At 69.9% G+C, this 55,286-nt stretch carries 54 protein-coding genes and 1 pseudogene; 18 read left to right on the top strand and 37 right to left on the bottom strand.

Annotated features, from left to right (window positions below; translation table 11 throughout):
* The 11 genes and pseudogenes from AAEX60_RS11690 to hemL all read right to left on the bottom strand — a co-directional run.
* Positions 1–736 (bottom strand): ATP-binding cassette domain-containing protein (locus tag AAEX60_RS11690; protein WP_342103681.1); only part of this gene is annotated, 736 nt, incomplete at its 3' end.
* Complete coding sequence (locus AAEX60_RS11685) at positions 729–1,529, bottom strand: ABC transporter permease (RefSeq protein WP_342103679.1); 801 nt, start codon at positions 1,527–1,529, stop codon at positions 729–731. The genes AAEX60_RS11690 and AAEX60_RS11685, both read right to left, overlap by 8 nt.
* The gene (modA, locus tag AAEX60_RS11680) at positions 1,526–2,290 is read right to left on the bottom strand and encodes a molybdate ABC transporter substrate-binding protein (protein ID WP_342103678.1); all 765 of its coding nucleotides are present in this window, start codon (positions 2,288–2,290) and stop codon (positions 1,526–1,528) included. Before modA ends, AAEX60_RS11685 begins: the two co-directional genes overlap by 4 nt.
* A complete protein-coding gene (locus tag AAEX60_RS11675) occupies positions 2,287–2,691 on the bottom strand; it encodes a YchJ family protein (protein WP_342103677.1) in 405 nt (134 codons plus the stop codon). Before AAEX60_RS11675 ends, modA begins: the two co-directional genes overlap by 4 nt.
* A gap of 3 nt (positions 2,692–2,694) precedes the next feature.
* On the bottom strand, positions 2,695–3,492 hold the full coding sequence (locus AAEX60_RS11670; protein ID WP_342103675.1) for an SDR family NAD(P)-dependent oxidoreductase: 798 nt from the start codon (positions 3,490–3,492) through the stop codon (positions 2,695–2,697).
* 413 nt (positions 3,493–3,905) lie between these two features.
* Positions 3,906–4,190, bottom strand: a complete 285-nt coding sequence (locus AAEX60_RS11665) for a hypothetical protein (protein WP_342103674.1) — start codon at positions 4,188–4,190, stop codon at positions 3,906–3,908.
* Positions 4,191–4,418: 228 nt separating this feature from the next.
* A pseudogene (gene ccsB, locus AAEX60_RS11660) lies at positions 4,419–5,183 on the bottom strand (c-type cytochrome biogenesis protein CcsB); the annotation flags it as partial.
* A 419-nt stretch (positions 5,184–5,602) separates the two neighbouring features.
* A complete protein-coding gene (gene resB / locus AAEX60_RS11655; protein WP_342103672.1) occupies positions 5,603–7,162 on the bottom strand; it encodes a cytochrome c biogenesis protein ResB in 1,560 nt (519 codons plus the stop codon).
* An 86-nt stretch (positions 7,163–7,248) separates the two neighbouring features.
* Entirely contained in the window at positions 7,249–7,959 is a 711-nt protein-coding gene (locus AAEX60_RS11650) for a cytochrome c biogenesis CcdA family protein (protein ID WP_342103688.1), read from the bottom strand.
* Between the two features lie 139 nt (positions 7,960–8,098).
* Entirely contained in the window at positions 8,099–8,683 is a 585-nt protein-coding gene (locus AAEX60_RS11645) for a TlpA family protein disulfide reductase (RefSeq protein WP_446721317.1), read from the bottom strand.
* Between the two features lie 2 nt (positions 8,684–8,685).
* A complete protein-coding gene (gene hemL / locus AAEX60_RS11640) occupies positions 8,686–10,011 on the bottom strand; it encodes a glutamate-1-semialdehyde 2,1-aminomutase (RefSeq protein ID WP_342103670.1) in 1,326 nt (441 codons plus the stop codon).
* Positions 10,012–10,230: 219 nt separating this feature from the next.
* On the opposite strand from hemL, the gene AAEX60_RS11635 reads away from it, so the two are divergent.
* Positions 10,231–10,743 carry an EXLDI protein gene (locus AAEX60_RS11635; protein ID WP_342103668.1) on the top strand — a complete coding sequence of 171 codons (513 nt, stop codon included), beginning with the start codon at positions 10,231–10,233 and terminating at the stop codon, positions 10,741–10,743.
* Between the two features lie 361 nt (positions 10,744–11,104).
* On the opposite strand, the gene hemB is transcribed toward AAEX60_RS11635, so the two are convergent.
* The 7 genes from hemB to AAEX60_RS11600 form a co-directional block, all read right to left on the bottom strand.
* On the bottom strand, positions 11,105–12,079 hold the full coding sequence (gene hemB, locus AAEX60_RS11630) for a porphobilinogen synthase (RefSeq protein ID WP_342103666.1): 975 nt from the start codon (positions 12,077–12,079) through the stop codon (positions 11,105–11,107).
* Positions 12,080–12,139: 60 nt separating this feature from the next.
* Positions 12,140–13,774, bottom strand: a complete 1,635-nt coding sequence (locus AAEX60_RS11625) for a uroporphyrinogen-III synthase (RefSeq protein ID WP_342103686.1) — start codon at positions 13,772–13,774, stop codon at positions 12,140–12,142.
* Positions 13,775–13,794: 20 nt separating this feature from the next.
* Entirely contained in the window at positions 13,795–14,745 is a 951-nt protein-coding gene (gene hemC, locus AAEX60_RS11620) for a hydroxymethylbilane synthase (protein ID WP_342103663.1), read from the bottom strand.
* On the bottom strand, positions 14,742–16,112 hold the full coding sequence (locus AAEX60_RS11615; protein ID WP_342103661.1) for a glutamyl-tRNA reductase: 1,371 nt from the start codon (positions 16,110–16,112) through the stop codon (positions 14,742–14,744). The genes hemC and AAEX60_RS11615 overlap by 4 nt, the downstream gene beginning before the upstream one ends.
* Positions 16,109–16,795, bottom strand: a complete 687-nt coding sequence (locus AAEX60_RS11610; protein ID WP_342103659.1) for a redox-sensing transcriptional repressor Rex — start codon at positions 16,793–16,795, stop codon at positions 16,109–16,111. Before AAEX60_RS11610 ends, AAEX60_RS11615 begins: the two co-directional genes overlap by 4 nt.
* 201 nt (positions 16,796–16,996) lie before the next feature.
* On the bottom strand, positions 16,997–17,305 hold the full coding sequence (locus tag AAEX60_RS11605; protein ID WP_342103657.1) for a glutaredoxin family protein: 309 nt from the start codon (positions 17,303–17,305) through the stop codon (positions 16,997–16,999).
* A gap of 128 nt (positions 17,306–17,433) precedes the next feature.
* Positions 17,434–17,535 carry a 30S ribosomal protein bS22 gene (locus AAEX60_RS11600; RefSeq protein ID WP_002550589.1) on the bottom strand — a complete coding sequence of 34 codons (102 nt, stop codon included), beginning with the start codon at positions 17,533–17,535 and terminating at the stop codon, positions 17,434–17,436.
* Positions 17,536–17,887: 352 nt separating this feature from the next.
* On the opposite strand from AAEX60_RS11600, the gene AAEX60_RS11595 reads away from it, so the two are divergent.
* Positions 17,888–18,022, top strand: a complete 135-nt coding sequence (locus AAEX60_RS11595) for a hypothetical protein (RefSeq protein ID WP_342103655.1) — start codon at positions 17,888–17,890, stop codon at positions 18,020–18,022.
* A 99-nt stretch (positions 18,023–18,121) separates the two neighbouring features.
* Here AAEX60_RS11595 and proC read toward each other — a convergent pair whose 3' ends face one another.
* The 5 genes from proC to AAEX60_RS11570 form a co-directional block, all read right to left on the bottom strand.
* Entirely contained in the window at positions 18,122–18,910 is a 789-nt protein-coding gene (gene proC / locus AAEX60_RS11590) for a pyrroline-5-carboxylate reductase (RefSeq protein ID WP_342103653.1), read from the bottom strand.
* 1 nt (position 18,911) lies between these two features.
* Positions 18,912–19,952 carry an aspartate-semialdehyde dehydrogenase gene (locus AAEX60_RS11585; RefSeq protein ID WP_342103651.1) on the bottom strand — a complete coding sequence of 347 codons (1,041 nt, stop codon included), beginning with the start codon at positions 19,950–19,952 and terminating at the stop codon, positions 18,912–18,914.
* Between the two features lie 109 nt (positions 19,953–20,061).
* A complete protein-coding gene (locus AAEX60_RS11580) occupies positions 20,062–20,907 on the bottom strand; it encodes a CPBP family intramembrane glutamic endopeptidase (RefSeq protein WP_342103649.1) in 846 nt (281 codons plus the stop codon).
* Positions 20,904–21,866 (bottom strand): proline dehydrogenase family protein, encoded by a 963-nt coding sequence (locus tag AAEX60_RS11575; protein ID WP_342103647.1) that lies wholly within the window; start codon positions 21,864–21,866, stop codon positions 20,904–20,906. The genes AAEX60_RS11580 and AAEX60_RS11575 overlap by 4 nt, the downstream gene beginning before the upstream one ends.
* The gene (locus AAEX60_RS11570; protein ID WP_342103645.1) at positions 21,863–22,684 is read right to left on the bottom strand and encodes a sugar phosphate isomerase/epimerase family protein; all 822 of its coding nucleotides are present in this window, start codon (positions 22,682–22,684) and stop codon (positions 21,863–21,865) included. The genes AAEX60_RS11575 and AAEX60_RS11570 overlap by 4 nt, the downstream gene beginning before the upstream one ends.
* Positions 22,685–22,763: 79 nt before the next feature.
* Between AAEX60_RS11570 and AAEX60_RS11565 the strand changes: the two genes are divergently transcribed.
* The 4 genes from AAEX60_RS11565 to disA all read left to right on the top strand — a co-directional run bounded on the left by AAEX60_RS11565 (position 22,764) and on the right by disA (position 27,179).
* Positions 22,764–23,537, top strand: a complete 774-nt coding sequence (locus AAEX60_RS11565) for a hypothetical protein (RefSeq protein ID WP_342103642.1) — start codon at positions 22,764–22,766, stop codon at positions 23,535–23,537.
* A gap of 146 nt (positions 23,538–23,683) precedes the next feature.
* On the top strand, positions 23,684–24,325 hold the full coding sequence (locus AAEX60_RS11560; RefSeq protein ID WP_342103640.1) for a VOC family protein: 642 nt from the start codon (positions 23,684–23,686) through the stop codon (positions 24,323–24,325).
* A 96-nt stretch (positions 24,326–24,421) separates the two neighbouring features.
* Positions 24,422–25,810: a DNA repair protein RadA gene (radA, locus tag AAEX60_RS11555; RefSeq protein WP_446721316.1), complete on the top strand. Its 1,389-nt coding sequence runs from the start codon at positions 24,422–24,424 to the stop codon at positions 25,808–25,810.
* Positions 25,811–26,099: 289 nt separating this feature from the next.
* Complete coding sequence (gene disA / locus AAEX60_RS11550; protein ID WP_342103637.1) at positions 26,100–27,179, top strand: DNA integrity scanning diadenylate cyclase DisA; 1,080 nt, start codon at positions 26,100–26,102, stop codon at positions 27,177–27,179.
* Positions 27,180–27,203: 24 nt separating this feature from the next.
* Here disA and AAEX60_RS11545 read toward each other — a convergent pair whose 3' ends face one another.
* Positions 27,204–28,076, bottom strand: a complete 873-nt coding sequence (locus tag AAEX60_RS11545) for a LysR family transcriptional regulator (protein WP_342103635.1) — start codon at positions 28,074–28,076, stop codon at positions 27,204–27,206.
* Positions 28,077–28,353: 277 nt separating this feature from the next.
* Between AAEX60_RS11545 and AAEX60_RS11540 the strand changes: the two genes are divergently transcribed.
* The gene (locus tag AAEX60_RS11540; protein ID WP_342103633.1) at positions 28,354–29,793 is read left to right on the top strand and encodes a GntP family permease; all 1,440 of its coding nucleotides are present in this window, start codon (positions 28,354–28,356) and stop codon (positions 29,791–29,793) included.
* Between the two features lie 67 nt (positions 29,794–29,860).
* Here the strand turns inward: AAEX60_RS11540 and AAEX60_RS11535 are convergent, their stop codons facing one another.
* A complete protein-coding gene (locus AAEX60_RS11535; protein ID WP_342103631.1) occupies positions 29,861–30,574 on the bottom strand; it encodes a DUF4232 domain-containing protein in 714 nt (237 codons plus the stop codon).
* A gap of 259 nt (positions 30,575–30,833) precedes the next feature.
* Here AAEX60_RS11535 and AAEX60_RS11530 point away from each other — a divergent pair, with 259 nt between their 5' ends.
* The gene (locus AAEX60_RS11530) at positions 30,834–31,694 is read left to right on the top strand and encodes an A/G-specific adenine glycosylase (protein WP_342103683.1); all 861 of its coding nucleotides are present in this window, start codon (positions 30,834–30,836) and stop codon (positions 31,692–31,694) included.
* On the opposite strand, the gene AAEX60_RS11525 is transcribed toward AAEX60_RS11530, so the two are convergent.
* On the bottom strand, positions 31,648–32,400 hold the full coding sequence (locus AAEX60_RS11525) for a DUF998 domain-containing protein (protein ID WP_342103629.1): 753 nt from the start codon (positions 32,398–32,400) through the stop codon (positions 31,648–31,650). The two genes, AAEX60_RS11530 and AAEX60_RS11525, sit on opposite strands and share 47 nt — an antisense overlap.
* 494 nt (positions 32,401–32,894) lie before the next feature.
* On the opposite strand from AAEX60_RS11525, the gene AAEX60_RS11520 reads away from it, so the two are divergent.
* From AAEX60_RS11520 to AAEX60_RS11500, 5 genes are all read left to right on the top strand, one after another.
* Positions 32,895–33,515 (top strand): ECF transporter S component, encoded by a 621-nt coding sequence (locus tag AAEX60_RS11520; protein ID WP_342103627.1) that lies wholly within the window; start codon positions 32,895–32,897, stop codon positions 33,513–33,515.
* 10 nt (positions 33,516–33,525) lie between these two features.
* Positions 33,526–35,145 (top strand): ABC transporter ATP-binding protein, encoded by a 1,620-nt coding sequence (locus AAEX60_RS11515; RefSeq protein WP_342103625.1) that lies wholly within the window; start codon positions 33,526–33,528, stop codon positions 35,143–35,145.
* Positions 35,142–35,915 (top strand): energy-coupling factor transporter transmembrane component T family protein, encoded by a 774-nt coding sequence (locus tag AAEX60_RS11510; RefSeq protein WP_342103623.1) that lies wholly within the window; start codon positions 35,142–35,144, stop codon positions 35,913–35,915. Before AAEX60_RS11515 ends, AAEX60_RS11510 begins: the two co-directional genes overlap by 4 nt.
* Complete coding sequence (locus tag AAEX60_RS11505) at positions 35,912–36,412, top strand: cobalt ABC transporter (protein WP_342103621.1); 501 nt, start codon at positions 35,912–35,914, stop codon at positions 36,410–36,412. The genes AAEX60_RS11510 and AAEX60_RS11505 overlap by 4 nt, the downstream gene beginning before the upstream one ends.
* Before the next feature lie 455 nt (positions 36,413–36,867).
* The gene (locus AAEX60_RS11500; protein WP_342103619.1) at positions 36,868–37,488 is read left to right on the top strand and encodes a nucleoside/nucleotide kinase family protein; all 621 of its coding nucleotides are present in this window, start codon (positions 36,868–36,870) and stop codon (positions 37,486–37,488) included.
* A 4-nt stretch (positions 37,489–37,492) separates the two neighbouring features.
* On the opposite strand, the gene AAEX60_RS11495 is transcribed toward AAEX60_RS11500, so the two are convergent.
* Positions 37,493–38,188 (bottom strand): rhomboid family intramembrane serine protease, encoded by a 696-nt coding sequence (locus tag AAEX60_RS11495; protein WP_342103617.1) that lies wholly within the window; start codon positions 38,186–38,188, stop codon positions 37,493–37,495.
* Positions 38,189–38,311: 123 nt separating this feature from the next.
* Here AAEX60_RS11495 and AAEX60_RS11490 point away from each other — a divergent pair, with 123 nt between their 5' ends.
* Entirely contained in the window at positions 38,312–39,229 is a 918-nt protein-coding gene (locus AAEX60_RS11490) for a phosphotransferase family protein (protein WP_342103615.1), read from the top strand.
* Positions 39,230–39,337: 108 nt separating this feature from the next.
* Here AAEX60_RS11490 and AAEX60_RS11485 read toward each other — a convergent pair whose 3' ends face one another.
* Positions 39,338–40,999, bottom strand: coding sequence for an FG-GAP-like repeat-containing protein (locus AAEX60_RS11485; RefSeq protein ID WP_342103613.1), 1,662 nt, complete (start codon positions 40,997–40,999; stop codon positions 39,338–39,340).
* Positions 41,000–41,415: 416 nt separating this feature from the next.
* Between AAEX60_RS11485 and AAEX60_RS11480 the strand changes: the two genes are divergently transcribed.
* Complete coding sequence (locus AAEX60_RS11480; RefSeq protein ID WP_342103611.1) at positions 41,416–42,354, top strand: hypothetical protein; 939 nt, start codon at positions 41,416–41,418, stop codon at positions 42,352–42,354.
* A 246-nt stretch (positions 42,355–42,600) separates the two neighbouring features.
* On the opposite strand, the gene AAEX60_RS11475 is transcribed toward AAEX60_RS11480, so the two are convergent.
* Both AAEX60_RS11475 and AAEX60_RS11470 read right to left on the bottom strand, forming a co-directional pair.
* Positions 42,601–45,159: an ATP-dependent Clp protease ATP-binding subunit gene (locus AAEX60_RS11475; RefSeq protein WP_342103610.1), complete on the bottom strand. Its 2,559-nt coding sequence runs from the start codon at positions 45,157–45,159 to the stop codon at positions 42,601–42,603.
* A gap of 296 nt (positions 45,160–45,455) precedes the next feature.
* Complete coding sequence (locus AAEX60_RS11470) at positions 45,456–45,773, bottom strand: histone-like nucleoid-structuring protein Lsr2 (RefSeq protein ID WP_342103609.1); 318 nt, start codon at positions 45,771–45,773, stop codon at positions 45,456–45,458.
* Positions 45,774–45,904: 131 nt separating this feature from the next.
* Between AAEX60_RS11470 and AAEX60_RS11465 the strand changes: the two genes are divergently transcribed.
* Positions 45,905–47,074 carry an NADH-quinone oxidoreductase subunit D-related protein gene (locus tag AAEX60_RS11465; protein WP_342103607.1) on the top strand — a complete coding sequence of 390 codons (1,170 nt, stop codon included), beginning with the start codon at positions 45,905–45,907 and terminating at the stop codon, positions 47,072–47,074.
* Between the two features lie 67 nt (positions 47,075–47,141).
* On the opposite strand, the gene AAEX60_RS11460 is transcribed toward AAEX60_RS11465, so the two are convergent.
* The 6 genes from AAEX60_RS11460 to folE form a co-directional block, all read right to left on the bottom strand.
* Positions 47,142–47,705: a hypothetical protein gene (locus AAEX60_RS11460; RefSeq protein WP_342103605.1), complete on the bottom strand. Its 564-nt coding sequence runs from the start codon at positions 47,703–47,705 to the stop codon at positions 47,142–47,144.
* 91 nt (positions 47,706–47,796) lie between these two features.
* Positions 47,797–48,342, bottom strand: coding sequence for a DUF3180 domain-containing protein (locus AAEX60_RS11455; protein WP_342103602.1), 546 nt, complete (start codon positions 48,340–48,342; stop codon positions 47,797–47,799).
* A complete protein-coding gene (gene folK, locus AAEX60_RS11450) occupies positions 48,339–48,890 on the bottom strand; it encodes a 2-amino-4-hydroxy-6-hydroxymethyldihydropteridine diphosphokinase (protein ID WP_342103600.1) in 552 nt (183 codons plus the stop codon). Before folK ends, AAEX60_RS11455 begins: the two co-directional genes overlap by 4 nt.
* Positions 48,887–49,249, bottom strand: coding sequence for a dihydroneopterin aldolase (gene folB / locus AAEX60_RS11445; RefSeq protein ID WP_342103599.1), 363 nt, complete (start codon positions 49,247–49,249; stop codon positions 48,887–48,889). Before folB ends, folK begins: the two co-directional genes overlap by 4 nt.
* Positions 49,250–49,499: 250 nt before the next feature.
* A complete protein-coding gene (gene folP, locus AAEX60_RS11440; protein WP_342103598.1) occupies positions 49,500–50,321 on the bottom strand; it encodes a dihydropteroate synthase in 822 nt (273 codons plus the stop codon).
* Positions 50,318–50,884, bottom strand: coding sequence for a GTP cyclohydrolase I FolE (gene folE, locus AAEX60_RS11435; RefSeq protein WP_446721318.1), 567 nt, complete (start codon positions 50,882–50,884; stop codon positions 50,318–50,320). The genes folP and folE overlap by 4 nt, the downstream gene beginning before the upstream one ends.
* A gap of 127 nt (positions 50,885–51,011) precedes the next feature.
* Between folE and AAEX60_RS11430 the strand changes: the two genes are divergently transcribed.
* A complete protein-coding gene (locus AAEX60_RS11430) occupies positions 51,012–51,665 on the top strand; it encodes a hypothetical protein (protein WP_342103596.1) in 654 nt (217 codons plus the stop codon).
* Positions 51,662–52,729, top strand: coding sequence for an OmpA family protein (locus AAEX60_RS11425; RefSeq protein ID WP_342103595.1), 1,068 nt, complete (start codon positions 51,662–51,664; stop codon positions 52,727–52,729). The genes AAEX60_RS11430 and AAEX60_RS11425 overlap by 4 nt, the downstream gene beginning before the upstream one ends.
* 62 nt (positions 52,730–52,791) lie before the next feature.
* Here the strand turns inward: AAEX60_RS11425 and ftsH are convergent, their stop codons facing one another.
* Positions 52,792–55,068: an ATP-dependent zinc metalloprotease FtsH gene (gene ftsH, locus AAEX60_RS11420; RefSeq protein ID WP_342103593.1), complete on the bottom strand. Its 2,277-nt coding sequence runs from the start codon at positions 55,066–55,068 to the stop codon at positions 52,792–52,794.
* Positions 55,069–55,286: the final 218 nt, after the last annotated feature.

Genomic DNA, 55,286 nt, shown 5'->3' with positions numbered 1-55,286 from the left:
CGCGCAGCAGGTTCGTTCCGCTCAGCTCGGCCAGGAAACCGGTGCTGGGCCGGCCCAGCACCTCGGCCACCGGGCCCTCGGCCGCCACCCGGCCCGCCTCCAGACAGACCAGGTGGTCGGCCAGCGCCCACAGGTCAAGCGGGTCGTGGGTGACCAGCAGGGTCGTCGGCCGAACCGAGCCCGACAGCCGTCGCGCCAGCACCCGACGCATGGCTGCGGCCGCGGCCACGTCCAGCGCCGCAAAGGGCTCATCAAGCAGCAGTACCGATGGGTCGGTGGCCAGCGCCCGGGCCAGGGCCACCCGCTGGGCCTGGCCGCCGGACAGGCTGGCGGGGCGACGCCCGGCGAACTGTTCGGCCCCCACCGCCTCCAGCTCGGCCCACGCGCGCTGGCGCGCGGCTCGACGGGAGGCCCCGCGCGCCCTCGGACCGAAGGCCACATTGCCCAGCACGTCCAGGTGACCGAAGAGCAATGGGCGCTGCTGCAGCAGGGCGATCGGCCGTCGGTGGGTGGGTAGGTGCAGCCCCTCACCACTGACCAGCCGCCCATCGATCTCCACCCGGCCTGCGCCGGGGCGCAGTTGTCCAGCCACCAGCTGCACCAGGGTGGACTTGCCGGCACCATTGGGCCCCACCAGAGCCGTGGTCCGACCGGCCGGGATCGTGAGGTCCACCCGCACGTCGCGGGCCGGGACCCGGACGTCGATCCGCATCCCCGGGGCGGCAGCCTCAGTCATGGGGCTGCCTCCGGGCGGCCCAACCGGACAGCCCCATCAGCACGACGGCCAGCACCAGCAGCACGAAGGACAGCGCGAGCGCACCGTCGGGGTCACTCTCCCGGGTGAGGTAGATCGCCTGCGGCAGGGTCTGGGTAACCCCGGGCAGTGAGCCGGCGAAGGTGAGCGTCGCCCCGAACTCCCCCAGCGCCCGGGCGAAGGCCATCGCCGCCCCACCGATCAACGCCGGCGCCAGCAATGGGAGCGTCACCCGGGTGAGGGTGCGGGTGGGCGAGGCGCCCAGGGTGGCCGCCACCCGCTCGAACTCCGGGTCCAGGGTGCGCAGCGCCCCCTCCAGCGCCACCACGAAATAGGGCATCGCGACGAAGGTCTGGCCCAGCACCACGGCCAGGGTGGTGAACCCGATCTCGACTCCCCAGGCGGACAGCTGGGCCCCCAGCAGCCCACGTCGGCCAAGCGTGACCAGCAGGGCCAGGCCAGCCACCACCGGGGGCAGGACCATCGGCAGCACGGCCAGGACCCGCCCCAGTTGCGCCAAGGGCCCGCGGGTGCGGGCCAGCAGCACGGCCAGCGGAAGGCCGAACAGCACCACCAGCACCAGGGAGGCGGTACAGGTGAGCAGGCTGAGCCGCAGCGCGGCCACGGACTCTGGTTGGCCGACCAGTTCCACCAGACGCGTCCAGGGGATCCGGACGAGCAGACCGAGGATCGGCAGGGCGGCCAGGAGCATCGCGAGCCCCGCCGGCAGGTACAGCCAGCGGGGCAGCGATGGATTGGTGGTGGGCCCGGTCACGGCTTCCCGAAACCGGCGTCGGCCAACACCTGTTGACCCCTCGGCCCGGTCACCGCGTCGACGAAGTCGTGCGCCAACTGGGGTCGTCGGGCATGGGCGGTCACCGCGATCGGGTAGCGGTTCACCGCCTTGTCCGCACCGGGGATGGCAACGGCCCCCACCCTGTCCCCCGCACCCTTCGCATCGGTGGCATACACCACGCCGGCGTCGGCCTCACCGGAGACGACCTTGCCCAGCACGTCGGTGACGCTCTGCTCGGCAGACACCGGCTCGAGCGTGATTCCCAGATCCCTGGAGAGCTTGGCGGTGGCATTGCCGCAGGGCACGCCGTCGGCGCACACGACGAGCTTCCGGCCCCGCAGGGACTGGTCCAGGCCGGTGATCTTGAGCGGGTTGCCCGGGGCGACGGCCAGGGTGAGCACATTGGTGGCGAAGATCATCGGGGTTGCGGTGACCAGCTTGCCGTCGGTGGCCCGGGCCATGTTCTTCTCGTCCGCGGAGGCGAAGACGTCGGCCGGGGCCCCCTCCTTCAGCTGTGTGACCAGGGTGGAGCTGCCATTGAAGGAATAATTGATCTTGGTGCCGGGATGGGCGGCCTCGAAATCCTTGCCGATGACCTCGAAGGAGGACTTGAGTGAGGCGGCGGCGAAGACGGTCAGGGTCTCGCTCTCCTGCTCGCCAGCGGAGCAGGCCGTCAGCCCCAGGGCGAGGGCCAGACCCGCAACCAGTGCCAGCCGGGATGTCAGGGGGGCGCGGTTCACGACAGGTCCCCGTCCAGGTAGACCCAGCGCCCGGCGCGACGGACGAAGAAGCTGCGCTCGGCCAGCACCCCACGGGCGCGGCCCTGCCGCCACCGGGCGGTGAAGACCACCTCGCCGGACTCATCCTCCGGGCCGCCGTCGACCACCTCGGTGATGGTCAGGGCCTCCCAGACCTGCCCCGGGTCGGGGACGACGTCGTCGGGACGCTTCGACGGGTGCCAGCTGCGAAAGAGGTGATTGGCTGCCTGCGGATGCCGGGCACCGAGCGCGAAGGCGACATAGCGGGAGCGCATCAGCGCCTCGGCCGTGGGCGCCGGATGACCATCCAGGTAGGGGCCGCAGCAGGCCGCCAGGGGCCGTCCGGTGCCACACGGGCAGGGCTGGTCATCCAGGCTGGTCACCGCTCAGACCTGTCCGCTGCGGCGCTTGCCGACCCTGGTCTTGGCGGGCTTGACGGCCATCCGGGCGACGGGGACCGAGATCATGGCAGGCATGATCTTGGCGACGTGGCCCTGCAGCGCGTTGTAGAGACCGTCGGTGACGCTGGGCAGCCGGCGGTCCAGCGCCTTGAAGGTGCTGGCCACCACCTGGTCCGGGGTGCGGCGCTTGCCCAGCACCTGGTCATCGCCGGCGGCGTCGAAGAAGGCGGTGTCGGTGGGGCCGGGGCAGATGGCCGTGACCCGGACCGGGGTGTTGCGGGTCTCCTGCCACAACGCCTGGCTGAAGCTCAGCACGAAGGCCTTGGTGGCGGCGTAGACGGCCATCGTCGGGATCGGCTGGAAGGCGGCGGTGCTGGCCACATTGATGATCGAGCCCTGCTTCCGGGCGAGCATTCCCGGCAGGAAGAGGCGGCTGAGGTGCGCGACGGCGCCGCAGTTCAGCCCGATCTCATCGTTCAACCGGTCGACATCGGCGGTGGCCAGCTCCCCGATGGTGCCGAAGCCGGCATTGTTCACCAGCACCGCCACCTGGATCTGGCGTCGCTCCAGTTCCGCGAACAGCTCAGTGCGGGCGGTCTCCTCGGAGAGATCGGCGGGCAGCACCACAGCCTCGACGCCGTAGCGGGCGCGGGCGTCGGCGGCAATCCGCTCCAGCTCCTCGGTGCGACGGCTGACCAGCACCAGGTCATGGCCCTGACTGGCGAGGTGGTTGCAGAAGGCCTGTCCCAGGCCGCCGGAGGCTCCGGTCACGAGTGCATGCATGGCCCCAGCCTAGTCGTGGCCTCGACGGGGCGGACCCGGCACGGACCGCCCTCCGAGGTATCCAGGGCAGGCGGACCCGGGACGCTTCCCAGAAGAGGTCTCGCAGGGTGTGTGCATGGTGGTGTGTATGCACACTTGGCCCCGGGGCCCTTGCAGAAGCGGCTCGCAACCGGCGCCCCCGAGCGGCGTCGTTCGGGGCGAGCAGCGTCGTGCGGGGGGCTATCCGCCAGGACACGCGCCACCTTGCGCCAGTCCAGGCACCTTGCGCCACCTCTTGCTGGTTGCGCCCCGAAGACCGGGTTCAGGGTGCATGGGGCGGCGCGACGAGCCGCACGTGGCGCGACGTGTGACCCGGCTCAGGGGCCCGGGCCGGAGGTCAGGGGCCGAGCCAGGGGTCAGGGACGGGTAAGGGCTCAGGGACCGGCCAGCAGGGTGACCAGCCCGAGCATCAGCGGCACCAGCCCGAAAGCCACCACCGCATTGGCGATGAACAGCACGGTGCGTTGCTGCTTGGCGGCCACCAGCGAGCCTGCCACACCGAGGACGGTGACCATCACCGCGATCGCCAACGGGGCCATGGTGCCCATCAGGTGGGCCCAGGGCAGCCCCAGACCCAGCAGGATGGCGAGCACCAGGGCCAGGACGGGGAACCAGCCCCGACGGGTGGCTGGCCGGGCGGTCTGCGGCGTGGAAGTCATGGCCTCGACGTTATCGGACCAGGGCGTCCCCTCGACATGCTCGGGGATCGTGATGGGGCGGGCCGGGGATCGTGATGGGGCGGGCCGGTGATCGTGATGGAGCAGCCCCGGGGATCCTGACCGGACCAACCCGGGGATCCTGACGCGGCGAGCCCGGGGACCCCGACGGGGCCAACCCGGTGATCTTGGCGGACCGAACTCGGCGCGCGACCCAGCCCGTCGGAGCCCTCAGATGCCGGCGTAGGAGTGCAGCCCGCTGACCAGCAGGTTGATCCCGATGAAGTTGAACCAGAAGCTGGCCACGCCGATGATCGCGATGATCGCGGCATTGCGGCCGCGCCAACCGGCCGTCGCCCGGGCGTGCAGGTACATCGCGTAGACCACCCAGGTGACCAGGCTCCAGGTCTCCTTGGGGTCCCAGCCCCAGAACCGGCCCCAGGCGTACTCGGCCCAGATGGAGCCGGCGGCGATGGTGAAGGTCCAGATCGGGAAGGCGAAGGCGTGCGCCCGGTAGGCAAAGGTGTCCATCTGCTTGGCCGACGGCAGCTTGGCCAGGTAGCCGGTGCGGGCCCTGCCGGCGGCCTTGGCCTCGGCTCGTTCCTGGAAGAGGTAGATGATCGACGCCATGCCGCCCAGGTTGAAGGCGGCGCCGGCGATGCAGGCGGCGACGATGTGGATGATAAACCAGACCGAGTGCAGGGCCGGCACCAGCGGCGCCACCGCGACGTAGAAGACGGTGGCGGCCAGCCCATTGCCGACGGCCAGCAGCAGGGTGATCGGCAGCCCCAGCCAGCGCATCCCCTTGGTGGTGGCCAGCAGGACATAGGCGATCACGACGAACAGCAGGGCGGAGATGGTGAACTCGTACATGTTGCCCCACGGCGCCCGGTGGGCCGCGACCCCGCGCAGCACCGTGCCCAGAGCGTGGCTGGCCAGGGCCACGAACGTGAGGCCCATGCCCATCCGGCCGAACATGTCCACCCGCAGCTTGGCGGCATCCTCGTCGGGGCTGCCCGGGGTGAGGGCGGCGGGGTGGCTGGAGGGGGTGGCCTCGACCGGCTCGGCCACCGTGGAAGACGGCTCGGGGATCGTGGAGGACGGCCCGGTTGCCCCCGCGACAGCCTCGGGGAGCGTGGCAGCAGGCGCACCGGCGCCGACGGTCTGCAGGGTGCGGGCCTGGGCGGAGGCCTCGACACGCTCGGCTACCGTGGAAGAGGACTCGGCCACCGTGGAAGTGGACTCGGACACCGGGGAGGACTGCCCGGCCAGCGGAGTGGAGGCGTCGGCGCGCGCGGGGGAAGGGTCCGCGGACAGGCCGCGGGCGGCGGCCCACTCGGCGGCGTGCGCCATGAAGGCCAGCAGGTACAGCACCGCGGCGGTGACGATCCCCAGCGCGGACAACTCCTGGATGCTCACTTCTTCTCCTCCTTGCCGGCGGCCGCTGCGGCCAGCGCGTCGACGTGGTCGGCCAGTCCGGTACGAGCATCGGCGCGGTCCAGTCCGGCGGTCTCCAGCACAAGAGTGCCATCTTCCGCGCGGCGGGTGCGGATCCACAGCCGTCGCGGACGCACGAACAGGCTCAGGCAAAGGCCCAGCACGGCGGCGGCAATCGAGCCGAAGGTCAGCGGCAGTCCGGGCGCGCGGCTGATCTGCACCTTGCTCCAGCGGCTCCACCCGTCCAGCTCGATGCTGCCCTTGCCATCGGGCAGGGTGTAGCCCTCCCCCGGCTTGAGCATGAAGCGCAGGATGTCGTCGCCATTCTTGAACTGGGTCAGCCCCGCGGTGTCCAGCGCGTAGATGTTCTCCGGCCGGCCGGTCTCGGTCTTCGGCTTGCCGTGGTAGGCGTTCAGGAAGAGCTTGGGGTTGAAGGCGTCGGGGAACTTGGACTGGCCCATCATCCCGGACTCGGGGGCGGTGGGCAGGAAGACGCCCTGGAAGGCGAGCCGTTCGGGGCGGGCGTCGGGCACCTTGATCACCCCCGACGAGGTGAAGTTGCCGTCCTGCGGCAGGAAGACCACCGGCCCGGACCAGGCCACCTTGCCATTGCCGTCCTTGACCGTGACATGCGCGGCGTAGCCGTGGCCGATCAGGTGGATCTTGTTGCCGGCGATGGTGGCCGGGTGGTTCACCCGCACCGTCTCCGCCCGAATTGCACCATCCTCGGTGACGTCCATCTTTGCCTGGAAGTCCCGGGCCGCGCCGCGCTGCACCTGGCCGGTCTCGAACTTCACGATGAACTGCTTGAGCTTCATGGTGAAGGGGGCCAGGTTGTCGGTGTCCACCCAGGCGCCGGCGTGGTACTCGTCGTACTGGGTGATGGAATTGCTGAAGCCCTGCCCTTCCACCAGGATCGTGGAGCCCTTGAAGCCGAGCATGTTGTTCCAGGCGATCCCCAACAGCACGAAGACCAGGCTGAGGTGAAAGAGCAGGTTGCCGAATTCCCGCAGGTAGCCGCGTTCGGCGCTGATCGCCAGACTGCCGTCGGCCAGGGTGCTCCGCTCGGTCCGGAAGCGGCTCTTGCGCAGCCAGGCCTCGGCCCGGTCCATGCTGGTCTGGGCCTGCGCGGCTTCCAGGCTGGTCAGCCGGTGCTCCGGAAGCCGGTCCAGCCGCGACGGGAGGCGCGCGGGGCGGCCGCGGACGGCCTTCCAGTAGACCCGGATCCGGGGCAGGATGCAGCCGATCAGGCTGACGAACAGCAGCAGGTAGATGGCGCTGAACCAGGGCGAGGTGTAGACGTCGTACATCCCCAGCGGCTCGTAGAACCTGTCCAGCGTGGGGTGGTCCGTCTTGAACTGGGTGACCTTCTGCGCGCTCTGGCCGCGCTGCGGGATCAGCGAGCCGGGGATGGCGCCCAGCGCCAGCAGGAAGAGCAGGGCCAGCGCGGTGCGCATGCTGGTCAGCTGGGTCCAGACCCAGCGCAGGGCCTCCACCGGCTTCTGGGCGGGTGCGGCCGCGCGGGTGCTGGTGCTCATCGGTTCCTCTCGCCGGGCTGCGGGATGGTCGGTGGGATCGGGGCCGGGTGTGGGGGTTGGGCTGGGTGTGGGGGTTGGGCCTGCCATCAGATCGGCGCCCCGTAGCTGACCGCCCACTGCCGCAGCAGCCCCATCAGCGCATCCCAGGCGCCGGTGACCAGCATGAGACCGACGGCCACCATCAGCAGCCCGCCGAAGCGCTGCACCGCCAACTGGTGACGCTTGACGAAGCCGATCGCCCGCCCCATCCGGGTCAGGGCCAGCCCGGCCAGGATGAAGGGCAGGCCCAGACCCAGGGCGTAGCAGAAGGCCAGGAAGGCACCCCGACCCTGCGAACCCTCGTTCATGGCCAGACCCAGCACGACGGACAGGGCCGGCCCCATGCACGGGGTCCAGCCGACACCGAAGACGATCCCCAGCAGCGGCGCCGCGGCGATCCCCAGCCGGGGCACCCGGTGCAGCCGCAGCTCGCGCTGCCCCATCGGCACGATGCCCAGGAAGACCGCCCCCAAGACAATCGTGAGCAGCCCCACCGCCACGGTGATCAACCGCTGATGGGTGATCAAGGCCGCCCCCAGGCCGCCGATCAGGGCACCCGTCGCGACGAAGACGGCGGCGAAGCCGAGCACGAACAGGGAGCTGCCCAGCAGCATCCGGCCACGACGACCACCCTCCTGCACCTCGGCGGCGCTGAGGCCCGTCGCAAAGCTGAGGTAGCCGGGCAGCAGCGGCAGGACGCACGGGGAGAAGAAGCTGAGCAGGCCGGCCAGGGCGGCCACCGGGATGGCCAGCAGCATGGAGCCACCAATCGCCCCCTCCACCCAGGCGCCGGTCTCCAGCAGGGGCAGCATGGCGGCGCCCGCGGCGGGATCGGTCAGGCCGGGCAGGGTGGTCTGCAGCAGGGTCAGCACTTGGGATCACTCACTCGGGGTTCATTCACTTGCCCGCGGCAATGTCCTCGACGACGCCCACCAAGGTGGACGTCGTGGCCTCGCCCAGGATCCGGGCGGCGATCCGCCCCTCCTTGTCGATCACCAGGGTGCTCGGAATCGCCTTGGCCGGCAGCACCTTGAAGGCCAGCAGCAGGGCACCGTCCGGGTCATAGAGGTTGGGGTAGGTGATCCCGAAGCTGCGGACGAAGGCCTGGCCCTGCGCGGTGTTGGTGTCGCGGGTGTTCAGGCCGACGAACTGGGCCTTCCCAGCGGTCTTCTTGGCCGCTTCCACCAGCGCCGGGGCCTCGTGCCGGCAGGGCGAGCACCAGGAGCCCCAGACGTTCACCACGACGACCTTGCCCCGGTAGTCGGCCAGCGAGAGCTTCTTGCCGTCCAGGGTGGTGCCGGAGATCTCGGGCGCGGGCTTGCGGTCCGCGGGCGGGATCACGGAGAAGTTGCCGTCGCCGACGGCGAAGCCGTCCTCCGCGTTGACCCCCGACGAGTCGCTGCAGCCGGTCAGCGTCGTCAGGGCGGCCAGCGGGAGCAGGCCCGCCGCGCCCAGCAGCCGCCGGCGGCTCGGCCGGGCCACGGTCACAGGGCTTTCCGGGCCGCCGCCGCGGCCTTGGGCAGGGCGTCGACCACCCGGTCGATCACAGTGGCGTCGTGCGCGGCCGACAGGAACCAGCACTCGTAGCCCGACGGCGGCAGGTAGACGCCCTGGTCAAGCATGGCGTGGAAGAAGGCGGCGAAGGCCTCGTCACTCTGCTGCTGCGCCTGCTGGTAGTTGGTGACCGGGCCCTCGGTGCCCAGGAAGACGCTGAACATGGAGTTGGCGGTGTTGATGGTGTGCGGCACGCCGAAGGCGCTCAGCGCGGTGTGCACCGACTGCTGCAGGGTGGCGGAGATCTGGTCCAGGTGGGTGTACACCTCGTCGGTGCACAGCTTCAGGGTGGTGGCACCGGCCACGGAGGCCACCGGGTTCCCGCTCAGGGTGCCAGCTTGGTAGACGCCGCCGACGGGCGACAGGTGCAGCATGTGCTCCGCGGAGCCGCCGAAGGCCGCCGTCGGGAAGCCGCCGCCCATCACCTTGCCGAAGGTCATCAGGTCCGGCTCGACGCCGTCCTTGCCGTACTGGCCGCTGCGGGTGACCCGGAAGCCCGTCATCACCTCGTCGGAGACGAACAGGGCGCCGTGCTCGTGCGCGATCCGCTTCAGGAAGGCGTTGAAGTGCTCCCCCTTCTCCACCGCCGGCTCGATCACGCCCATGTTGCCGGGGCTGGCCTCGGTGATGATGCAGGCGATGTCCTGGCCGTGCTCGGCGAAGATCTTCTCCACGGCGGCGCGGTCGTTGTACGGGGCGACGAGGGTGTCGGCGGCCACCACCTCGGGCACACCGGGGCTGGACGGGATGGCGCGGGCCTCGCGGGTGGCCAGGGTGGCGACGCCGGAACCGGCGGCCACCAGCAGCGAGTCGACGTGGCCGTGGTAGCAGCCGGCGAACTTCACGATCTTGCTGCGGCCGGTGATCCCGCGCGCCAGCCGCAGGACGCTCATGGTGGCCTCCGTGCCGGAGTTGACCAGCCGGACCATCTCGATCGGGGTGCGCTCGACGATCAGCTCGGCCAGCTCCACCTCCGCTTGGGTGGGCGCGCCGAAGGAGGTGCCCTTGGCAGCGGTGGCCCGCACGGCATTCAGCACCTGCGGGTGGGCGTGGCCCAGGATCATCGGCCCCCAGGAGCCCACCAGGTCAACCAGCTCATTGCCGTCGGCGTCGGTGACGAAGGCGCCCTGCGCACTGGTAATGAAACGCGGGGTCCCGCCGACGGCGCGGTAGGCGCGCACGGGCGAGTTCACCCCGCCGGGGATGACCTTCTGGGCGCGGGCGAACAGGTCCTCACTGACGGGCACGGATTGCATGGGGGCCAGCCTATGCGGCCAACGTGGGAACCCCGAATCCATGACCGCCCTGCGGTCTAGCCAATCCTGGCCATCAGACGGCCGCCCAGTCCCTGCCGGGGGTCCGGACCGCGCTCGCCTGTGCACCCTTCACGACTGGTGCTTTCCACAGGCCAATGTTTTCCACAGATCCCCCATCCTCGCTCGCCCACCCTGCTCGAACGGCCTACCGTCAGCCCCATGGGACGGCGAAACATCTACGTCGCGGACAGCCGCGAAGCCTTCTACGACCGAGCCGCGGCCATGGCGGGTAGCCTCTCAGCGGCCATTGACCTCGGCCTCGACCTCTACGTGGCCCGACGGCAGCAGGGTTCGAGCCAGCACAAAGAGATCCAGGTCTACGTGGGGCGGGATGAGGAGCGAGTGCTCAAACGCTTCCATGGTCAAGAACTGGCCGAGTTCCTGATTCCCAACCGCACTCCTGGACGACACGACGGAGTGACGGTCTACCACACCGCCCGCAGCCGGTTGGCATGCTGGCGCTGGTCGGATCCGGATTGGCAGGCCTTGCGCAAGCGGTCATCCCTGCCGCAGATGGAGCTGCACGAAACCTGGTCGGAACGTACCGGCGAGGAATTGCTGGTCTTCGATTCGGTCGCTGAGGTGGTGGCCGCCTTCGATCTGCGCGAGGAGGACCGCACGCTGCTGGAGAACCTGTTCACTCCGCTCCGGGTGGAGGTGCTGGACATCTGAGCATTCGATGATCACCGGCGAACAACCCTTCTAGGACACCCCCTCCGCGGATCATCCTCCGCCGAACCTTCTGGAGACACCTCGCTCAATGTGTGTGTATGTGAGTGTGTATACACACACGATTCGAAAGGTGTCTTCCGAAGAGTCCAGATTGGATCAGTCGCGCTCAGGGATCGGAGGGCTGTTCTTTCGAATTCACCCTGCTGACCGGAGCGGCGTACGGCCGTGTGTATGGACGTGTGTATCCACACCGATTGCAAGACCCCTCCTCGGAGGGCGCGCCCGGCCTCCATGGCACAAACCAAGAAGGTGGTCAGGCCGGGTGACTCAGCAGGCGGCGTAAGTCAGCGAACCGCGTGAGTCAGCGGGCGTGGCGCTGGGCCCACTCCAGCGCCCAGTAGCTCAGCGTGATGTCGGCGCCGGCGCGACGGATGGCCAGCAGGGTCTCGTCGATGGTGCGGTCACGGTCCAGCCAACCGTTGGCGGCGGCGGCCTCCACCATGGAGTACTCGCCGGAGACGTTGTAGGCGGCCACCGGGATGTCGACGGCGTCGGCCACCTGGCGCAGGATGTCCAGGTAGGGCAGGGCCGGCTTCACCATCACGATGTCGGCGCCCTGCTCCACGTCGGCGAAGACCTCGCGCAGCGCCTCCCGGGCATTGGCCGGGTCCTGCTGGTAGGTCTTGCGGTCACCCTGCAGCGAGCTGCCGACGGCCTCCCGGAAGGGGCCGTAGAAGGCGCTGGCGTACTTGGCGCCATAGGCCATGATGGCGACGTCGTCGTGGTCGGCGTCGTCCAGCGCCTCGCGGATGGCCAGCACCTGGCCGTCCATCATGCCGCTGGGGGCGACGACGTGCGCGCCGCACTCGGCGTGGATGCGGGCCATCTCCGCGTAGAGCAGCACCGTCAGGTCATTGTTGACCACGCCGTCGGGATTGAGCACGCCGCAGTGGCCGTGGTCGGTGAACTCGTCGAGGCAGACATCGCTCATCACCAGCAGCTCGTCGCCCACCTCCTGGCGGACCTCGCGGATGGCGCGGTTGAGGATGCCGTCCTCGGCCAGCGCCTTGGTGCCATTGGCGTCCTTGTCCTCCGCCTTCGGCACACCGAACAGCATGATGCCGGCCAGCCCCGCCTCGGCGCAGTCATGGGCCAACTTCTTGATGCCGTCCATCGTGTGCTGGAACTGGCCGGGCATGGAGCTGATCGGGCGCGGCTCGTCAATCCCGTCGGCGACGAAGGCCGGCAGCACCAGGTGCCGCGCCTCCACGCTGTTCTCGCTGACCATGCCGCGCATGGCCGGGTTGGTACGGAGACGACGGGGACGATTGATCATTGAGCCAGTCTAGGACGTGCTCGCAGGGGGCCTCGACAGGCCCGGCCGCCGGGTTTGCTTTCAGGCGGTGGTCGTCTTGCGGCGGCGACGGGTCTCGCTGGGCTTGGTCACCGGGCGTCCCTCGGCGATCAGCTCGTCGCGACGCTCCCGGGCGAAGACGGCCAGGGCATCCACCAGCTCCAGCGCACCCGGCTGCGGGGCGACGACGTCCACCCGCAGCCCGTGCTCGGTGCAGGCGGTGGCGGTCTGCGGCCCGATAGCGGCGATCACCGTGTGATTGTGCGGCTTGCCGGCGATCCCCACCAGGTTGCGCACCGTCGACGAGGAGGTGAAGACCGCGGCGTCGAACTTGCCGGTCTTGATGGCCTCCCGGGTCTCGGCGGGGGGCGGCGAGGCCCGCACGGTGCGGTAGGCGGTGACATCGTCCACCTCCCAGCCCAGCTCGGTCAGCCCCGCCACCAGCACCTCGGTGGCAATGTCGGCCCGGGGCAGGAAGACCCGGTTGATCGGGTCCAGCACCTCGTCGTAGGCGGGGAATTCGGCGGCCAGGCCGGCGGCGGAGTGTTCCCCGGTGGGCACCAGGTCCGGGGTGATCCCCCAGTCCCTCAGCGCCTTGGAGGTGACATTGCCCACGGCGGCAATCCGCAGCCCGCTGAAGGCCCGGGCGTCCAGCCCGTACTCCTCCAGCCGCTCGCGAACGGCTCGCACCGCGTTCACGCTGGTGAAGGCCACCCACTCGTAGGAGCCCTCCACCAGCCCCCGCACGGCCTTGTCCATCTGCTGCGGGGTGCGCGGCGGTTCGACGGAGATGGTGGGCACCTCGTCGGCATGCGCGCCGTACATCTGCAGCCGGGCCACCATCTCGCCCGCCTGGTCCTTGGTGCGGGGCACCAGCACCCGCCAGCCGAACAGCGGCTTGGACTCGAACCAGTCCAGCTCCGGCCGGGGAGTCTCGCTGACCGCGCTGCCGATCATCACGTGCACCGCCAGCTCCGGGTCCAGCGTCCGGGCCACCCGGGGCAGTTCGGACAGCTTGGCTTGGCGGGAGGTCTGCTGGGTGCTGCCACCGGAGAACGTGAGCAGCACCTGCTCGTCGGGGGTGCGGCCGGAGGCCAGGGCCCGGGTCTGCACCGCCACCAACTGGCTGGCGTTGGCGCGGACCACCAGGGTTCCGTCCAGTGGCCACTGGTGATCGCCGTCCAGCTGGTCGGCCTCGCCGGCCTGTGGCACGGCGTTGATCAGGTGCACCCCGGCACCGTCCAGGGCAATCCCGGCGTATTCCGGGATGGCGGTCATGGCGGAGATGCCGGGCACGATCTCGATGTCCAGGCCCGCCTGCACGCAGGCCGCGGCCTCGCGGGAGACCCGGCCGTCCAGGAAGGGGTCACCGGCCACCAGCCGGACGACGCTGCGGCCGTCGACGGCGGCGTCGGTGATGGCCTTGACCCGGGCCTCCAAGGGCGCCTCGGGTGCCTGTTCGGTGGCGGCAAAGCTCAATACCCTCGCCCGGGGGTCCAAGCGGACCGAGGCGTGCTCGGTGAAGGCGCGCAATTCCTCACTGTCCACCAGTACCGCGCCCGCCTCCGCCAGGGCACCGACCGCGGCCAGGGTCAACAGGTTCGGGTCACCGGGACCCGCGCCGACGAACTGCACCCGGCCGGGTGCGTTCGCGATGCCGGCCTCATCATGGTTCATCACCGTGGAACGTCCACCTTCTATTCGGCACCAGCACGCAGCTGGGGCAGGACCTGCTGGGCCAGCCCGGCACCGATGGCTTCGGCGTCGGCGCTCGACCCGTCGCGGACCGCCCGGAGCAGCCCGCCATCGGATGATTGTTTCCCGGCCACCACTGTCAGCGTCAAATCCGTCTCGCCACGGGCGAGCGCCCCGACGGGCGCCAGACAGCCGGCTTCCAAGGTGGACAGGAAGATCCGCTCGGCGGTGACGGCCGCCCGGGTGGCGGCATGGTCCAGCTCCGCCAGGGCCCGCAGCACCTCGTCGGGGGCATCGCTACGGCATTCGACGGCCAGCGCCCCCTGGCCCGCGGCGGGCACCATCAGGTCGACGGCCAGCAGCCGCGCGGGCAGGTCCCCGATGGTCACATCCTGGCTCTGGGTGACCTCGGTGGTCACGGCCTGGAGGTCCAGCCGGCCCAGCCGCAGCAGCCCGGCGGCGGCCAGCAGGGTGGCATCCACCTGGCCGTCGCGCACCAGCGAGAGCCGGGTGTCCACATTGCCGCGGATCGGCACCACGGTGATCTCGACGCCACGATCGGCGGCCAGCTGGCGCAGCTGCACCTCCCGTCGCGGGGAACCGGTGCCCACCACTGTGCCGTCGCGCCACTGCTCGACCCGCAGGCCCACCAGCACGTCGCGGACGTCCTCCCGGGCGGGGATGGCGGCCACGCTCAGCCCCGGCGCCGGCGCCACCGGCAGGTCCTTGAGCGAGTGCACGGCGACGTCGATCCGGTCGGCCAGCAGCTGCTCCCGCACCGCGGTGGCGAAGATCCCCGTGCCGCCGATCTCGGTCAGCCGACGCCGGTCCACATCCCCCAGCGAGTCGATGCCGAGCAGCTCGCACGGGTGCCCCAGCTCAGCCAGCCGCGCGGCCACCCATTCGGCCTGGGCGACGGCCAGCGGGGAGCGCCGGGCTCCAATCCGGATCATGCGCTTGCCTCTTCCTGACCGTCGGCGGTCACGTCCAGCGGATTGAGGGCGGGGACGGCAAGTCCCTCGGCCTGTTCGGTGACGGCCCGCCGTGCCTCGGGCGGGCAGTCGTCGGGATCACTGAGCGCCACGGTGTGCCCCTCCAGGGAGAACAGGGCGCGCAGCGCGGCGGCGTAGTCGACGGGTGCATTGCCACCGGCGAACTCCCGCACCCGCACCGTCGGGGAGTGGATCAGCTTCTCCGCCACCCGGTTGAGCGCATTGTGGATCTCCGCCGCGGCATGCTCGTCCAGCCCGCGCACCCGACGCTCCAGCCGGGCCATCTCCTGGTCCACCACGCCGGTGGCCATCTGGCGCAGCGCCACCACCGTCGGGGTGACGGCCTGGGCACGCTGCCGGGCCAGGAAGGCGGTCACCTCCGAGGAGACCAGCCGGCGGGCGGCCTCCACGTCCAGCTCGTCGCTCCCTTCCGAGGCGGCCTTCAGGCTGGCCAGGTTGACCAGCCGAACCCCCTTCTGAGCGACGTTTTCGTCGACGTCCGGCGGCATCGCCAGGTCGATCACGATCCGCGGGGCCGGGCCGTCGGCCAGGCTCTGGGCACTGATCAGGCTGCCCGACGCGCCGGTGCACGTCACCACGATGTCGTGCGCGGCCACCGCCTCGCCCAGCTGGGACATCGGGATCGCCACGCCGCCCACCTCCGTGGCCAGCCGCTCGGCCTTGGCCAGGGTGCGGTTGGCGCAGTCCACGGTGGCGCCCTGACCGGCCAGCGTGCGGGCGGCCAACCCGGCCATCGCGCCGGCACCGATCACCAACACGGAGCTGTTGGCGGCGTCCAGTTCCCCGTCGAGCTGTTCCAGCGCGGCGGAGAGTACGGAACGGCCGGCCGCGCCGATCGAGGTCTCGGACTGCACCCGCTTGCCCACCCGCAGCGCGGTCTGGAAGAGCTGGTTGATGGCGGGCCCGGAGGTGTGGTCGTCCTGGGCATTGGAGAGCGCCTCACGCACCTGTCCCAGGATCTGGTTCTCCCCCACCACCAGCGAGTCCAGCCCGGCCACCAGCCCGAAGCAGTGCTTCACGGCCGCCTCGTCGTAGTAGACCCGGCAGACCTCGGGCAGGGCGGCCCGCTCCACCCCGGCCCGTCGGGCCAGCGGCTGGGCGACGGCCTCCAGCCCGGCGTGGAAGCGGTCGGTGTCCAGGTAGACCTCGGTGCGGTTGCAGGTGGACAACACCAGCGCCTCGCTCACGTGCGCCGCCTGGGCCAGGCTGCGGGCCAGCGCGCGGCTGGTCTCGTTGTCCATCGACGTGCGCGCCAGCAGGTCAAGACCCGCGGTGCGATGGTTGATGCTGATGGCAAGCAGAGTCACTGGCTTTTCTCCTGCGCAGGCATGACTGGGGCGGCACCGGCCTGGACGGCTACCCGCCGCGCCTCGTGGAAGGCGAGAATGTGCAGCTCCTGACCCAGGTCAACCGTGCGCACGGTGACCCCGTCGGGAGCGGAAAGGGTTGTCGGGGCAAAGTTCAGCACACTGTTCACCCCGGCGTCGACCACCCGGGTGCAAACCTCCTGCGCGGCGGCCACCGGGGTGGTGATGATCACGATCCTGGGGTGGCGGGTGGCGATCTCCTGCTCCAGCTGGTCCGCAGCCACCACCGTGACCCCGGCGATGGTGCTGCCCACCACCTGGGGGTCATTGTCCACCAGGGCCACCAGCCGGAAGTCCGGGTCGAACAGTTCGCTGTGGCTGACCAGCGCGCGCCCCAGATTGCCCACGCCCACCACCATCACCGGCCAGCTGTTCCCGCTGCCGACGTGCTCGCCGATCTCCTTGACCAGGACTGGCACCTCGTAACCCACTCCCCGGGTGCCATAGCTGCCGAAGTGGGACAGGTCCCGACGCAGCAGGGCCGACTGGACGCCAGCGGCCTTGGCCAGCTCGGTGGAACTCACCCGGGTGACCCCGCGCTCGGCCAGTTCCATCAGTGCCCGCAGGTATCCGGGCAGGCGCGCAATCGTCGCCTCCGGGATCTGGTCTGCGGGATTGATCATCACACTCCTGGCCTGGTCATCGCGACGGCAGGGCCGCGGGCGTCATTGCTGGTATGCACTGTAACCACTGGTGAAAATGTTCACAAAGAGGTGCCGTCCGACCCATGGAAGGGCCTGCTGGCCCGCTTCTGCGGATCGGAACAGGCCCCGCAGGGTCGGCCAAGAAACTCAGAGGTGGGCGGTACCGCTCGTCGGGCCGGGTCACAGCGGCGGGGGCGCGGGCACGTCCTCCCCCGCCAGCGCGCGACGCAGCCGCCCCTCGTCCACCTGCCAGTAGTCCAGCAACCGCCCGCGAACATGGATCACCGGCACATGGTCGGTGAACCGGGCGCGCAGCTGCTCGTCGGAATCCACGTCCACCACCGCGACGCTTGTCCCGTGTTCCTGGCTGACCCGGCGAACCACCGGCTCGGCCAGTTCGCACAGATGACAGCCCGTGCGGGTCACCAGCAGGACGTCGCACCCGCGCATGTCCACCGAATCCGTGGTTCCGGCAGCGGGTGCGGGCACACCAACACCCGCAGGCTCGGCGGAGACTGCGGGCTGGCGACGATCACCTCGTGGCCACAGTCGCATCGTCACCCCTGCGGCGCGGTGGCGCCGGCGGGGCCGGTGCGCTGCGCCGAGGTCAACAGGACTTACTTGCCTGCGCGGCGACGCTGGATGCGCGTCTTCTTCAGCAGCTTGCGGTGCTTCTTCTTGGCCATCCGCTTGCGACGCTTCTTGATGACAGAACCCACTGTGGAGCCTTTCCGTGAATGAAGACTGGAATCTTCTTCCAGCCAAGACTTTTTCTCCCAGCACGGCGCGTACCGATGCCCGGGCGACCCCCCAACCTTACCGTCAGGCAACGGTGGGGCGAAATCTGACCGAAGTCCGGCCACCCCCACCCCTCGTGACGACGGATGCTGCGGCCCGGGGAATGAATCGGCTGGCGATATGGTTGGACCATACGTGCCGGTTGCCCGCCCCGTGGCGGCTGCCCGGTGCAGGCTCAGGCCAGGCGCCTGGTCACCACCCGGTGGCTGGCGGCCCGGCGGTCAACGGCGATTCCTGCGGTTGTGTACCCATCCCGATCATCAGGAGATCACCGTGCAGAAGCTGTTCACCCTCGTTGGCAAGCTCGTCGAGGCCTACCCGCAGGCCGTGCTGGGCGACGTCGCCTCCCGCAGCCCCGAGCTCTTCCTGTCCAGCAAGGACCTCACCGCAGACCTGACCGGCCGCTGAGCCCCAGTCGGGTGATCCCCGGCCAGCAGAGCACGACGGGGGATGGGCCGCGCTGGCGGCCCATCCCCCGTCGTCGTGTCTGTGGCGTTGGCTGACTCCTCAGCGCCCCAGCTCAGCCGAACGGTCATGGCTGGCCTGCATCGCCTCGGCGAAGGCGGCCCGCACGGCGTGCTGGTCCAGCACCTTCAACGCCTGGGCGGTGGTCCCGCCAGGACTGGTGACGTTCTCCCGCAGGAGGCTGGGGTGGGTGCCGGACTCGACGAGCATGGCCCCGGCACCGAGGATGGTCTGGTTGGCCAAGGTGCTGGCCACGTCGCGCGGCAGGCCCAGCTGCACGCCGGCCTCGATCATGGCCTCGGCCACCGCGAAGACGTAGGCGGGCCCCGAACCGGACACGGCGGTCACCGCATCCTGCTGGGATTCCGGCACGACGACCACCTCGCCGCAGGCCGCCATCACCTCCCGGACCCGCTCCAGCTGCCCGTCGGTCACGCCCTCCGCGACGGAGATGGCGCTCATCCCCCGCCCCACCAGCGCCGGGGTGTTGGGCATCACTCGCGCCACCGCCGTGCCCTGGGGCAGGTGCTGCCGCATGCTGGCCAGGCTGATGCCGGCGGCCAGGCTGACCACGACGGTCTCCCCGCCGAGGGCGGGTGAGAACTCGTCGAGCATGGCCGTGATGTCCTTCGGCTTCACGGCCACCACGATCACGTCGCTGCCCTCGACGGCCTGCGCCAGCGGGGCGGCGGTGACGCCGTAGCGGTCGACGAGTTCGTCGTCGCGCTCCGTGCGCCGGTTGACGACCACCAGTTCATGGGTGCCGGAGCGGGCCAGGCCGCTGAGGACGGCCTCCCCCATCTTCCCAACACCAACCAGGGCGATCCGCATGTCAGCCCTTCAGGTTGGCCGCGACCACCTCGGCCACCTGGACGGCATTCAACGCGGCGCCCTTGCGCAGGTTGTCATTGCTCAGGAACAGGACCAGGCCCTTGCCCTCGGGGGCGGACTGGTCCCGTCGGATCCGGCCGACATAGGACGGGTCCTTTCCGGCCGCATCCTGCGGGGTGGGGACATCCATCAGCTCGACGCCGGGGGCATCGGCCAGGATCTCGGCGGCCTGCTCCGGGGTGATGTCCTGTTCGAACTCGGCGTGCACCACCAGCGAGTGACCGCTCAGCACCGGCACTCGCACGCAGGTGCCGGCCACCAACAGGTCCGGGATGTGGAGGATCTTGCGCGACTCGTTGCGCAGCTTCTGCTCCTCGTCGGTCTCACCGGTACCGTCGTCGACGAGGTTCCCGGCGATCGGCAGGACGTTGTAGGCGATCGGCTTCACATAGGGCGCCGGGTCCCCGAAGTCGATGACCGATCCGTCCAACCGCAGTTCGTCGAGCTTGCCGGACTCGACGCCGGTGCGGAACTGCTGCTCGGCATTGACGACGGCGGCCCCGCCGGAGCCGGAGATGGCCTGGTAGGTGGCCACGACCAGCCGCTTCAGGCCGGCGGCATCGTGCAGCGGCTTGAGCACCGGCATGGCGGCCATGGTGGTGCAGTTGGGGTTGGCGATGATCCCCTTGGGCGGGTTCTTGGCGTCATCGGGGTTGACCTCGCTGACCACCAGCGGAACCTCCGGGTCCAGCCGCCAGGCCGAGGAATTGTCCACCACGATGGCGCCGGCGGCGGCCACCTTGGGGGCGATCACCTTGGAGGTGGAGCCGCCATTGCTGAACAGGGCGATATCCAGGCCGCTGAAGTCAGCGGTCTCGGTGTCCTCGACGGTGATCTGCTGCCCCTTGAAGGGGATGGTCTTGCCGGCCGAGCGGGCGGAGGCGAACAGCCTCAGCTCGTCGACGGGGAAGTTGCGTTCCGCCAGCAGCGTCAGCATGACGCCGCCCACCTGACCGGTTGCTCCAAAGACTCCTACGCGCATGGTCCAACCCTACGGGCTGTGCCATGAGGCCTCGTCGAGCGTCCACGGTGGGCACGGGTGAGCGGCGGCCCGGCAGCGCGGGCACGGCTGCACGGCCCCTCCCCGGCCCTCAGAGCCAGGAGACCTTGCCGGCCAGCAGGGCGTACCCGACGAAACTGGCCACATCCAGCAGGAAGTGGGCGATCACCAGGGGCCACAGCCGCCTGGTGCGGGTGAACCACAACCCGAAGATGATCCCCATGATGAGGTTGCCGACGAAACCGCCGAAGCCCTGGTAGAGGTGATAACTGCCCCGGATCACGGCGGAGACCAACAACACCACCAGCGGCGCGATCCCGGCCTGCCGGGCGCGGGTGAACAGGTAGCCCACCATCACGAACTCCTCCAGCACCGCATTGGCCGCCGCAGAGGCCACCAGCAGCGGGATGGTCCACCAGAACTGGCCCAGATTGGCCGCCTGCACCGTGGTGTTCAGGCCCAACGCCCGGGCTCCCAGATAGAGGCCCAGCCCGGGGACCCCGATCCCGGCGAACAGCACGCAACCCCACGCCAGGTCCCGACGCCAGCCGGCCCGCCCCAGCCCGAGGATGGCGCGGACCCCGCCCCGCGGATGGGCCACCGTGCGCAGCAGGTAGAGGGCCAACAGGGCGGGAACGGCCAGGAAGGCGATGTCGGCACACTGGAAGAGCGCACTCAGCCACGGCCGGTCCGGGGTGGCGGCCTGGTTCAGGGAACTGGTCTGCTGGTTCAGCGCCACCTGCCGGGTGAGCCGCTCGATGATCCGCAGGATGGAGTAGGCCGCCGACTGCCCCAGGGAGAGGGCCAGCAGGATGAAGGCCTCGGCCAGCAGCAGGCGACGCAGCCGGGTGGAGCCGGACCCCTCGACGGGCGCGGCGGCCGGGGTGGACTCCGGCTCGGGAAGCGGGGCGGACTCCGGGGTCGGCATAGGGCTCATCGACGGGTCACCAGGGCCCGGAGCAGGGGCATCACATTGGCGGGGCGCTCGGCCACCCGTCGCACCAGGTAGGAGTACCAGTCCGGGCCGACGGGCAGGTGCACCCGCACCCGGTGCCCGGTGTCCACCAGCCGGCGGTGCTCCCAGGGCCGGACCCCGTGGTACATCTGGAACTCGTAGTCCTCCCGGGAACGGTGGTGGCTGGCGGCCTGCTCGTCGGCCAGCGCCACCAGCCGGGGATCGTGCGTGGCCAGCATCGGGTAGCCCTTGCCCGCCATCAGCACCGCCATGCAGGCGGCGAAATTGGCGTCGATCTCCTCGCGGCTGGTCAGGCTGACCGAATGCGGCTCGGAGTAGCCGCCCTTGCACAACCGCACCCGGGCGGGCAGGGTGGCCAGCCACCGGCTGTCGGCCAGGCTGCGGCGCAGCTGGCTCTGCACCGTCACCCCCAGCCACGGGTAGTCCTGTTGCAGGGTGGTGAAGCTGGCGAAGGTGGCATCGGTGGTGCCGTGGTCCTCCAGCTCCAGGGTGACCCGGCTGCCGGCATTGCGGGCGGCGGCGCAGATCTCGGCCAGGTTGGCGGTACTGAGGTGCTGCCCGTCACGTGGCAGGGCCTGGCCCAGGCTGGACAGCCGGACGCTGACCTCGCTGACCGGCCCCAGCCCGGCCCGGCCGATGGCCTCCACCAGCGTCAGGTGGGCCCGCCGGGCGCGGGTGGCCTGTTCCCGGTCCTGGGCCGTGGGCAGCAGTGGCTCCAGGCTGGCCTCCAGACCCTTGTCCCGCTGGTCGGCCACCAGCCGGAGCGCCTGCTCGGGATGCTCGGCGGCCACGAACCGTCGCGCCACCTCCCGGGCGGCCGGGCTGCCGGTGACCATCCGGTGGGCGCGACGGGAGCTGCCCAGCCGCTCCAGGGATCGGCTCAGCGGCCCCAGCGGGCGGGTGATCTGCTCGTCGGTCATCCGGCCTGGCCCAGGTGGGTGCGCAGGTCCGCCAGACAACGCGCCAGGATCTCCTCCCGGGCGGCCCGGGAGCCGGCCTTGCGGGTGTTCACCTCCAGCACCACGTGCCCGTCGAAGCGTCGCTCGGCCAGCCGGTGCAGGAGTTCGAAGGCCTGCTGGTCACCCTCGCCGGGCAGCAGGTGCTCGTCCTTGAGCGAGCCGTTGCCATCGGTGATGTGGACATGCCGCAGCCGGGGCCCCCAGGCCTCCAGGTAGTCCAGCGACTGCTGCTTGGCGGTGGAGGCGTGCGAGAGGTCCAGGGTGAGGTGCTCATAGGGCAGCTCCGTGGGGTCCCAGCTGGGCACATAGGCCTGGAAGGGCGTGCCGGGGGTGCGCCACGGGTACATGTTCTCCACCGCGAAGGTGACCCCGGTCTCCTGGTTCAGGCGTCGGATTCCCTCGACGAAGGTCCGGGCATAGCTGGGCTGCCACCGGAAGGGCGGGTGTACGACGACCACCTCGGCCCCCAGTCGTCGGGCGGCCTCGGCGGAGCGTTCCAGTTTCTCCCAGGGGTCGGTCCCCCAGGTGGCCTGGGTGACCAGCAGGGTGGGCGCGTGGATGCTCAGCACCGGCACCTGGTGGTAGTCCCGCAGCGCCTCCACCCGGTCGATGTCGGCGGCCAGCGGGTCGATCCCCACCATCACCTCGACGCCGTCCCAACCCAGGCTGGCGGCCACCTCAAAGCCGGAGGCCGTGGATTCTGGGTAGACCGAACTGGTGGACAGCCCCACCTTGGCGGGGCTTGACGCTCTGGTCTCCGGGTTGGCTGTCTGGTCCACACCACCAAACTAGCCGCTGTCCCCCGCGGCCGGGGGCAGCGGCACCGCTGGTTGGTCCAAGCCCGGTAGGGTGCCAGCCGTGAATGCCGTGCCCGTGGAGATCACCCGCCCCTTCCCCCGCAGCTGGGTGGAGTTCACCGACCCGGCCAATGAAGACCAGGTGCTGCGCTGTGACCTGACCTGGCTCACCTCGTCGTGGGCCTGCATCTTCGGCGCCGGCTGCCCGGGGATCGACGCCAGCCGCCCCGACGACGGCTGTTGCGTGCTGGGGGCGCATTTCAGCGAGCCGGCCGACGAGCAGCGGGTGGCCGCCCACGTGGCCAACCTCACCCCCGAGAACTGGCAGAACTTCACCGAGGGGCAGCACGGTTGGGCCATGGACGACCCGGACGAGGACCCGGACCCGGCCGACGACGATGCCCAGCCCGGCCGCAAGACCCGGGTGGTGGACGGCGCCTGCATCTTCCAGAATCGGCCGGATTTTCCCGGCGGCGCCGGTTGTGCCCTGCACGGCCTGGCCCTGCGGGAGGGAATCAGCCCCATCCAGACCAAGCCTGACGTCTGCTGGCAGCTGCCCATCCGGCGCAGCTACCGCCACCTGGAACGGGCGGATGGCACGCCCTGGTTGGAGATCACCATCGGCGAGTACACCCGGGAGGGGTGGGGTCCGGGCGGTGCGGACCTGGACTGGTACTGCACCTCCAATCCGGCCGCGCACGTGGGGCAGCAGCCGGTCTACCTGTCCTGCCGCGAAGAATTGGTGGAATTGATCGGGCCGCAAGCATATTCCGAGCTCTGCCGGCTGATTGAGCAGCAAAATGGCGTCGCACTGCCGCATCCGGCCGGGAAATGAGGGCTCCAATGACAACCGTCCGGCTGAACCAGTTCACGCCCGCCGGCCGAGGATTTCCACCTCCGCAATATCCGCGACGCCCCTAGTCACCGGCGTTTGTTTGCCCCAGTTTCGCGATCGGGGCAGGAGCCCGCAAGAATGTGCTCATGCATGTCGACCATCTCGTTTTCGCAGCTGGACCCGCAGGCCTCAAGGCGGAGGTCGAACGTCTGGGTGACCTGTTGGGCGCCCAGTTCAAGGATGGTGGATTCCACCCGCGCTTCGGCACCCGCAACCACATTCTCCCGCTGGCGGACAACCGCTACCTGGAGGTCGTCGAGGTGCTGGAGCACCCCGCTGCGGACAAGGCACTATTCGGCCAGGCCGTGCGAGCGCGCACCGAGATGGGCGGCGGCTGGCTGTCCTGGGTGTTGAGCGTGGAGGACATCGTCCCCTTTGGCGAGCGCGTGCAACGCACCCCCGTCGACGGCTCGCGGCACTTCCCCGACGGCCGGCTGCTGGAGTGGAAGCAGGTGGGTATCAAGGGCTTGCTGGCCGACCCGCAGCTGCCCTACTTCCTGCAGTGGACCACGCAGGACCACTCGGTGCTGCCCAGCGCCCTGCCCGGTGAGATCGACGTGTTGGAGATCGACATTGCCGGCAACAAGCCCCGCATCGAGGACTGGATTGGCCAGGAGCTGGGCGAGGAGTTCGACGGGGTGAAGCTGAACTTCACCGCCCCCAACGGCCAGCCCGGCATGGACGCCGTCACCTTCCAGACCCCCACCAAGGGGATCGTGCGGATCTGACGCCCAACTTTCGACGTGCTGCGGCGCGGCCCCGTCCGGGGCCGCGCCGTTGTCGTTGTGGCGGATTTGTCAGAGGGGCCGTCTAGGGTCGTCGTCGTGGCAAGGACGAAGGAAGACCAATGGGCCTGCACGGAGTGCGGGTGGACGTCGGCGCGCTGGGTCGGCCGGTGCGGGGAATGCCAGGCCTGGGGCAGCGTGGCGGAACGCGGCGCCCCCAAACTGGCCGAGGTCACCAGCAATGTTCCGGTGGCCAAGGCCATCCCGATCAACCAGGTGCCCACCAATACCACCACCCGGCACCTGACCGGGATCGGGGAGCTGGACCGGGTGTTGGGCGGCGGTCTGGTACCCGGGGCGGTGGTGCTGCTGGCCGGCGAACCGGGGGTGGGCAAGTCAACCCTGTTGCTGGAGGTGGCGGCCAAGTGGGCCGCTGCGGGCCGGCGCACCCTCTATGTCACCGGGGAGGAATCGGCGGCCCAGGTGAGGCTGCGGGCCGACCGCACCGGCGCCCTGGGCGACGAGCTCTATCTGGCGGCCGAGACCGATCTGGGGACCGTGCTGGGCCACGTCGAGGAGGTGGAGCCCAGCCTGATGGTGCTGGACTCCGTGCAGACCATCGGCACCGCGCAGGCCGACGGCTCCCCCGGCGGCGTCACCCAGGTGCGGGAGGTGACCGGCGCGCTGGTCCGGGTGGCCAAGCGCCGCGGGATGGCGGTGGTGATCGTCGGGCACGTGACCAAGGACGGCAACATCGCCGGCCCTCGCACCATGGAGCACCTGGTGGACGTGGTGCTGAACTTCGAGGGTGACCGGCACTCCGGCTTCCGGATGGTGCGGGCCGCCAAGAACCGCTTCGGCCCGGCGGACGAGGTGGGCTGCTTCGAGATGGGCGAACGGGGCATCGTGGAGGTGCCGGACCCGTCGGGGTTGTTCACCACCCACCACGAGGAACCGGTCCCCGGAACCTGCGTCACGGTCACCATGGAGGGCCGACGGCCCCTGCTGGCCGAGGTGCAGGCCCTGGTGGCTCCGGCTCCCAATGAGAAGAATCCGCGCCGCACCACCAATGGCGTGGAGTACTCCCGGGTGGCGATGATCCTGGCCGTCCTGGAGACCCGGGCCGGGATCAAGCTGTCCGGCAAGGACGTCTACGTGGCGACGGTGGGCGGCGCCCGGGTGGCCGACCCGTGCGCGGACCTGGCCATCGCCGTGGCCGTGGCCTCCGGCCAGCTGGGGGTCAACTTCCCCAAGCGGGTGCTGGCGGTTGGGGAGGTGGGGCTGGCGGGTGACCTGCGTCGCACCCCCGGTCTGGAGCGACGGCTGCAGGAGGCCGGCCGGTTGGGCTTCGAGCTGGCGATCGTGCCGGCCCGCTCCCGGGACGTGACCCAGAAGGTGCCGCCGCTGGGTGGGCTGAAGGTGGTGGAGGTGGCCAATGTGGCCGAGGCCCTGGGCGTGCTGGGGCTACGACGCCAGCCGCGGGGCTGACCGTGCCCATGGGCCGCCCGGAGCCTCTGTTCCGGGATTCCCTCCACCAAGCCACCACCGGAACCACCTTCCGGGCCCCGGCCGGCGGCCAACCCACGGAAAACCGCTCGGCCCACCGCGGTGGCTGCGCGGTGGGCCGAGTGGTGAGTCCCTGCTGACAAGGCAGGCGTTCGGAGGTATCCAGATCGGCGACAACGATTATTAACACTGGATACTCCGGTGAAACTAGTGGACGCTGGGGGTTGACGTCAACTCCGTCGGCATTCACCTGGTCGGTAGGATCGCCCCCATGGCAGCACCTTCCCCCACCGATGCCCAGGCAAGACCGCGTCGCTATCTGGCCCTGTTGGCTCCCGGCACTCCGCTGCGCGAGGGGCTGGAGCGGATCCTGCGCGGCCGCACCGGTGCGTTGGTGGTGCTGGGCAATGACCCCCGGGTGGAGGCGATCTCCACCGGCGGCTTCGCGCTGGACGTCCAGTTCACCCCGACGGCGCTGCGGGAGCTGGCCAAGATGGATGGCGGGATCGTGCTGTCCTCGGACTTCGAGCGGATCCTCGCCGCCGGGGTGCACTTCGTCCCCGACGGGAATCTGCCCACCGTCGAGACCGGCACCCGGCACCGCACCGCGGACCGGATCGCGCAGCAGACCGGCATGCCGGTGGTGACGGTTTCGGCATCCATGTCCACCATCGCGCTCTTCCTGGACGGGCAGCGCCACCCGGTGGAGACCTCCGAGGTGATCCTCTCCCGCGCCAACCAGGCGCTGGCCACGCTGACCCGCTACCGGGAGCGGCTGCAGCAGACCACCCGGGTGCTGTCCGCGATGGAGGTGCATGACCAGGTCACCGTCAAGGAGGTGGCGCTGGTGGCGCAGCGGATCGAGATGATCCGACGGCTGGAGCGCGAGCTGCGGGGCGGGGTGGCCGCCCTGGGCGTCGACGGCCGGCTGCTGGAGATGCAGCTGGACGAGCTGACGTTGGGCGTCGACGAGTCGGCCAATGCGCTGGAGCAGGACTACCGGCCCCAGGGCCAGGATGACTTCACCTTCCGGGTGGCCGCGTTGGAGGAGCTGACCCCAGCCGAGTTGCTGGAGCCGACGGTGGTCGCCCGCACCATCGGCTTCGGGGACGCGACGGACCTGGAGACCCGGCTGGAGCCCCGCGGCTACCGGCAGATGGCCCAGTTGGTCCGGATCCCGCAGGGGCTCGGCCGCCGCTTGGTGGAGCACTTCGGCAACCTGCAGGCCCTGTTGGGGGCCACGACGGCGGAATTGCAGGAGGTGGAGGGGATCGGCGTCGGCCGGGCGCGCGTCGTGCGGGAGGGCCTGGCCCGGATCGCCGATGCCGTCAGCCCGGAGAACCTGGACTGATCCGGCCGGGAGTGGGCCAACAGGTCAGCCCGGCAGGAGTTCGTCGCGCCGGGCCTGCACCTCGGCCCGGATGGCCTGCAACACGGCCCGCGCCCCGGCCCGGCGCAGTTGCCCGGGGGCCAGCGCGGCCACGAAGGTGAGAGTGGGCCGGACCTCGTCGGGCAGCACCGGCACCAGATTCGGGTACCGGTCGGCCAGGAAGCGAGGCAGCAGGCCCAGCCCGGCACCCCGTCGGGTGGCCTCCAGCTGGAAGAAGACGCTGGTGGAACCGACGGCGACCGCCCGCCGCGGCAGCACCGCCAGGTCCTCCACCCGGACCAGCCCCTCCACGTAGTAGACCAGCGAGTGTTCGGCCAGCTCCGCCCGGGAGCGCGGGGCCGGCCGACGGGCCAGGTGTTCGGCGCTGGCGTAGAGACCCAGGGTGTAGGGAGACAGTTCCAGCACACCGGTGCGCCGGGCCGTCGAGCGGGCCAGGCCGATCTCAACGTCGGCATGGCTGCCCTGGAGCAGCGGCCGGGTGGCCGTGGTGACCTCCACCTCCAGGCCGGGGTGCCGAGCACGCACCGCCGCGACGGCGGGGGCAACGAAGCAGGCGGCGAAGGCCTCGGGGCCACTGACCCGGACCAGGCCCACCAGGTCCCCCTCCCCCGCGGCGCTGGAGCGGGCGTCCAGCAGGGACCGCTCGATCTGTTCCGCGGCCGGCAGCAAGGCCCGGCCGCGGGCCGTGAGGTAGCTGCCCTGTGCCCCCGTGGCCAGCACCGGCGAGCCCACCTCGCGCTCCAGCCGGTGGATCCGCCGGGCCACCGTGGTGTGGTTCAACCCCAGCGCCTGCGCGGCGCCGCTGAGGGTGCCCGCCCGAGCCACCTCCAGCAGGACCACCAGGTCATCGGCATTCATGGGCTGATTCTCGCGCTGTTGTGCGGATCCGCACAACAGCATCGCACTATTGGGCATTGTGCGCAGAGCGCCCGGGCAGCAGGATGGCTCGCACCGCCAGCAACAAGGAAGCGCTGCCCAACCCTGCCCCGGCTGCCGCGCGTCGCGGCCAGCGACCCGTCCATCCCGCCACACCCGGCGAGGACCACCACCGGATGACCCGGAACAGCATTGGGCAGTGTTTCCCTCACGACGAAGCCCCGGGCGCCGATGCCTGTGGCTCCGGGAACGGACCAGCATGCTCCTCGGCCTGATCGGCATCATCATCTCCCTTGTCCTGCTCATGGTGCTCGCCTACCGCGGCGTCTCCGTGGTGCTCGCCGCCCCGATCTGCGCCTTCTTCGCGATGGCGATGTCCGGGGCCCCGCTGCTGCCCGGCTACACCGAGATCTTCATGCCGGCCCTGGGCAACTTCGTGCGCAACTACTTCCCCCTGTTCGCGACGGGTGCCATCTTCGGCGGCCTGATGACCGCCGCCGGCTATGCCAAGGCGATCGCCCAGATCCTGGCCCGGACCTTCGGCGCCAAGCACGCCCTGGTGGCCACTGCGCTCACCTCCGGGCTGCTGACCTATGGCGGCATCTCCACCTACGTGGTGGTCTTCGTGATGTTCCCGCTGGCACTGGAGCTCTTCCGCCAGGCGGACATCCCGCGACGCCTGATGCCCGCCACCATCGCCGTCGGCAGCCTCACCTTCACCATGACCGCGCTGCCCGGCAGCCCACAGATCCAGAACATCATCCCCGGCAATGCCTTCGAGACCAGCGCCTTCGCCGCCCCCGGCCTGGGCCTGCTGGGTGGCGCGATGATGCTGTTCAGCTCCCTGGCCTGGCTCACCTACCGCAGCCGTCAGATGACCCGGGCCGGCGAGCACTTCGCCGCCCCCACCGAGGCGGAGAAGCAGCGGGCCTCCCACGGCGAGGCCGTCGACAGCCACGCGGAGGTGAGCGAGGAGTCCACCCATTCGCTGCTCACCCCCGCCCACCCCGGGCTGGCCTTCATCCCGCTGCTGGTGATGTTCACCGTCAACCTGGTCTGCACCAAGTGGGTGCTGCCGTCGATGGACTGGAGCTTCTTGGCCAACGATCCATACAAGGGCGCCACCCTGGGCAACCGGCTAGCGATGTGGGCCGCGCTGGTGGCCATGTTGTCCTCGGTGCTGACCGTGCTGGCGCTCAACCTGCGCAACCTGGGCGTGCTGTGGAAGGTGATGGGCGACAGCGTGAAGAATGCCTTCATCCCCATCCTGACCACGGGCTCCGAGGTGGGCTACGGCGCCGTCATCGCCAGCGCCGCCGCCTTCGCGCTGATCCGGGACAGCATCCTGGGGGTCAGCGGCAGTGCCCTGATTGCGTCGGCCGTCTCGACGTCGGTGGTGGCCGGCATCACCGGCTCCGCCTCCGGCGGCATGACCATTGCCCTGAACGCGATGGGCGCGGAATTCAAGCGGATGGCGATCGAGCAGGGGGTCAGCCTGGAGGCGATGCACCGCATCACCGCGATGGCCTCCGGCGGCCTGGACTCGATGCCCCACAATGGCGCCGTGATCACGCTGCTCCTGGTCTGCGGCCTGACCCACCGCGAGTCCTACAAGGACATCTTCATGGTGACCCTGCTGATCCCGGTGCTCACCGTCGCGACCCTGATCCCGGTGGTGATGGCCTTCGGGTCCTTCTGAGCGACGGCGCAGCTCCCCTCAACCGCATCCCGCGCTGGGGGCTCGGGGGCGCAGCGCCCCCGATGTGTCACTTCAGGTTCATCACCAGGGTGGCCGGCTCGGCACCGTCGGCGCTCACCGTGGCCCGGTAGGTGCCGGGTTGCAGCTTCTCGGAGCGGAGCGTGCAGCCGTCGGCGGAACGCTTGCCGGGCCAGGTGACGCTGGTGCTGAACGCCTTGCCGGGCGCGAGCTCGACGACATTCTGGCTGGTGGGGGCCCACTTGGAGCAGTGCACGGTGGTCCAGATCCGGTCGGACCCGGAGGTGACCTGCACCTGCACCGGGGCCTTGGCCAGGTCCAGCTTGCAGGCGGCATTCCCGCCATTGGTCAGGATGACCGTGAGGGCGACGGCGGCGCCGGCCTTGGGTGCCTTGTCCCCGTCGATGGCCAGGGTGAGGCCGTCGGAGCCGCAGGTGGTGGGCTGGCTCGGGGTGGGCGTCGCCGAGGCGGAGGACGGCGAGGCGCTGGGCGAGGGCGAGTCACTCGTCGAGGCCGTGGCCGACGGGCTGGCGCTGGGGCTGGCCGACGTCGAGGGTGTCGGGGTCGCTCCCCCGGCCTGGGCCAGGGAGGACGGGTTCTGTGGGGTGGCGGCGACGGTGCCCTGGTCACCGCCCCGGAAGAGGCCGGACAGCACCCACCAGATCATCCCCAGTGCCAACAGGGCGGCGACGACGACGATGGCCCGTCGGATCCAGTAGGTGTTCACTGATTCGGGGCCGGAGGGACGCATCACCGAGTTCATGCCACGATCGTAGGGAACCGCCGCCGGGTTGCCGGCGCACCACGCCCAAATCCGGACCCGCGCGGCCGCATCCACCGTGGTGAACTCCCGCTGGCCGACGGCGGGGTCAGCTGGCCGACGGCGGGGTCAGCTGGCCGATAGAGGGGGCAGCTGACCGACGGCGGGCTCCAGTGCGTCGCCGACGAGACTGGGCGGCCCCGCCTATCATGACCCGGTGACCGTTGACCCCGCGCCCCAGCCCGGTGCCGCCGGCTCCGCCATCGACCGCCCCCTGGTGGTCCGCCTGGTCGGTGACTGGTTCCGCCAGCATCGACGGGACCTGCCGTGGCGCCGATCCACCCCGTGGGGCGTGATGGTGAGCGAGTTCATGTTGCAGCAGACCCCGGTCTCCCGGGTGTTGGGGCCGTGGCAGGAGTGGCTGGAGCGGTGGCCCGAGCCGGATGACCTGGCCGCCGAGCAGCCGGGCGCCGCGGTGGCGGCCTGGGGTCGGCTGGGCTACCCCCGTCGGGCCCAGCGGCTGCACCGGGCGGCGACGGTGATCAGCGAGCAGCACGGTGGCCGGGTGCCCGAATCCTTGGCGGACCTGCAGGCCCTGCCGGGGGTGGGTCGCTACACCGCGGCGGCCATCCACTCCTTTGCCTTTGGCGGCCGGGCGGTGGTGCTGGACACCAACATCCGTCGGCTGTTGTGCCGGGTGGAGCAGGGCCGGGAGTTCCCGCCGGACCAGGCGACGGCGGCGGAGTGGCGACAGGCAGAGCTCTGGCTCCCCGACGAGCCGGCCGAGGCGGCCCAATGGGCGGCGGCGTCGATGGAGCTGGGGGCCCTGGTGTGCACCGCCCGCAGCCCGCGGTGCGACGAGTGCCCGGTGCGCGAGCTGTGCGCCTGGCGCGCCGCCGGATACCCCCGACACGATGGCCCGCCTCGCCGGGCGCAGGCCTGGCACGGCACGGACCGGCAGTGCCGCGGGGTACTGCTGGACCTGGTGCGGCACCAGCCCGACGGTGTGCGGGTGGAGGTGGCCCTGGAGGCCTGGGCGGACCGGGAGCAGGCCGAACGCAGCCTGGCCGGACTGCTCAGCGACGATCTGCTGCGAACGGCCGACGGTCTGCTTCGGCTGTGACCTCTGGCTCCTGCTGGGCACCGGGCGGGAGGTTGGTCGAGGAGTCGAAGCGTCGCCACCCCAGCACCAGCAGGAGACCGGTGGAGAGCAGCAGTTCGGCGCGCTGCACCAGCCCGAGCAGCGCGCCCGGCACGCCGGGTAGCTGCATCGCCAGGGTGAGGCCGGTGGCCACCATCCAGCCCAGGAAGAGCACCGTCAGGACCCGACGCCCCCGCCGCCCGATCCAGCAACCCCGGCGGGGATGCCGGTAGAGCAGCACCAGGAAGGCGCCCCACAGCGCAAAACCCGCCAGCAGGCTGGTGACCCCGTGCGCAAGGTGGGTCCACGGCACCCGCCCGGCGGCCTCTCGCACGGCGCAGGCCTGGTCCCGGGTGGCGACGCAACTCATCGGGAAGCTCGAGTCCAACACGGTGCACAGCCCGAAGATGGTCAGCAGCCGGTACATCCACAGCTCTCCGCGCGGGGTGCTGCCGTCGCGCCGCCTGGCCAACAGCGTCACCAGTCCGGCCACCAGCAGGGACAGGCCGGCCAGGGTGTCGCCCAGCCGGAAGAGCCAGGCGTGGGGCTCACCGTCGGCTCCCAGTTCACTGACATAGGAGGTGACCGGGGACACGTCTGTGGCCAGCAGGAATTCCAGCAGCCACGCAGAGTAGAACAGCCCGCCCAGCATCAGCAGCAGGCCCGTCACACGTCGCGTCCCAACCATGGGATTCAGGGTAGGCAACGACGGGGTCGCTGCGGATCGGCCCACGGGCCCGTCCCGACGGCCATGGCTCCTTCCCCAGGCGGAGCCACCCCCGAGGAATCCTGGGCGCAGGGAAGTCCTGGGCCCAGCACCCGGCGCCATGCAGCCAGCATCCCGGACAGACAGCACCCAGCATCCCAGACAGACAGCGCCCTGCACATGCTGCGGAACCAGGCCCCGGAACGCACTTCCACCGCGGCGGCACCTCCCGCCATCGGCGCCGCTGACGGGTTGATCCGCAACATTCGCAGGGCGCCCCGAGGGACCTGCCGGTCCCCCACTGACCGGGCTGCTAGTTTGGTGGGCGCACACGGGAGTCCGGAGCACCGGGCTGAGAGGAAGGTTTCGCACCTTCGACCGTCGAACCTGATCTGGGTCATGCCAGCGCAGGGAGGCCTCTTGCGGCAGCCGAGGGTCGGCTGTCACCCGTGCCCATCCCATGAGGGGGCACACCAATGGACAACATCACCGAGGACCACACCCGTCCCGTCGAAACCAAGGGCTGGCGGGTGGTGGACATCGTCGTCGCCGCCGTGCTGGGCGTCGCGGTTGGATTGATCTTCTTCGCCTTCAACAACACCATCGCCGCCACTGCCTGGGGCCCGCTGGACGCGGTGCTGCCCGGCCTGGCCGGGCTGATCGCCGGCGTCTGGTTCCTGGGCGGCCCGCTGGGTGGCCTGATCATCCGCAAGCCGGGCGCGGCCCTGCTGGTCGAGTTGCTGGCGGCCACGGTCTCGGTGCTGCCGGGCAACAAGTGGGGCATCACGACGCTCTACTCCGGTCTGGCGCAGGGGATCGGCGCGGAGATCGTGTTCGCGATCTTCGCCTACAAGCGGTGGAAGCTGCCGGTGGCGGCCTTCGCCGGGATCGGTGCGGCCGTCGGCGCCTTCGTCAACGAGTTCATCCTGGGCAACTATGCGAAGAATCTTGCGTACAACGCCACCTACCTGGTCTGCCTGATGGTCTCCGGCGCGGTGCTGGCCGGTGGGCTGGCCTGGCTGCTCACCCGGGCGCTGGCCTCCGCCGGTGCGCTGAACCGCTTCGAGGCGGGCAACCAGGCCCGTCGGGCCGTCTGAGCCGGCGCCGATGCCACTGACCGCCCAAGGCTGGGGCTGGCGGCACGCCGGGCGCCGGGCCTGGGCGGTGCGGGACGTCACCTTCCGGATCGAAGACGGGGAACGGGTGTTGCTGCTCGGCGCCTCCGGGGCCGGCAAGTCCACCCTGATGCATGCCCTGGCCGGAGTGCTGGGCGGCGCCGAGGAGGGTGAGGAGGCCGGCCGACTTCTGGTGGACGGGCGGCACCCCAGCCGGATGCACGGCCACGTCGGGCTCGTGATGCAGGATCCGGAGACCCAGGTGGTGCTGGCCCGGGTGGGTGACGACGTCGCCTTCGGATGCGAGAACCTGGGCGTCCCCCGGCAAGAGATCTGGCCCCGGGTGCGCGACGCGCTGGACGCCGTCGGGCTGGACGTCGGCCTGGACCGGCCCACCACCGCCCTGTCCGGCGGGCAGAAGCAGCGGCTGACCATCGCCGGCGCCCTGGCCATGCGGGCCCGGGTGCTGCTGCTGGACGAGCCCACCGCCAACCTGGATCCCGACGGCGCCCGGGAGGTGCGCGACGTGGTGGCCACCCTGGCCCGGGAGCGCGGGAGCACCCTGGTGGTGGTGGAGCACCGGACCGAGCTGTGGGCGGACCTGGTTGACCGGGTGATCGTGCTGGCTCCCGGCGGCGGGCTGCTGGCCGACGGCCCACCGGCGCGGGTCTTCGACGAGCATCGCGCGGCGCTGCTGGCGGCCGGGGTGTGGGTGCCCGGCACCGCCCTTCCCGGGCGCCGGGACCGGCTGGAGACGCTGGCGGTCACCGCCGGCCCGCGGGCCTCGACAGGCTCTGCCACCACGGCAGGGGCCTCCTCCATCGCAGCAGGGCACCTGCGCACGGACGCAAGCACGGCGGCCGAGCCTGTCGAGCCACCCAGCCACCCGACGAACCTGCTGACCACCGAAGGTTTGAGCATCGGGCACACCCCGGAACACCCGGTGCAGCGCGAGCTCACCGTGACCATCCCGGCCGGACGATCCACCATGATCACCGGGCCCAATGGGGCCGGGAAGTCCACCTTGGCGCTCACGCTGGCTGGCCTGCTCCCCCGGCTCGACGGGCGGGTGGTGGCCCACCAGTCGCTGTGGCCCCCGCCCACCGTCAAATTGGGCCGATGGAGCCGTCGTCGCCGGATTGACCCCAGCGACCCGGCCAGTTGGGCCTCCCGGGACCTGTTGACCCGGGTGGGCACGGTCTTCCAGAGCCCGGAGCACCAGTTCGTCGCCACCACCGTGCGCGATGAACTGGCCGTCGGGCTGAAGGCGCTGTCCGCCGTGGACCCGAGCTGGACCCCGGCCCGGATCGACGAGCGCACCGACGAGCTGCTGGCCATGCTCCACCTGGCTGGGATTGCCGGCGCCAACCCGTTCACGCTGTCCGGCGGGGAGAAGCGTCGGCTCAGCGTCGGCACGGTGCTGGCCACCGCGCCTCGGGTGATCTTCCTGGACGAGCCCACCTTCGGGCAGGACCGCAATACCTGGCTGGACATGGTGGAGCTGGTGGGCCGGATGCTGGCCGAGGGACGCAGCGTGGTCAGCATCACCCATGACCGGGACTTCATCCAGACGCTGGGCGAGCACCACATCCGATTGGAGCCCGCCCCATGAGCCGGCGCGGCAACCGGAACCTGCTGGACCGGGTCAACCCGGCCACCCGGCTGGGGCTGGCGATCATCCTCAGCATCCCGCTGATCATCACCCTTGACTGGGTGAGTGCCAGCGTCGCCCTGGCTCTGGAGGCCCTGGCCCTGGTGCTGTGCGGGGTCTCCCCCGTCCGGATCCTGCGGCGCCTGCTGCCGCTGGTGGTGATCGCCCCACTGGGTGCGGTCAGCATGCTCCTCTACGGCCAGGCCGGGGGCCGCACCTGGTGGCGCTGGGGCCCGGTGCACGTGAGCGACAACTCGATCCTGCTGGCCATCAGCCTATTCATCCGGATCTTTGCCTTGGCCCTGCCAGCCATCATGCTGCTGGCCGAGATCGACGCCACCCGGATGGCCGACGGTCTCTCCCAGGTAATCCGGCTGCCGGCACACTTCGTCCTCGGCAGCCTGGCCGGCTTCCGGATGCTGGCGCTGTTCACCGAGGACTGGCGCACCCTCGGACAGGCGCGGCGCGCCCGTGGCCTGGGCGACGGCGGTCGGCTCCGGCGGTGGGCGCTGATGAGCTTCTCCCTGCTGGTGCTGGCCCTGCGTCGGGGAGGCCGGTTGGCGACGGCGATGGAGGCCAAGGGCTTCGGGGCACCCGTCGAACGCACCTGGGCGCGCGAATCGACGGTGGGCTGGCCGGATCTCATCGCGGTCCTGGCCTGCCTGGGGATCGCCGTCGCCTCCGTGGCGGCGGCCATCCACTGTGGCACCCTGCTGACAGTGCTGTCATGACGGTGCTGCGGCGAGTCCTGATCGACGGCGGCTCCGGCTCCGGCAAGACCAGTTTCGCCCGTCGGCTGCAGGCCCGGTGGTCCCAATGGTCCGCCGAGCCGGTGCAACTGGTGAGCCTCGACGACTGCTATCCGGGCTGGCAAGGCCTGGCCGAGGGCTCCCGGATGTGCGCGACGGACATCCTGCACCCCACCAGCCCCGGCTACCGCCGCTGGGACTGGGAGCGCAGCCAACCGGCCAACTGGGTGGCGCTGGACCCGGCCCTCCCGCTGATCGTGGAGGGGTGCGGCGCCCTGAGCCGGGAGTCGGCGCCGCTGGCCCAACTCACCGTCTGGCTGCAGCTGGACCAAGCGGAACGCAAACGCCGCGCACTGGGCCGCGACGGCGACGGGTATGCCCCGTGGTGGGAGGTCTGGGCCGCCCAGGAGGCCGAGCACTGGCGTCGCAACCAGCCCTGGCGGCTGGCAACGGTGCTCCTGAACGGAAACCCCGGTTGACAGCCAGCCAGTATGACGTCTGTCTGAACTTCCCCTGAAAGTAGGTCACCCGCCCAGATCACCCCGAAAAACATCCTGAGAGATTTCTCACATTCAGCTCTGACTAGGTGCTTTGTCCATCCTCGGGATGATGCGAACAGCCCACTGCCGGGGCCTTTCCGGCACCCTTCCCGACGGTGGGGCAGGTGCGCGGTCGGCGGGGGCCAGCTAACGTTTTCGTTGTAACGAGGCAGTCTGGAACCCCCGAGCCGGCAGCCTCACCCAAAACCGGAGGCACCCGGATCCCCCGAGCCGCTGCCTCCTGAATGACCCCGGAGATCGGAACCCCCGAGCCGTGAACCGGGACATGCAACACCCGCGAACGCATCCCCCGAGGCGAACGCGGGTGTTGCCATGTCTGCACCCAAACGCGAAGCCGGGGACATGAGTGGTCGGCGCTTCCCTACAGTGGGCGCATGCGTGAACTGGACACCGCGAGCGCGATCGAGCGCGCCCGGACCCTCCTCGACGAACGTCCCGGGCGGGTGATCCTGGGTCTGGCCGGCGCGCCCGGCGCCGGGAAGTCCCACCTGGCCACCCGGCTGCACCGGGCCCTGCCCGGCAGCGTCGTGGTGGGGATGGACGGATTCCACCTGGCACACAGCATCCTGACCGCCCGTGGCGATGTTGCCCGCAAGGGAACTCCGGACACCTTTGACGCCCACGGCTACGTGGCGCTGCTGCAGCGCCTGCGGGACCCGCAGGGGGTCACCGTCTGGGCGCCGGAGTTCCGACGGGAGGTGGAGGATGCCATCGCGGGGGCCGTGGAGGTCCCGGCGTCGGCGCGGCTGGTGATCACCGAGGGCAACTACCTGCTGCTGGAGACCGAACCGTGGTGCCGGGTGCGCGGGCTGTGCGACGAGATCTGGTTCGTCGCCCCCGATGAGGAACTGCGGGTGGAACGCCTGGTGGGCCGCCATGTGCAGCACGGCCGGGCACCGGAGGCTGCCCGGGAACGAGCCCTGACAGGCACCGACGGGCGCAATGCCGCGCTGGTGGCCGCCAGCCGGGAACGCGCCGACGCCGTGATCCGCTGAGGCGTCAGACCAGGGCGTACTTGGCCACCATGGCCACCAGCAGCCCCACGGTCACCATCCCCAGCCAGGGCCAGGTCCGGTTGGGCCGGCCCTGCCAGGTGCGCTTGACCGCGGTCATCATCAGCTGGCTGCAGGCCAGCCCCACCAGGAAGCCACCCAGGTGCGCCTGCCAGGCGATCCCGGGAATGGTGAAGGAGATCACCGCATTGAGCAGCAGCACCCCCCACATGGAGCGCGACGAGGCGCCGATGTGCCGGTACATCGGCAGCAGGGCGCCAAACAGCCCGAAGACGGCACCGGAGGCGCCCACCACGCCGGTGTTCCAGCTGGCCGCGCTGGGCTGGGCCAGCAGCAGGAAGCCCACGCCACCACCCAGGGCGCAGATCAGGTAGAGCGCCGCAAACCGTGCCCGGCCCAGCGAGAGCTCCATCCACTGCCCCACGGACCACAGGGCGAACATGTTGAAGGCAATGTGCATGATGCCGTCGTCGGAGTGGGCGAAGGCCGAGGTGAGGTAGCGCCACGGTTCGTACTGTCCCAGGGCGGGGCTGAGCACCACCTGTTGGGTGAAACCGGGCAGGGTCAGCTCCGCCAGCCACACGGCCGCGCACACCGCAATGATGCTCCACGTCACCACCGCGAGCTGGGGGCGTTGACGGCGTGCCGGCGGGGCCACGTCCGACGTCCATTGCTGAGTCACGCAGGCAACACTAGATTCCTCAACCAAGAGCCCGCTGTGGGCCCGTGCCCCGTCCGACGCCCAACAGCCGGGCCTGATTGTTCGGTGGTTGCCTAGACTGTCCGGAAAGCACCGAGGGGACCCGTGAACCAGACCAGCCCAGACCTGACCGTCGCCGACCTGCGACGGCTGGTGCACAGCGCCTACGGCTCCTCACTGTCCCCCGTCGATGACAACTTCGCCCGGGAGCTGCCCACCAGTGGCCCGGCCCGGACCTTCCTGGTGGAGCTGGCCGACGGCCGGCCGGTGGTGTTGCGCGTCGCGCCGCCGCCGGACGCCGTCCTGCTGACCCAGGAGCGGGACCGGCTGGCCGCCGAGGTGGAGGCGCTGCAGGTGATTGCGGAACACACCGGCGTGCCCGTGCCCACCATGCACCACCACGACGACAGCTACCAGCTGGTGGCGGCGGAGTGGTTCTGCCGCGAGTACCTGCCCGGGCGGATCCTCCCGGCCGGCTCCGACCTGACGGATCCGGCCCTGGCCGGGTTGCGAGCGGAGCTGGACCAGGCCGCGCGGGCCCTGCACACCATCACCGGCGAGGGTTTCGGGCACTTCCTGCAACCCACCCTCGGCTCCTGGCAGGACGCCTTCACCGGTTTGGTGGAGGATCTCCTGGCCGACGGGCAGCGGCTGGGCGTCGACCTGGGAATTCCCGTCAACCGGGTGCACGCCGCGGTGCTGGCCGCCGCACCGGCCCTGGACGGCGTGACCGAGCCGGTCTTCTGCCCCTGGGCCCTGGGCATCGACGGGGTGGTGGTGGACTCCCAGAACCGCCTGGTCGGTCTGGTCCAGCCCGACCGGGTGCTGTGGGGTGACCCGCTGATGGAGGTCGACGGTCTGGGCGCGGCCACCACGGAGGGCGCGCAGGAGCCGCTGCGACGGCGGCTCTACCAGCTGTATTCCGCCCTGACGGCGGCGATGACCCCGGCCCGGGGCGCCACGCCGGCCGCCCCGGAGGGCGCCAGCCGGGTGCGGGAGCTGGTGCTGGGTCTGCCCGGCTGAGGCGCCGCGCACCCCCGACGCGCGGCCCAGCCCATCAGCAGGCGGCCCCATAAGCAAGCGGCCTAGCAGGCCGGAGGCCAGCCCAGCCCACCACACCAACCCAAGCCGTCAGGCCATCAGGCGCATCGTCCCGAAGCCGGTACCGGCCAGCACCGCCGCGCCCCACGAGGTGCCCTTGTTCAGGTAGCTGTAGAGCTTGCCCTCGGGGTTGCGGCCAATCATGTCCAGCCGGCCATCGCCATTGAGGTCGCCGGGGACGAACAGCGCGGTCCATCCGCTCCACCCCTGACCAACCTGCCGGGCGTTGGTCAGGTGACCCTGGGCGTCGGTGTAGTAGGCGAACAGCTTGCCGTCCTTGCGCACCGCGATGATGTCGGCTCGGCCATCACCATTCATGGAGCCGGGGCCAATCAGGTGTTGCATCCCGTTCCAGTTGGCCCCGATGGCGGTCATGCTCCCGATCCCGGAGGTGGTCAGGGTGTAGCGCAGCAGTGAGCCGTCGGCCGTCCGCCCCACCAGGTCGGTCTGCTTGTCCCCATTCATGTCCCCCACGACGGTCAGCGCGGTGAGCTTGCCCCAACCCTGGCCCACCTGGGCGCCGGCCGTGAACTGGCCCATCCCCAGGGAGCGGTAGAGCCACATGCTGCCGTCGTTGTGCCGGGCCAGCAGGTCGGTGCGGCCGTCGCGATTGACGTCCCCGGCCAGGCTGATCCAGTTGGTGGACCCCCAGCCATGCCCGATCTTCCAGCCGTGACCCAGCCGGCCGTCGGAACGGCCCTTGTAGACGTACAGGTCCCCCGCGGTGTTCACGGTGTAGACGTCGGCAATCCGGTCACCGGACTGGTCCCCGACCACCCCGGTGGCGGGCGCGGCGGTGGTGAACTCGATCTGCCGGGTCTGGGTCTTGCTGCCGCCGGCCAGGACGCCCATGGTGGCGGTGATCTGGCCGGTGTAGTGGATGCCGGGCTTCAGGCTCGCGGCCGGCACCAGGGCCGCTGCGGCGGGCCCCATGTAGTCCACGGGCAGCGCGCAGCTGGCGACGGTGCTGCCGTCGGCCTGCAGGCTGCCGGAGGCCTGGCTGACATCACCGTAGGTGCCGTAGTCCCAGTCCGCCGTGATCGGGAAGCCGGTCCCGGTGCAGCCGGTCTGGGACAGCCAAGGAGCCTGATGACGCAGCTCGGTGAAGTTGGCACCCTTGGGGTAGGAACGGGGGAAACCGGTGGGCAGGTCACCGGTGAAGGTCATGGCGACGGTTCGCACCTGGCCATACCCACCGAAGCCGATCCGGGTGGCCGTCGGGTCCAGCGCCAGGGAGCTGCGCAGGTACGGGTCGCTCACCAGGGCGTTGACGGTGGCGGTCAGGGTGTTGACCGCAATCGCCTCAGCGTAGGGGGCAATCTCCGCGCCGGACTCGGTGTAACCGGGGCGCGAACTCTCCTCGGTGTAGATGTCATCGTCGGCATTCGCGTTCAGGCTGACGTACTTGGCGTGGTTGTTCAGGGCCGCGGTGACAGCCGTGTCCAGGCTGACGGGCTTGACCCCGTACCGGGCGCGGTGGGCATTGAGCCGCTGCACCGCGGTGGCCGGGCTGATGTCGGTGCTGGCCTGGGCACTGACCAGGCCGGTGTGCAGCACCCCGGGGGTGCCGGTGCGTCGGGTGGGGCTTTCATGCTCGTCCTTCTGGGCCCAGGCACCGGGCACCAGGCAGAAGGTGAGGCCCGCCGCGAGGGTGGCGGTGAGAAGGGATCGGCTGCGGCCGCGCTTGGTCATGTTGCTCCTTTGTCCAGTACCCGAGCAGGGTCAGTCTGCCGCACCCCCACCCGCGCGGGAAGCCCCGGGGCGGCAGAATGCTCGTCGGCCCATCCCGCCGATCGTCGTGCTGAATGAGGCGACGGCCCCGGACAGCGAGTCCGAGGTGGCGGTGCAGCGGGCGGTGGACGCCGCCATGGCGGACCGCACCTCTGTGGTGATCGCCCACACTCAGCCGTCATCGGACGCGGGGGTGGTCCGCCCGTCCACAACAAATGCGGCAGGTCAGTCGTCCAAGCCCGCCGAAGGCCGCTTGGACAACTGACCTGCCGCATTTGTTGTGTTGGGCCGCGCCAGCCCCGACAGGGCTGGGCTGGGCTCTGCTCGGGCAACTCGACGGTGAAAATTTTCGGCACCCGATTTCGATACTGCTGTGCATGAAGAACCAAGAGATCCGCATGCTCCTCGACGAGTCCGGCGGCGTCCTGCGCCGCAGCGACCATCCCCAGCTTCGATACGCCCTCGACTGGCTGCTGCGCAGCGGCCAGCTGACCTCGCCGTTTCCTGGGATCCTCACCGCCCCAGAGACCACCGATTCCTTCAACACGCAGGTGAAAGCCGCCGCCCTTTGGCGTCCGGACGCCGTCCTGATCGGCGATGCGGCCGCCCGCTTGGGCTTCCAGGCGGACAGGAAGGTATCCCAGATCACCATGATGGGCCCCGGAAAGGTCCGCTCCCTTCCCGGTTGTCGAATCATCAGAGGCACAGTGCCGCCCGAGCACCGTATCGACGCCGACCAGTTGCATTTCAGTGCACCGGCGTGGACCGCTGTCTGGCTTTCGGCAACGGATCAAGGCGAGACAATCGATGAGGTGCTGCGCCAGACTCTCGCCACGCCCGCGGACCTCGATTCCGCCCTGGAGACGATGGCGGGCATGAACGGCCAAGCAATCCGCCGGTTCGTGGTGGAGAACTCCCGTTCCGAGCCCTGGTCCCAGGCCGAGCGCCGGTTCCACATGTTCCTGCGCAAGCACGAGATCACCGGCTGGCATGCCAACCGCTGGGTAGAGATCAACGGGATGACCTTCCCCGTGGACGTATTGTTTGACGACATCCCTCTGGCAATCGAGGTGATGTCCTGGTCCTTCCATGGGAACCAGGAGACCTTCCACCGAGACAATGACAAGATCGCTGGGCTGGTGGAGCTGGGCTGGGTCTACCTGCCCGTCACATGGCCGATGCTGGAGGATGAGACAACGCTGTTTCGGCGCCTGAACTCCGCCCTGTTGCACGCTGGCGCGGTCAAGGAGCACGATCCCCGACGTGCCCGACGGGCGCTCAACGCGTTGCGTCGGCACGAGTTTCCCGGGGCATGACCGGAGCACCACAACAAATGCGGCAGGTCATTTGTCCAAGCCCACCAAAGGTCTCTTGGACAAATGACCTGCCGCATTTGTTGTGGTACCGAAGACCCTCCCCCGAATGACACCCACCCAGACGAACAGACCGCGGGGCGGGCACCCGGTCTGGGTGCTCCCCCCCCCCAGACCAAACAGCTCGGGTGGTGACCCTCTGTTTTGGCCCCCCCCCCCGCGGTCATGGCAAGCGGTGCGCTCCGGCGCTCAGGCCTGCGGCTCGCCGCCCTCGGCCTCGCCCGGCTCGGCGGTGTGCGCCTCACCGATGGCCGGCGTGGACAGCTCGGCCGGCGGGCTGTCCGGCAGCTGGGACTTGGCGACGCCGGTGAAGGTGAAGGGCTCCGTGGAACCCTCGCCCGCAGCGTCCACCACGACGATCTGACCGGCCGCGAGCTCGCCGAACAGGATCTTCTCCGCCAGCACGTCCTCGATGTCGCGCTGCAGGGCACGACGCAGCGGACGGGCACCCAGCAGCGGATCGAACCCACGCTTGGCGATCAGGCTCTTGGCGGCCGGGGTCAGCTCGATCCCCATGTCCTTGTCCTTCAGACGCCCCTCCACCTGGGCGACCATCAGGTCGACGATGTTCTCGATGTCGGCCTGGTTGAGCTGGTGGAAGACCACCACCTCGTCGACGCGGTTCAGGAACTCCGGACGGAAGTGCTGCTTCAGCTCGTCGGAGACCTTGGCCTTCATCTTCTCGTAGCTGGAGGCCTCGTCGCCCTGGCGGTTGAAGCCCAGGCTGACCGACTTGGAGATGTCCCGGGAACCTAGGTTGGTGGTCATCACGATCACGGTGTTCTTGAAGTCCACCACCCGGCCCTGGGCGTCGGTCAGGCGACCCTCGTCCAGAATCTGCAGCAGCGAGTTGAAGATGTCCGGGTGGGCCTTCTCGATCTCGTCGAACAGGATCACGCTGAACGGCTTGCGGCGCACCTTCTCGGTGAGCTGGCCGCCCTCCTCGTAGCCGACGTAGCCGGGCGGGGAGCCGAACATCCGCGAGGCGGTGTGCTTCTCCGAGTACTCGCTCATGTCCAGGGTGATCAGGGCATCCTCGTCACCGAACAGGAATTCGGTCAGCGCCTTGGTCAGCTCGGTCTTGCCGACGCCCGAGGGGCCGGCGAAGATGAACGAGCCCGACGGCCGCTTGGGATCCTTCAGCCCAGCGCGGGTGCGACGGATGGAGCGCGAGAGCGCCTTGACCGCGTCATGCTGGCCGATGTAACGCTTGCCCAGCTCCTCCTCCATGTGCAGCAGGCGGCTGGACTCCTCCTCGGTCAGCTTGAAGACGGGGATGCCGGTGGAGCTGGACAGCACCTCGGCAATCTCCTCCTCGCCCACATTCGCGGGTGCCTCGGAGTCACCGGCCTTCCACTCCTCCTCCTTCTGGGCGCGCTCGGCGAGCAGCTTCTTCTCGTCGTCGCGCAGGCTGGCGGCGCGCTCGAAGTCCTGCCCGTCGATCGCGGCCTCCTTCTCCAGCCGGACGGCGGCGATCTTCTCGTCGAACTCCCGCAGGTCCGGCGGGGCGGTCATCCGCTGGATCCGCATCCGGGCACCGGCCTCGTCGATCAGGTCGATGGCCTTGTCCGGCAGGAACCGGTCCTGGACATAACGGTCAGCCAGGTTGGCGGCCGCGGCCAGGGCCTCGTCGGTGATGGTGATCTTGTGGTGCGCCTCGTAGCGGTCCCGCAGGCCCTTGAGGATGTCGATGGTCAGCGCGATCGACGGCTCGGCCACCTGGATCGGCTGGAAACGACGCTCCAGGGCGGCGTCCTTCTCGATGTGCTTGCGGTACTCGTCCAGGGTGGTGGCACCGATGGTCTGCAGCTCACCACGGGCCAGCATCGGCTTCAGGATCGACGCGGCGTCGATCGCGCCCTCAGCGGCACCCGCACCCACCAGGGTGTGGATCTCGTCGATGAACAGCATGATGTCGCCCCGGGTCTTGATCTCCTTGAGCACCTTCTTCAGGCGCTCCTCGAAGTCACCGCGGTAGCGGGAGCCGGCCACCAGGGCACCCAGGTCAAGGGTGTAGATCTGCTTGTCCCGCAGGGTCTCGGGGACGTCGCCGCGGACGATGGCCTGGGCCAGGCCCTCGACGCAGGCGGACTTGCCGACGCCGGGCTCGCCGATCAGCACCGGGTTGTTCTTGGTGCGGCGGCTGAGCACCACCATCACCCGCTCGATCTCCTTCTCCCGGCCGATCACGGGATCCAGCTTGTTCTCCCGGGCGGCCTGGGTCAGGTTGCGGCCGAACTGGTCCAGCACCGTCGCGGAGCTGGGGGCCGGGCCGACGTCGGGGGCACCGGCCGTGGCGGCCTCCTTGCCCTGGCCGCCGGACAGCAGCTGCAGCACCGTGTTGCGCACCCGGTTCAGGTCCGCACCCAGCTTGATCAGCACCTGGGCCGCGACGCCCTCACCCTCACGCACCAGACCGAGCAGGATGTGCTCGGTGCCGATGTAGGAGTGGTTCATCTGCAGGGCCTCCCGCAGGCTCAGCTCCAGCACCTTCTTGGCGCGGGGGGTGAACGGGATGTGGCCCGTCGGCACCGTCTGGCCGTGGCCGATGATCTCCTCCACCTCGGAACGCACCGCCTCCAGCGAGATGCCCATCTGCTCCAGGGCCTTAGCTGCGACGCCCTCACCCTCATGGATGAGGCCCAGCAGGATGTGCTCGGTGCCGATGTAGTTGTGGTTCAGCATCTTGGCTTCGTCCTGGGCAAGCACGACGACGCGCCGCGCCCGGTCGGTAAACCGCTCAAACATTGGACTCCTCACTACGGGCCGGTCTGGCCCCGTCGCGCATCGCACTCGCCGGTCGGTCCGGCAGGCGTTGCAGATGCATCAAGTGTATTAACTCCCACCGACAGGTTTCTGTTCCCGCTGGGCGACGGAACCTGCCCCACCCGATGGGCGGCTCGTCGTCGGGTCGGCAACCTTGGGCGCTGCGTCTCGTCGAGAGGCCGCACGCAGACCACCCGGGTGGACGCCCGCCTGAAAACAGTTCTCGGGGCCCGGCCACGGCCGGACCCCGAGAACCGGGATTCACCAGATTGGGAAAATCAGGCATTCGCCTTCTCGTAGGCTTCGCGAACTTCGGCCGGAACGCGGCCCCGCGAACTCACCTGCATGCCCTGTTCCAGCGCCCAGGCACGAATGTCATTGGCCGCGCCCGCCTTGACCTTCTTTCCGGTGGAACGACGCCCACCCACGCGACGCGCGTTGCCAACCCACAGCGCGAGGTCCTCGCGCAGCTTGGCGGCATTCTCCTCGCTCAGGTCAATCTCATAGGAAACCCCGTCCAGAGCAAAGGAAACGGTCTCGGCGGCGGTGGAACCATCAACATCGTCCTCGAGCACGATGTGTACGCGCTGAGCCATCTGCAAGTCCTTTCGTAGTGCAACTGCTTTGATGGTATCCACAAATTGTCGGGCAGCAAATCCCCCGCGTCGAAATTCAGTCGAACAATTTCGGTGCCGGAGGCTCATATCACGGGCGATACCATCGGTTCGTGATCCAGACCCATCACCTTGCCATCGGCGCCCCCGCGGCGGCCGCCCTGCGCTCCGCCGCCAATACCGGAGGCCGCTCCCGCGTGGTTGATCTGGGGCCGGAACATCCGTCGCGGACGGGCCTGCTGCTGATTGAGCTGGAAAGCCGGGACGACGTCGTCACCGCCGCCCGGATCCAGCCGGGATTCAACCACCGCAGCGCGGAGAAGCTGTTCGAGGCGCGGGACTACCGGCAATTGCTGATGCTGGCCGATCGGCACGACTGGCACTCCCCGTTCACCGGCGAGTTGGGGATGGCGCTGGTCTGCGAGCAGCTGATGGGCCTGGTGCCGCCACCGCGAGCCACCTGGCTGCGCACCCTGCTGGCCGAACAGGCGCGGATCGGCAGCCATCTGGCCCACCTGTCCTTCCTGCCCCACCACACCCAGGAGCAGGGCCTGGCCACCCGGTTGCGCGGCCTGCGGATCACCGCCCGGGAATTGATGCTGGCCATCAGCGGCAACCGGGTACACCCCATGCTCAATCGGCTGGGCGGGCTGGGCAATGACGTCGACGCCCATTGGGTGGCGCGGATTGAGCAGTGGGCACGGGACTGCGCCCAGCTGGCCGCGGACCTGGACCAGCTGGTGGTGGCCGGGGAAATCGGGCTGGGAGTGGGCGTGCTGGACGCCCGGCTCATCGACGGCCATTCACTGTCCGGACCGGTCGCGGCGGCGGCCGGCATTGACCGTACCCTGCGCCGGCGCAATCCCTACCTGGCCTATCCGGAGTTGGCCGACGAGCTGGCCAATCCGGGGCCGCAATTGCCCGTCGACGGCGATGCCGCCGCTCGATTCCGGGTGCTGGCCGCCGAGGTCCAGCAGAGCAGCCGCCTCATTTCACGGTGCGCCGAGACCCTGGCGAATATCGACGGCCCGGTGGACACCAAACTGTCCAAGATCGTCAAATTGCCGGAGGGCGAGGCCTATCTGGCCGTCGATGCACCGTGGGGAATGGCCGGGTTCTGGCTGGTCTCCCGCGCGGAACGCACGCCCTGGCGATTGAAGCTGCGCACCCCGTCGTTGGCAAATGTGCAGGCCCTGGAGACGGTATTGGTCAATTGCCCACTTTCCCAGGTGGACGTGGTGATCGCCTCGATGGGCTGGACCAACGGGGACCTGGACAAGTAGGAGGGCTGGATTCAGGTTCGGGCCTGGCCTGCCACCTCCCGAACCCGACAGGACTGCGAGGAAATACTCAGGCCTGCCGGCGCTGTCCCTCGATCGGGTAGACCAGCGGAATCCGGGACACGTCCAGACTGCGTCGGCTGGCTCCGCGGCGGGGCAGGTTCAGCACCTCGTCGGTGGCGGCGGCCAGCTCCTTTTCCAGGTCACTGATCCGCTTGTTGAGCGAGGAGATCCGGGCCTGCTTGGCCTCGGCGTCGTCCTGGGCCGCGGTCAGCTGCGTCTGCAGGGCCTCCCGCTGCGCCCTGGCTTCGGCAATCAGGGCCTGCTGCGCCTCCTGCCGCTTGCGGAAGCGGGTCAGCGTGGTCATCATCTCGACGTGGTGGGCGTGGGCGGCGTCGCGGGCGAGGTGGCGCACCTGCTTGAGCTCAGCGGTGTGCCGGGCCACCAGATGGTCCAGCTGGCGCCAGCTGTGCCAGACCGAGAGGGCCGCGGTGAGGATCGCGATCCCTAGGCCAATCCGGGTCAGCCAGACCGGACCCAGACTGCAGAGCAGCGCGGCAAGGGTGCCGACTCCAAGGATCAGGAGACTGCGACGGCGTTCGCGCGGAACGAGGGACATCTGACGGGCGGCCATGACGCCAGTTTATGACGACTGACCGGCAATGGCGGCACCGGCGCCCCGTCGCCGGCAGGCGCTGCCGGGCTGCCACCGTGGGCGGCGCCGGTCAGACCGGCCGGGGCTCCTGCTGGTCCTCGTCCGATGGCTCCCCGTCGTGGGGCTCGTCGTCGCCCGGGGGCACCACGCAGGCCCGCTCCAGATCCCGGCCGGCCACGGCGAAGACCGCGCTGGCCAGGATGGTGAGCAGCCCGTGGATCACCCGCTGACGGGGATTGGGGATGTTCCAGTCGCCCAGATAGCTGAGGACATAGACCAGGTGACCGCCGGCCAGCACCGCACCGGTCATCAGCATGGTCTTGCCCAGCACCAGGGCGCGCACGCCGCTGTCGTGGGGCAGGCTGCCCCGCTGCTCGGCCACCTGGCGTCGCAGGATCCGGGCATAGACCCAGGCTGCGGCACCCAGCGCGGCCAGGGAGAGCGGCAGGCTCCACGGGGTGATCGGCACCTCGCGGCCGGTGGCCTGCAGGGTGCCGACGATGAACCAGCCCACCACCATGCCCGCCATCACCGAGATCACGGCCTGGCGTCGGGTGGTCAGGCCCAGGCCCCCCGGCCGACCGCCGGGAAGTTGGGGTGCGTCGGGCTGGCTCACGGCAGCTCGACGACCTCGTCGCTCTTGGTGACGCCGCTGGCGTCCAGACCGGCCACCAGATCGGCGATCCGGCCGTGGCCGGCCAGCTCGGCGTCGGGGTCGATCTCCAGCCACGGCACCAGCACGAAGGCACGCTCGTGGGCGCGCGGGTGCGGCAGGGCCATGTCGTCGTTGGACACCGTGTGCTTGCCGACCATGACCAGGTCGATGTCCATGGTGCGCGGACCACCGACGACGTCGCGCGTGCGGCCCAGACCGGCCTCGATGGCGTGGCAGCGCTCCAGCAGGATGCTGGGCTCGATCACGGTTTCGGCCACCATCACCAGATTCAGGAAGTCGGGCTGCTCCACCACGGCGCCCACCGGCTTGGTGACGTACACGCTGGACACGTCCACCGGAATCAGGTCCGGGGTGTCGGCCAACGCGGTGACGGCACTCTGCAGCAGGTCAGCGCTGTTGCCCTGGTTGGATCCCAGGCTGAAGACCACCTTGGAGATCGGCTTCATGTTGCCGAGGGTGTCGACGTCGGGGACGAAGGGATTGCTCATGACTTGCTCCTCGTGATGCTCACCGAGACATCGGTGAAGGTGAAACCCATGGGGGCCGTGGGCTTGTGCACGCGCACGGTGGCGACGCGCACCTGGGGCTCGGCCAGGCATCGCTGTGCGATCCGGCCGGCCAGGGTCTCGATCAGGTCCACCGGGTCCCCGGTGATGATGTCGACCACGTCCGCCGAGACCACCGAATAGTCCACCGTGTCGGCCAGCCGATCGGTGTCGGTGACCGCATGCAGCCCGAGGTCCAGGTCGACGACGAAGGTCTGGCCATCGCGTCGTTCCTCGGGATACACCCCGTGGAATCCCGTCGCCTGGAGGCCGTGGACGCTGATCCAGTCAAGCTCTTCCATTGCGCCTCCTGTCCGGGCTCGGTGATGACCGGGGTCATCGGGGTGGGTTCTCGAACAGGGCTGACAGTACCCGAGCACACCGGGCAGACCGGAAATCGCCCAAGTCAGGGCCTTCGCCGAGGGACCCTCCCCGTAACTGCCCGGCAAGAACACATGCAATTCAGGTACCCGACGCAACTATTGCGTTGGGCACCCACATTGCATCTGTTGTGGCCATCCGCCCAGCGATCAACCGGGCCGGGACAGGCGGTCAGCTCCGTTGCAGATGCTCGAAGACCCGCACCACGTCGGCATTGCCCCGCACCTCATGGGTGCGGACCGCCCAGATCCCCTGCTGCGCACACAGCGCGGTGATCGCCTGGGTTGCGCTATCCCGCTCGCCCGCCGGGCGCCCGTCGAGCAGCTCCCCCAGGAAGCGTTTGCGGCTCACCCCCACCAGCTGCCGGTAGCCCAGTGCCTCGAAGCGGTCCAGGTGGCGCAGCAGTTCCCAGTTCTGCTCCGCGGTCTTGGAGAACCCGATCCCGCAGTCGCTGATCAACCGTTCGGGGGCGATCCCGCCGGCCAGGCAGGCGTCGAGCCGTTCGACCAGCTCGGCCAGGACCTCGCCGACGACATCGGTGTAGCCGGCATTGGTGTCGCCGGCGCCCAGGAAGCCGCGCCAGTGCATGCAGATGAAGTCCACGTCCAGCCCGGCAACGGTGCGGATCATGGCCTCGTCCGCCAGCCCGCCGGAGACGTCGTTGATGATGGCGGCACCGGCCTCGGCGCTGGCCCGGGCCACCTCGGCCCGCATGGTGTCGACGCTGATCACGGCGCCCTCGGCGGCCAGGGTCCGCACCACCGGCACCACCCGGGCCAGCTCCTCGTCCAGGCTCGGCCGCACCGCACCGGGACGAGTGGACTCCCCGCCGATGTCCAGCAGGTCGGCCCCGTCGGCCAGCAGATCCCGGCCGTGGGCGATCGCCGCGTCCGGGGTGTCCCAGCGCCCGCCGTCGCTGAAGGAATCGGGGGTGACGTTGACGATGCCCATCACCATGGTGCGGGCAGCCAGCGCGGGGACGACGGGGTTCATCGGTGACCTCCCATGATCAGGGCCATTGCCTCGGCCCGGGTTGCCGGTTCGCGCAGGTAGCCGCGCACGGCGCTGGTGACGGTCTTGGCGCCGGGTTTGCGCACCCCGCGCATGGTCATGCACAGGTGCTCGCACTCCACCACCACCATCACGCCGCGGGCGTGCAGGTGTTCAACGATGGCGTCGGCAATCTGCGTGGTCAGCCGCTCCTGCACCTGCGGCCGCTTGGCATAGACGTCCACCAGCCGGGCCAGCTTGCTCAGCCCGGTGACCCGGCCGTCCTTGGCCGGGATGTAGCCCACATGGGCGACGCCGGTGAAGGGCACCAGGTGGTGCTCGCACATGCTCCACAGCTCGATGTCCTTGACCAGCACCATCTCGTCGTGGCTCACGTCGAAGGTGGTGGCCAGCAGGTCCGCGGCGTCCTGACCCATCCCACCGAAGATCTCCGCATAGCTGCGCGCCACCCGCGCCGGGGTCTCCTGCAGCCCCTCCCGCTCCGGGTCCTCGCCAATCGCAAGCAGGATCTCGCGAACGGCCGCGGCAATGCGGTCCTGGTCAATGGCGGGGGGCTCCGACGAGGCGCGTTCAGCAGTCACCCCGCCATGGTAGAGACTCCTCCCGCCCTGACGCCCTGACGCCCGAGAAACGGTCATCCACTCAGCCGTTGACCTCCCTCATGGCTAATCTGTGCCCGATTCCCAGTCGGAGGAGCACCCCACCATGCCGCATCGCCCACCGCGCCCTGAACTGCTGGTCCTGGGCATCGCACTGACCCTCGCGGTTGCCGGCTGCAGCAAGGACCAGCCGTCGGCACAGGCACCCACAGCCTCGTCCAGCCCAACCGCCAGTGACGTCGCCAGCACCAGTCCCAGTGGCGACGGATCGTCCACACCGAGCTCGAAGCCCTACCCGGTTTCCTCGCTGTCGCCCAAGGCGCCCAAGGCCTTGGCCACGCTGCCGTTCACCCTGGCCGAACGCAGCGAGAAGCCCACCGCGACCCTGACCGTTGGCTCGCTGACCACCGGCGAGACCGGCACCCGGCTGACCTTCTGGGTGAACAGCACCGACAAGAATCTGCTGGGCCGCGAGGGCCTGGGCACCGGCAAGCCCGAGGAGTACCCGACCCTGACCGATCCCGCCACCAAGACCATCTACCGGGTGGATACCTGGACGGACAATGGCGTGCCGTGGGGTTGTGTCTGCTCCGGCGCTCCATATGTCACTGCCAGGACGGTCCAGCCGCAGGACGCCTCCTATCCCCCCCTGCCCGACAGCGTGAAGAACGTCCAGATCACCCTGCCCGGCGCCAAGGCGCCCGTCACCGTGGAGGTCACCCGATGAGGATCAGCACCCGCCTGGCCACCGGTGCACTGGCGCTGGGCTGCCTCTTCTCCGGCTGGAGTGGCACACCGCCGGCCGTCGCCGACGATGCCAGCACACCACCGGTGGTGGACAGCGTGTACTCCTCCTCGCGCCACGACGACATGCCGCCGGAGGGGGTGGTGAGTCTGCACGCCGTGCGGCGCACCCCCACCGCCACCATCGTCTACCTCTCGATCGGTTTCGCCACCGAACCCGGGAAGGAGCGCTTCCTGAGCGGCTATCTGGGCGGCCGGCTCTTCTCCACCGGTACCGTCACCGAGCAGGTCAGCAGCGATGCGGCCATCCTGGACCGCAAGAACAAGGTGCTCTACACGCCGCTGGTTGAGGACGGCCATGGCTGCATCGTCTGCACCGACGAGGAGATCGGCATCTGGACGGCCTACTCCCCCAAAGAAACGGCCTTCATCGCCTATGTCGGTCTGCCGCCGCTGCCTGCCGACACCACCACGGTCTCGGTGATGGCCGGCGGCCGACTGTTCAACGACGTCCCGGTGACCGACGGCCTGCTGGAGCCCCAGGTGGCCTACCCGGACACCAGTGACACCGTCAAGCTGGGCCAGGGCTGGCCCACGGTCGCGCTGGACAAGGTGTCCAAGGCCAGCGACCCGAAGAAGTTCTCCATCCATCCGCTGACCCAGACCGTGGAGCAGTCCCGGGTGCGGGAACGCGACCAGACGGACAAGGTGCAGTTCGACCTGTCCACCAAGGTGCTCTTCGACAAGGACAAGGCCGTCGTCAAGCTCGACGGCAAGAAGGCGATCGAGGCCCTGGCGGGCAAGCTCAAGGACCGCTCTGGCACCATCCAGGTCACCGGCTACACGGACAATCTGGGCTCCGAGGAGCACGGGCTGGAGCTGAGCAAGCAGCGGGCCGATGCTGTGGCGGCCATCCTCAAGCCGCTGCTGCCGTCGGGCGTCCAGCTCAAGACCGCTGGTCTGGGTGAAGCCGACCCCATTGCCAGCAACGAAACCGAGGCGGGCCGGGAGCAGAACCGACGCGTGACCGTCACCGTCAAGAGCTGATCGGCCGAGAAGCCAGCGACGGGCCCCAGCGTGATGCTGGGGCCCGTCGCTGTTGGGTCAGGTCAGTCGTCGACGCTGCCGCGCCGGGGGCGATCCCACGGGCTGGCACCGGAACCACCCTCGGTGGGCGGCTGCGGGTCCTGTCCGGGCAGGCCGGGCGTGACATCCGGGCCGGCCTGCGGCGGCTGGCCGGGCCAGGAGTCCGGCTTGGCGCTCCACGGGTCATTGGCCGGGGGCTGCGGGGCCGGGCCAGCGGGACTGTTCCAGGGGTCGTTGGCCGGCGGCATCGGATTCCCGACGCCGGGCGGGGCCCAGTCCTCCGGGGCCTGCCAGCCCTTGCCCGGGGCTTCCACGGGGCCGGTGTTGCCGGGCGGCAGCTCGGCGCCACCGGCCGGATGCTCGTCGGACTCCGGCTGCTGGCGACGCGGGGGAACCGGCACCGGCGGCTGGTCCGAGGGAACCCGCTTGTCGGAGCCAGTCCAGGCGCCCCGGTCCGGCCAGCGCTTCAGCGGCTCGAAGATGGCGGCAATCTGGGCCTTGTCCAGGGTCTCGTGCTCCAGCAGCTGGCGCACCAGCTCGTCGAGAACCGCCCGGTTCTCCTTGAGGCAGTCGAAGGCCTCCTGATGGGCCGTCATCAGCAGCTTGCTGACCTCCTCGTCCACCACCGCGGCGGTGATGTCGGAGTAGCCGCGGCTGGGCTGGGACCCGCTCATCCCCAAGAAGGGTTCGCTGTCACCGCCACCCAGCTGGATGGCGCCCAGCCGTTCGGTCATGCCGTACTGGGTGACCATGGCGCGGGCCACCTTGGTGGCCTTCTCGATGTCATTGCTGGCACCGGTGGTGGGGTCGTGGAAGATCAGCTCCTCCGCGGCCCGGCCGCCCATCATGTAGGCCATCTGGTCCAGCAGCTGACCCCGCGTCGAGGAGTACTTGTCCTGGTCCGGCATCACCATGGTGTAGCCCAGGGCGCGGCCGCGGGGCAGGATGGTGACCTTCTGCACCGGGTCATTGTTCGGCATCGCGGCCGCCACCAGCGCGTGCCCACCCTCGTGGTAGGCGGTGACCAGCAGCTCGTGGTCATCCATCAGGCGGGTCTTCTTCTGCGGCCCGGCGATCACCCGGTCAATCGCCTCCCCCAGCTCCGCATTGCCGATCACCGGCAGGTTCAGCCTGGCGGTCAACAGGGCCGCCTCGTTCAGCACATTGGCCAGGTCCGCACCGGTGAAGCCCGGGGTGCGACGGGCGATGGACTCCAGGTCCACGTCGGCCGCCATCGGCTTGCCCTCGGCGTGCACCCGCAGGATCTGGGCACGGCCCTTCAGGTCGGGGGCCTCGACGGCGATCTGCCGGTCGAAGCGGCCGGGGCGCAGCAGCGCCGGGTCCAGCACGTCGGGCCGGTTGGTGGCCGCAATCAGGATCACATTGGTGGTGGCGTCGAAGCCGTCCATCTCCACCAGCAGCTGGTTGAGGGTCTGCTCCCGCTCGTCGTGACCGCCGCCCATGCCCGCACCACGGTGCCGTCCCACGGCGTCGATCTCGTCGATGAAGATGATGGCCGGGCTGGCCTCCTTGGCCTGGTCGAACAGGTCCCGCACCCGGCTGGCGCCGACGCCGACGAACATCTCGACGAAGTCCGAGCCGGAGATGGAGAAGAAGGGCACGCCGGCCTCACCCGCGACGGCGCGGGCCAGCAGCGTCTTGCCGGTGCCGGGCGGGCCGTAGAGCAGGACACCCTTGGGGATCTTGGCGCCGACCCGCTGGAACTTGGTGGGTTCGGCCAGGAACTCCTTGATCTCCTGCAGCTCCTCGATGGCCTCCTGGCAACCGGCGACGTCGGCGAACGTGGTCTTGGGGGTGTCCTTGGTGGCCACCTTGGCCTTGGACTTGCCGAAGCCCATGACGCCGCGGGCGCCGCCACCACCCTGCACCATGTTCATCAGGAAGAAGAACAGGCCGAACATCAGCAGGAAGGGCAGGCCGGTGTAGAGCAGGCCGGACCAGATGCTGGGGGGCGGGTTCTCGCCCTTCCACTCGTCGAGCGTCTTGGCCGCGGTGCGCTGGTTCAGCAGCTGCACGATGTCGTCGCCCTGGCTACCGGTCCAGGTGGACAGGTAGACCTTCTTGGCGTCCTTCATGGTGATCTTCAGCGACTGGTCGCCGTCGTCCATCACCACGGACTGGATCGGCTCGGAGCCCTGCAGCACCTGCAGCGCCCGGCTGGTGGGCACCTTCTCACTGTTCGACGCGGAATTGGCCAGCTGGACCGCACCGAAGACGAAGAGAATGGCCAGCAGCACCCACAACAGGGGGTTGCGCGTGGCCTTCTGGAACTTGTTCATTGACGACCTGACGTTGGACGACGGAGCATCCTGCACCCTACCAGCGGGGAGAAATACCCAGTGGGGCGGTTCCTGGAGCTGGTACGTGTGGGTATTGGGTACACGTCCAAGATGTGCGCGGATCGGGACCGGTGGTTGGCGAATCGCGGTTGGCGACTGGCGGTTAGCGGCTCGCGGCTGGCTACTGGCGGTTGGGTACGCGCCCGGGGCGGGCGGGG

This window comes from Luteococcus sp. H101 (assembly GCF_038433155.1).
Lineage (GTDB): Bacteria > Actinomycetota > Actinomycetes > Propionibacteriales > Propionibacteriaceae > Luteococcus.
The sequence above is the reverse complement of the archived record's forward strand: the minus strand, read 5'-3'. Positions and strand labels throughout refer to the sequence as shown.

What these genes read in the sequence shown, in the direction of transcription:
- AAEX60_RS11670 (WP_342103675.1), bottom strand. Translation starts at nt 3,492, where the DNA reads ATGCATGCACTCGTGACCGGAGCCTCCGGCGGCCTGGGACAGGCCTTC.
- AAEX60_RS11665 (WP_342103674.1), bottom strand. Translation starts at nt 4,190, where the DNA reads ATGACTTCCACGCCGCAGACCGCCCGGCCAGCCACCCGTCGGGGCTGG.
- resB (WP_342103672.1), bottom strand. Translation starts at nt 7,162, where the DNA reads ATGAGCACCAGCACCCGCGCGGCCGCACCCGCCCAGAAGCCGGTGGAG.
- AAEX60_RS11650 (WP_342103688.1), bottom strand. Translation starts at nt 7,959, where the DNA reads ATGCTGCTGGCCATCCCGGTGGCCGCCCTGGCCGGCCTGCTCAGCTTC.
- hemL (WP_342103670.1), bottom strand. Translation starts at nt 10,011, where the DNA reads ATGCAATCCGTGCCCGTCAGTGAGGACCTGTTCGCCCGCGCCCAGAAG.
- AAEX60_RS11635 (WP_342103668.1), top strand. Translation starts at nt 10,231, where the DNA reads ATGGGACGGCGAAACATCTACGTCGCGGACAGCCGCGAAGCCTTCTAC.
- hemB (WP_342103666.1), bottom strand. Translation starts at nt 12,079, where the DNA reads ATGATCAATCGTCCCCGTCGTCTCCGTACCAACCCGGCCATGCGCGGC.
- AAEX60_RS11625 (WP_342103686.1), bottom strand. Translation starts at nt 13,774, where the DNA reads ATGAACCATGATGAGGCCGGCATCGCGAACGCACCCGGCCGGGTGCAG.
- hemC (WP_342103663.1), bottom strand. Translation starts at nt 14,745, where the DNA reads ATGATCCGGATTGGAGCCCGGCGCTCCCCGCTGGCCGTCGCCCAGGCC.
- AAEX60_RS11610 (WP_342103659.1), bottom strand. Translation starts at nt 16,795, where the DNA reads ATGATCAATCCCGCAGACCAGATCCCGGAGGCGACGATTGCGCGCCTG.
- proC (WP_342103653.1), bottom strand. Translation starts at nt 18,910, where the DNA reads ATGCGGATCGCCCTGGTTGGTGTTGGGAAGATGGGGGAGGCCGTCCTC.
- AAEX60_RS11585 (WP_342103651.1), bottom strand. Translation starts at nt 19,952, where the DNA reads ATGCGCGTAGGAGTCTTTGGAGCAACCGGTCAGGTGGGCGGCGTCATG.
- AAEX60_RS11580 (WP_342103649.1), bottom strand. Translation starts at nt 20,907, where the DNA reads ATGAGCCCTATGCCGACCCCGGAGTCCGCCCCGCTTCCCGAGCCGGAG.
- AAEX60_RS11575 (WP_342103647.1), bottom strand. Translation starts at nt 21,866, where the DNA reads ATGACCGACGAGCAGATCACCCGCCCGCTGGGGCCGCTGAGCCGATCC.
- AAEX60_RS11560 (WP_342103640.1), top strand. Translation starts at nt 23,684, where the DNA reads ATGCATGTCGACCATCTCGTTTTCGCAGCTGGACCCGCAGGCCTCAAG.
- disA (WP_342103637.1), top strand. Translation starts at nt 26,100, where the DNA reads ATGGCAGCACCTTCCCCCACCGATGCCCAGGCAAGACCGCGTCGCTAT.
- AAEX60_RS11545 (WP_342103635.1), bottom strand. Translation starts at nt 28,076, where the DNA reads ATGAATGCCGATGACCTGGTGGTCCTGCTGGAGGTGGCTCGGGCGGGC.
- AAEX60_RS11540 (WP_342103633.1), top strand. Translation starts at nt 28,354, where the DNA reads ATGCTCCTCGGCCTGATCGGCATCATCATCTCCCTTGTCCTGCTCATG.
- AAEX60_RS11535 (WP_342103631.1), bottom strand. Translation starts at nt 30,574, where the DNA reads ATGAACTCGGTGATGCGTCCCTCCGGCCCCGAATCAGTGAACACCTAC.
- AAEX60_RS11525 (WP_342103629.1), bottom strand. Translation starts at nt 32,400, where the DNA reads ATGGTTGGGACGCGACGTGTGACGGGCCTGCTGCTGATGCTGGGCGGG.
- AAEX60_RS11520 (WP_342103627.1), top strand. Translation starts at nt 32,895, where the DNA reads ATGGACAACATCACCGAGGACCACACCCGTCCCGTCGAAACCAAGGGC.
- AAEX60_RS11515 (WP_342103625.1), top strand. Translation starts at nt 33,526, where the DNA reads ATGCCACTGACCGCCCAAGGCTGGGGCTGGCGGCACGCCGGGCGCCGG.
- AAEX60_RS11510 (WP_342103623.1), top strand. Translation starts at nt 35,142, where the DNA reads ATGAGCCGGCGCGGCAACCGGAACCTGCTGGACCGGGTCAACCCGGCC.
- AAEX60_RS11505 (WP_342103621.1), top strand. Translation starts at nt 35,912, where the DNA reads ATGACGGTGCTGCGGCGAGTCCTGATCGACGGCGGCTCCGGCTCCGGC.
- AAEX60_RS11500 (WP_342103619.1), top strand. Translation starts at nt 36,868, where the DNA reads ATGCGTGAACTGGACACCGCGAGCGCGATCGAGCGCGCCCGGACCCTC.
- AAEX60_RS11485 (WP_342103613.1), bottom strand. Translation starts at nt 40,999, where the DNA reads ATGACCAAGCGCGGCCGCAGCCGATCCCTTCTCACCGCCACCCTCGCG.
- AAEX60_RS11480 (WP_342103611.1), top strand. Translation starts at nt 41,416, where the DNA reads ATGAAGAACCAAGAGATCCGCATGCTCCTCGACGAGTCCGGCGGCGTC.
- AAEX60_RS11475 (WP_342103610.1), bottom strand. Translation starts at nt 45,159, where the DNA reads ATGTTTGAGCGGTTTACCGACCGGGCGCGGCGCGTCGTCGTGCTTGCC.
- AAEX60_RS11470 (WP_342103609.1), bottom strand. Translation starts at nt 45,773, where the DNA reads ATGGCTCAGCGCGTACACATCGTGCTCGAGGACGATGTTGATGGTTCC.
- AAEX60_RS11460 (WP_342103605.1), bottom strand. Translation starts at nt 47,705, where the DNA reads ATGGCCGCCCGTCAGATGTCCCTCGTTCCGCGCGAACGCCGTCGCAGT.
- folK (WP_342103600.1), bottom strand. Translation starts at nt 48,890, where the DNA reads ATGAGCAATCCCTTCGTCCCCGACGTCGACACCCTCGGCAACATGAAG.
- folB (WP_342103599.1), bottom strand. Translation starts at nt 49,249, where the DNA reads ATGGAAGAGCTTGACTGGATCAGCGTCCACGGCCTCCAGGCGACGGGA.
- folP (WP_342103598.1), bottom strand. Translation starts at nt 50,321, where the DNA reads ATGAACCCCGTCGTCCCCGCGCTGGCTGCCCGCACCATGGTGATGGGC.
- AAEX60_RS11425 (WP_342103595.1), top strand. Translation starts at nt 51,662, where the DNA reads ATGAGGATCAGCACCCGCCTGGCCACCGGTGCACTGGCGCTGGGCTGC.
- ftsH (WP_342103593.1), bottom strand. Translation starts at nt 55,068, where the DNA reads ATGAACAAGTTCCAGAAGGCCACGCGCAACCCCCTGTTGTGGGTGCTG.